At 64.8% G+C, this 57,671-nt stretch carries 49 protein-coding genes and 1 pseudogene (2 of these 50 running past the window's edge); 23 read left to right on the forward strand and 27 right to left on the reverse strand.

Going from position 1 to position 57,671, the window contains the following annotated elements; translation table 11 throughout:
• The 4 genes from fixL to XI05_RS15065 form a co-directional block, all read left to right on the forward strand.
• Positions 1-814, forward strand: the 3' portion of a protein-coding gene (fixL, locus tag XI05_RS15050) for a sensor protein FixL (protein WP_271502808.1). The gene continues 704 nt to the left of window position 1, outside the view; the window shows 814 of its 1,518 coding nt (coding positions 705-1,518); its start codon lies beyond the left edge, outside the window; it ends in the stop codon at positions 812-814.
• Between the two features lie 3 nt (positions 815-817).
• Positions 818-1,435: a response regulator FixJ gene (gene fixJ / locus XI05_RS15055; protein ID WP_172783913.1), complete on the forward strand. Its 618-nt coding sequence runs from the start codon at positions 818-820 to the stop codon at positions 1,433-1,435.
• Between the two features lie 43 nt (positions 1,436-1,478).
• A complete protein-coding gene (locus XI05_RS15060) occupies positions 1,479-1,913 on the forward strand; it encodes a response regulator transcription factor (protein WP_271502810.1) in 435 nt (144 codons plus the stop codon).
• Positions 1,914-1,997: 84 nt separating this feature from the next.
• Positions 1,998-2,696: a helix-turn-helix domain-containing protein gene (locus XI05_RS15065; protein ID WP_271502813.1), complete on the forward strand. Its 699-nt coding sequence runs from the start codon at positions 1,998-2,000 to the stop codon at positions 2,694-2,696.
• Between the two features lie 43 nt (positions 2,697-2,739).
• On the opposite strand, the gene XI05_RS15070 is transcribed toward XI05_RS15065, so the two are convergent.
• From XI05_RS15070 to XI05_RS15085, 4 genes are read right to left on the reverse strand one after another with little or no spacing between them, the layout of a single operon-like run.
• A complete protein-coding gene (locus XI05_RS15070; RefSeq protein ID WP_271502816.1) occupies positions 2,740-4,053 on the reverse strand; it encodes an MFS transporter in 1,314 nt (437 codons plus the stop codon).
• A gap of 23 nt (positions 4,054-4,076) precedes the next feature.
• Positions 4,077-4,610 (reverse strand): PRC-barrel domain-containing protein, encoded by a 534-nt coding sequence (locus XI05_RS15075; protein WP_271502818.1) that lies wholly within the window; start codon positions 4,608-4,610, stop codon positions 4,077-4,079.
• 18 nt (positions 4,611-4,628) lie between these two features.
• Entirely contained in the window at positions 4,629-6,833 is a 2,205-nt protein-coding gene (locus XI05_RS15080) for an amylo-alpha-1,6-glucosidase (RefSeq protein WP_271502820.1), read from the reverse strand.
• A 57-nt stretch (positions 6,834-6,890) separates the two neighbouring features.
• The gene (locus tag XI05_RS15085; protein WP_271502821.1) at positions 6,891-8,654 is read right to left on the reverse strand and encodes an ABC transporter ATP-binding protein; all 1,764 of its coding nucleotides are present in this window, start codon (positions 8,652-8,654) and stop codon (positions 6,891-6,893) included.
• 275 nt (positions 8,655-8,929) lie between these two features.
• On the opposite strand from XI05_RS15085, the gene XI05_RS15090 reads away from it, so the two are divergent.
• On the forward strand, positions 8,930-10,000 hold the full coding sequence (locus XI05_RS15090; protein WP_172783906.1) for a glycosyltransferase family 4 protein: 1,071 nt from the start codon (positions 8,930-8,932) through the stop codon (positions 9,998-10,000).
• Positions 10,001-10,187: 187 nt separating this feature from the next.
• Here the strand turns inward: XI05_RS15090 and XI05_RS39535 are convergent, their stop codons facing one another.
• The 4 genes and pseudogenes from XI05_RS39535 to XI05_RS15105 form a co-directional block, all read right to left on the reverse strand.
• Entirely contained in the window at positions 10,188-11,468 is a 1,281-nt protein-coding gene (locus XI05_RS39535; protein WP_333939914.1) for a TRAP transporter large permease, read from the reverse strand.
• A 219-nt stretch (positions 11,469-11,687) separates the two neighbouring features.
• Positions 11,688-12,164: pseudogene (locus tag XI05_RS39540) on the reverse strand (TRAP transporter small permease); the annotation flags it as partial.
• A 149-nt stretch (positions 12,165-12,313) separates the two neighbouring features.
• Positions 12,314-13,339, reverse strand: a complete 1,026-nt coding sequence (locus tag XI05_RS15100; protein WP_271502824.1) for a DctP family TRAP transporter solute-binding subunit — start codon at positions 13,337-13,339, stop codon at positions 12,314-12,316.
• Between the two features lie 196 nt (positions 13,340-13,535).
• Positions 13,536-14,306, reverse strand: a complete 771-nt coding sequence (locus tag XI05_RS15105) for a methyltransferase domain-containing protein (protein ID WP_271502826.1) — start codon at positions 14,304-14,306, stop codon at positions 13,536-13,538.
• A 183-nt stretch (positions 14,307-14,489) separates the two neighbouring features.
• On the opposite strand from XI05_RS15105, the gene XI05_RS15110 reads away from it, so the two are divergent.
• Together XI05_RS15110 and XI05_RS15115 are read left to right on the forward strand one after the other, a co-directional pair.
• On the forward strand, positions 14,490-15,233 hold the full coding sequence (locus XI05_RS15110) for an SDR family NAD(P)-dependent oxidoreductase (protein ID WP_271502829.1): 744 nt from the start codon (positions 14,490-14,492) through the stop codon (positions 15,231-15,233).
• 146 nt (positions 15,234-15,379) lie between these two features.
• A complete protein-coding gene (locus XI05_RS15115) occupies positions 15,380-17,122 on the forward strand; it encodes a SulP family inorganic anion transporter (RefSeq protein ID WP_271502967.1) in 1,743 nt (580 codons plus the stop codon).
• Positions 17,123-17,313: 191 nt separating this feature from the next.
• Here XI05_RS15115 and XI05_RS15120 read toward each other — a convergent pair whose 3' ends face one another.
• The 5 genes from XI05_RS15120 to XI05_RS15140 form a co-directional block, all read right to left on the reverse strand.
• Positions 17,314-17,931 (reverse strand): hypothetical protein, encoded by a 618-nt coding sequence (locus tag XI05_RS15120; protein ID WP_271502832.1) that lies wholly within the window; start codon positions 17,929-17,931, stop codon positions 17,314-17,316.
• 24 nt (positions 17,932-17,955) lie between these two features.
• Complete coding sequence (locus XI05_RS15125) at positions 17,956-18,585, reverse strand: hypothetical protein (protein ID WP_271502835.1); 630 nt, start codon at positions 18,583-18,585, stop codon at positions 17,956-17,958.
• Positions 18,582-19,607 carry a TAXI family TRAP transporter solute-binding subunit gene (locus XI05_RS15130; protein WP_442869274.1) on the reverse strand — a complete coding sequence of 342 codons (1,026 nt, stop codon included), beginning with the start codon at positions 19,605-19,607 and terminating at the stop codon, positions 18,582-18,584. The genes XI05_RS15125 and XI05_RS15130 overlap by 4 nt, the downstream gene beginning before the upstream one ends.
• Positions 19,608-19,676: 69 nt before the next feature.
• Positions 19,677-21,305: a hypothetical protein gene (locus XI05_RS15135; protein ID WP_271502841.1), complete on the reverse strand. Its 1,629-nt coding sequence runs from the start codon at positions 21,303-21,305 to the stop codon at positions 19,677-19,679.
• Between the two features lie 933 nt (positions 21,306-22,238).
• Positions 22,239-22,649, reverse strand: coding sequence for a hypothetical protein (locus tag XI05_RS15140; protein WP_271502843.1), 411 nt, complete (start codon positions 22,647-22,649; stop codon positions 22,239-22,241).
• 68 nt (positions 22,650-22,717) lie between these two features.
• Between XI05_RS15140 and XI05_RS15145 the strand changes: the two genes are divergently transcribed.
• Positions 22,718-23,761: a medium chain dehydrogenase/reductase family protein gene (locus XI05_RS15145; protein ID WP_271502847.1), complete on the forward strand. Its 1,044-nt coding sequence runs from the start codon at positions 22,718-22,720 to the stop codon at positions 23,759-23,761.
• Positions 23,762-23,895: 134 nt separating this feature from the next.
• Here XI05_RS15145 and XI05_RS15150 read toward each other — a convergent pair whose 3' ends face one another.
• Positions 23,896-24,897 (reverse strand): ABC transporter substrate-binding protein, encoded by a 1,002-nt coding sequence (locus XI05_RS15150; protein WP_271502850.1) that lies wholly within the window; start codon positions 24,895-24,897, stop codon positions 23,896-23,898.
• A gap of 49 nt (positions 24,898-24,946) precedes the next feature.
• Here XI05_RS15150 and XI05_RS15155 point away from each other — a divergent pair, with 49 nt between their 5' ends.
• Complete coding sequence (locus XI05_RS15155) at positions 24,947-25,165, forward strand: hypothetical protein (RefSeq protein ID WP_271502853.1); 219 nt, start codon at positions 24,947-24,949, stop codon at positions 25,163-25,165.
• An 84-nt stretch (positions 25,166-25,249) separates the two neighbouring features.
• On the opposite strand, the gene cax is transcribed toward XI05_RS15155, so the two are convergent.
• Positions 25,250-26,350, reverse strand: coding sequence for a calcium/proton exchanger (cax, locus tag XI05_RS15160; protein ID WP_271502856.1), 1,101 nt, complete (start codon positions 26,348-26,350; stop codon positions 25,250-25,252).
• Between the two features lie 432 nt (positions 26,351-26,782).
• On the opposite strand from cax, the gene XI05_RS15165 reads away from it, so the two are divergent.
• On the forward strand, positions 26,783-28,171 hold the full coding sequence (locus tag XI05_RS15165; RefSeq protein WP_271502859.1) for an MFS transporter: 1,389 nt from the start codon (positions 26,783-26,785) through the stop codon (positions 28,169-28,171).
• A gap of 5 nt (positions 28,172-28,176) precedes the next feature.
• Here the strand turns inward: XI05_RS15165 and XI05_RS15170 are convergent, their stop codons facing one another.
• Complete coding sequence (locus XI05_RS15170) at positions 28,177-29,781, reverse strand: B12-binding domain-containing radical SAM protein (protein ID WP_271502862.1); 1,605 nt, start codon at positions 29,779-29,781, stop codon at positions 28,177-28,179.
• Between the two features lie 340 nt (positions 29,782-30,121).
• On the opposite strand from XI05_RS15170, the gene XI05_RS15175 reads away from it, so the two are divergent.
• The 10 genes from XI05_RS15175 (at position 30,122) to XI05_RS15220 (ending at position 39,464) form a co-directional block, all read left to right on the forward strand.
• The gene (locus XI05_RS15175; protein ID WP_271502865.1) at positions 30,122-30,571 is read left to right on the forward strand and encodes a (2Fe-2S)-binding protein; all 450 of its coding nucleotides are present in this window, start codon (positions 30,122-30,124) and stop codon (positions 30,569-30,571) included.
• Between the two features lie 12 nt (positions 30,572-30,583).
• On the forward strand, positions 30,584-32,770 hold the full coding sequence (locus XI05_RS15180) for a xanthine dehydrogenase family protein molybdopterin-binding subunit (protein WP_271502869.1): 2,187 nt from the start codon (positions 30,584-30,586) through the stop codon (positions 32,768-32,770).
• Between the two features lie 47 nt (positions 32,771-32,817).
• Complete coding sequence (locus tag XI05_RS15185; protein WP_271502872.1) at positions 32,818-34,101, forward strand: NAD(P)/FAD-dependent oxidoreductase; 1,284 nt, start codon at positions 32,818-32,820, stop codon at positions 34,099-34,101.
• A gap of 219 nt (positions 34,102-34,320) precedes the next feature.
• Positions 34,321-34,737, forward strand: a complete 417-nt coding sequence (gene soxX / locus XI05_RS15190) for a sulfur oxidation c-type cytochrome SoxX (RefSeq protein ID WP_271502873.1) — start codon at positions 34,321-34,323, stop codon at positions 34,735-34,737.
• A 4-nt stretch (positions 34,738-34,741) separates the two neighbouring features.
• A complete protein-coding gene (locus XI05_RS15195; protein WP_271502876.1) occupies positions 34,742-35,209 on the forward strand; it encodes a SoxY-related AACIE arm protein in 468 nt (155 codons plus the stop codon).
• Positions 35,209-35,526, forward strand: coding sequence for a thiosulfate oxidation carrier complex protein SoxZ (gene soxZ, locus XI05_RS15200; RefSeq protein WP_271502879.1), 318 nt, complete (start codon positions 35,209-35,211; stop codon positions 35,524-35,526). Before XI05_RS15195 ends, soxZ begins: the two co-directional genes overlap by 1 nt.
• Positions 35,523-36,302, forward strand: coding sequence for a sulfur oxidation c-type cytochrome SoxA (soxA, locus tag XI05_RS15205; protein ID WP_271502882.1), 780 nt, complete (start codon positions 35,523-35,525; stop codon positions 36,300-36,302). The genes soxZ and soxA overlap by 4 nt, the downstream gene beginning before the upstream one ends.
• Positions 36,303-36,358: 56 nt before the next feature.
• Complete coding sequence (locus XI05_RS15210) at positions 36,359-37,708, forward strand: ABC transporter substrate-binding protein (RefSeq protein ID WP_271502885.1); 1,350 nt, start codon at positions 36,359-36,361, stop codon at positions 37,706-37,708.
• A complete protein-coding gene (locus tag XI05_RS15215) occupies positions 37,705-38,643 on the forward strand; it encodes a carbohydrate ABC transporter permease (protein WP_197963593.1) in 939 nt (312 codons plus the stop codon). Before XI05_RS15210 ends, XI05_RS15215 begins: the two co-directional genes overlap by 4 nt.
• Positions 38,640-39,464 carry a carbohydrate ABC transporter permease gene (locus tag XI05_RS15220; protein WP_172783882.1) on the forward strand — a complete coding sequence of 275 codons (825 nt, stop codon included), beginning with the start codon at positions 38,640-38,642 and terminating at the stop codon, positions 39,462-39,464. Before XI05_RS15215 ends, XI05_RS15220 begins: the two co-directional genes overlap by 4 nt.
• A 57-nt stretch (positions 39,465-39,521) precedes the next feature.
• Here XI05_RS15220 and XI05_RS15225 read toward each other — a convergent pair whose 3' ends face one another.
• The 3 genes from XI05_RS15225 to XI05_RS15235 all read right to left on the reverse strand — a co-directional run bounded on the left by XI05_RS15225 (position 39,522) and on the right by XI05_RS15235 (position 43,157).
• Positions 39,522-41,189 carry a regulator gene (locus tag XI05_RS15225; protein WP_271502887.1) on the reverse strand — a complete coding sequence of 556 codons (1,668 nt, stop codon included), beginning with the start codon at positions 41,187-41,189 and terminating at the stop codon, positions 39,522-39,524.
• Positions 41,190-41,199: 10 nt separating this feature from the next.
• Positions 41,200-41,898: a cysteine hydrolase family protein gene (locus XI05_RS15230; protein ID WP_271502890.1), complete on the reverse strand. Its 699-nt coding sequence runs from the start codon at positions 41,896-41,898 to the stop codon at positions 41,200-41,202.
• Positions 41,899-42,215: 317 nt separating this feature from the next.
• Entirely contained in the window at positions 42,216-43,157 is a 942-nt protein-coding gene (locus XI05_RS15235; protein WP_271502893.1) for a hypothetical protein, read from the reverse strand.
• Between the two features lie 165 nt (positions 43,158-43,322).
• Between XI05_RS15235 and XI05_RS15240 the strand changes: the two genes are divergently transcribed.
• Positions 43,323-46,796, forward strand: a complete 3,474-nt coding sequence (locus tag XI05_RS15240) for an indolepyruvate ferredoxin oxidoreductase family protein (protein WP_271502895.1) — start codon at positions 43,323-43,325, stop codon at positions 46,794-46,796.
• 139 nt (positions 46,797-46,935) lie between these two features.
• Here XI05_RS15240 and XI05_RS15245 read toward each other — a convergent pair whose 3' ends face one another.
• The 4 genes from XI05_RS15245 to XI05_RS15260 form a co-directional block, all read right to left on the reverse strand.
• On the reverse strand, positions 46,936-48,660 hold the full coding sequence (locus XI05_RS15245) for an FAD-dependent oxidoreductase (RefSeq protein ID WP_271502897.1): 1,725 nt from the start codon (positions 48,658-48,660) through the stop codon (positions 46,936-46,938).
• A gap of 59 nt (positions 48,661-48,719) precedes the next feature.
• The gene (locus tag XI05_RS15250) at positions 48,720-49,739 is read right to left on the reverse strand and encodes a S1C family serine protease (protein ID WP_271502900.1); all 1,020 of its coding nucleotides are present in this window, start codon (positions 49,737-49,739) and stop codon (positions 48,720-48,722) included.
• Positions 49,740-49,830: 91 nt separating this feature from the next.
• Positions 49,831-50,280 (reverse strand): hypothetical protein, encoded by a 450-nt coding sequence (locus tag XI05_RS15255; protein ID WP_271502903.1) that lies wholly within the window; start codon positions 50,278-50,280, stop codon positions 49,831-49,833.
• Positions 50,281-50,475: 195 nt separating this feature from the next.
• Complete coding sequence (locus tag XI05_RS15260) at positions 50,476-52,074, reverse strand: GMC family oxidoreductase (protein ID WP_271502906.1); 1,599 nt, start codon at positions 52,072-52,074, stop codon at positions 50,476-50,478.
• A gap of 202 nt (positions 52,075-52,276) precedes the next feature.
• On the opposite strand from XI05_RS15260, the gene XI05_RS15265 reads away from it, so the two are divergent.
• Positions 52,277-53,065, forward strand: coding sequence for a thermonuclease family protein (locus tag XI05_RS15265; RefSeq protein WP_271502909.1), 789 nt, complete (start codon positions 52,277-52,279; stop codon positions 53,063-53,065).
• Positions 53,066-53,283: 218 nt separating this feature from the next.
• Here the strand turns inward: XI05_RS15265 and cyoD are convergent, their stop codons facing one another.
• The 4 genes from cyoD to XI05_RS15285 are packed head-to-tail and all read right to left on the reverse strand — an operon-like array spanning position 53,284 to position 57,131.
• The gene (gene cyoD, locus XI05_RS15270) at positions 53,284-53,670 is read right to left on the reverse strand and encodes a cytochrome o ubiquinol oxidase subunit IV (protein WP_271502913.1); all 387 of its coding nucleotides are present in this window, start codon (positions 53,668-53,670) and stop codon (positions 53,284-53,286) included.
• Positions 53,667-54,308, reverse strand: coding sequence for a cytochrome (ubi)quinol oxidase subunit III (locus tag XI05_RS15275; RefSeq protein ID WP_271502916.1), 642 nt, complete (start codon positions 54,306-54,308; stop codon positions 53,667-53,669). The genes cyoD and XI05_RS15275 overlap by 4 nt, the downstream gene beginning before the upstream one ends.
• A complete protein-coding gene (gene cyoB, locus XI05_RS15280; RefSeq protein ID WP_271502969.1) occupies positions 54,308-56,308 on the reverse strand; it encodes a cytochrome o ubiquinol oxidase subunit I in 2,001 nt (666 codons plus the stop codon). Before cyoB ends, XI05_RS15275 begins: the two co-directional genes overlap by 1 nt.
• Complete coding sequence (locus tag XI05_RS15285) at positions 56,298-57,131, reverse strand: cytochrome ubiquinol oxidase subunit II (protein WP_271502919.1); 834 nt, start codon at positions 57,129-57,131, stop codon at positions 56,298-56,300. Before XI05_RS15285 ends, cyoB begins: the two co-directional genes overlap by 11 nt.
• 243 nt (positions 57,132-57,374) lie before the next feature.
• On the opposite strand from XI05_RS15285, the gene XI05_RS15290 reads away from it, so the two are divergent.
• A protein-coding gene (locus XI05_RS15290; RefSeq protein ID WP_271502922.1) for an SDR family NAD(P)-dependent oxidoreductase crosses the window boundary here: on the forward strand, positions 57,375-57,671 show its 5' portion. The gene runs 504 nt beyond the window's last position; 297 of the gene's 801 nt are visible here — the first part of the coding sequence; its start codon is at positions 57,375-57,377; its stop codon lies beyond the right edge, outside the window.

Consider the following 57,671-nt stretch of genomic DNA (forward strand, 5'->3'; position numbering starts at 1 on the left):
CCTGTCCGTCGGGAAGACGCAACGCGCGGGCGAGCCCTATTTCACGGGCTTCGTGCGCGACCTCACCGAGCACCAGCAGACCCAGGCGCGGCTCCAGGAGCTGCAATCCGAGCTCGTGCACGTGTCGCGGTTGACCGCGATGGGCGAGATGGCTTCCGCGCTCGCCCACGAGCTCAACCAGCCGCTGGCGGCGATCAGCAATTACATGAAGGGATCGCGGCGCCTCCTCGCCGGCAGCACCGATCCCAACATGCCGAAGGTCGAAAGCGCGCTGGACCGCGCCGCGGAGCAGGCCTTGCGCGCCGGCCAGATCATCCGCCGGTTGCGCGACTTCGTCTCCCGCGGAGAATCGGAGAAGCGGGTCGAGAGCCTGTCCAAGCTGATCGAGGAAGCCGGCGCGCTCGGGCTCGCCGGCGCGCGCGAGCAGAACGTGCAGCTCCGCTTCAGCCTCGATCCCGACGCCGACCTCGTTCTCGCCGACCGGGTGCAGATTCAGCAGGTGCTGGTCAACCTGTTCCGCAACGCGCTCGAGGCCATGGCGCAGTCGCAGCGGCGCGAGCTCGTCGTCGCCAACACCCGCGTCGCCGACGGCATGATCGAGGTGGAAGTCTCCGACACCGGCATCGGCTTCCGGGAAGACATCATTCCAAACCTGTTCCAGACCTTCTTCACCACCAAAGACACCGGCATGGGCGTGGGACTCTCCATCAGCCGCTCGATCATCGAGGCCCATGGCGGCCGCATGTGGGCCGAGAGCAACGCAGCGGGCGGAGCGACATTCCGCTTCACCCTGCCGGCAACCGACGAGAGCTGATTCATGACGACCAAGGGACATGTCTACGTCATCGACGACGACGCAGCGATGCGGGACTCGCTGAACTTCCTGCTGGATTCCGCCGGCTTCGCCGTCACCCTGTTCGACGACGCGCTCGCCTTTCTCGAAGCCCTGCCCGGCCTCGATTTCGGCTGCATCGTCTCCGACGTGCGCATGCCCGGCCTCGACGGCATCGAGCTCTTGAAGCGGATGAAGGCGCAGCAAAGCCCGTTCCCGATCGTGATCATGACCGGTCATGGCGACGTGCCGCTGGCGGTCGAGGCGATGAAGCTCGGGGCCGTCGACTTCCTGGAAAAGCCGTTCGATGACGACCGTCTCACCGCCATGATCGAGTCGGCGATCCGCCAGGCCGAGCCCGCCGCCAAGAACGAGGCCGTCGCGCAGGACATCGCTGCCCGCGTCGCGTCCTTGAGCCCGCGCGAGCGCCAGGTCATGGAGGGGCTGGTCGCGGGCCTCTCCAACAAGCTGATCGCCCGCGAATACGACATCAGCCCGCGGACGATCGAGGTCTACCGGGCCAACGTCATGACCAAGATGCAGGCGAGCAGCCTTTCGGAACTGGTTCGCCTGGCGATGCGCGCCGGCATGCTCAAGGATTGAGGCAGGTCAAGGCGGCTTCACGACGCCGTGCTAACCAGAGAGCATGGTTGAGGTCAGCCCATATCGTGCGCGGCCGTCGTCCTCCCCACAGCCCACCGTCTTTGTGGTCGACGATGATGCCGCAGTCCTGGGATCCCTGCGGTTTCTGCTGGAGACTGACGGCTTCGCCGTGCGAACCTTCAGGAGCGGCACGGCGCTGCTCAATCTCGGCGCCGCGCCAGGGCCGGACTGCTACGTCATCGACTACAAGATGCCCGACATCAATGGCATTGACCTGACCGGCCGCCTGCGCAAATCCGACCGCGACGCGCCCGTGATCCTGATCACCGGCTATCCCGACGAGAACATCTCGGCCCGGGCTGCGACGGCGGGCATCAAGGACGTGGTTTTGAAGCCGCTTCTCGACGAAAACCTCGTCAAATGCATCCGCCACGCGATCAAGGACCGCCCCACGCCTGACCTACGGGATTCTACGTAAGGCACCCCCCTTAAGATATCTCGCGAAATTTTCGAAGCACCCGATACCGCGTAGGAAAGCGTCATCACAACGGAGATGGCGCAGATGCTGACCCAGACGCTCAACACCCAGGCGATCAACACCCAAGTGGGTGGCAAGATTGCTCCTGCCCACTCCGTTACCGACCAGTTCGGCGCCATCGCCGGCCATGTCGGCCTGGTCGCCACCGAGTTCTCCTACGGCAAGGACGAGGAGATCTATGGCGAGGACGAGGCGGCCGAATATGTCTACCAGGTCGTCACCGGCGCGGTGCGCAGCTACAAGCTTCTCTCCGACGGCCGCCGCCAGATCGGCGCCTTCCATCTTCCCGGCGACGTGTTCGGCCTCGAATCCGGTCCCACGCACCGCCTCGCCGCAGAAGCCATCATCGACACCACCGTTCGCCTCGTGAAGCGCGCGAGCCTCGAAAAGGCCGCCGGCACCGACGTGCAGGTCGCCCGCAAGCTCTGGGCCATGACCGCCGGCGAGCTTCGCCATGCCGAGGACCACATGCTGCTGCTGGGCCGCAAGACCGCGATGGAGCGCGTTGCGACCTTCCTGCTCGAAATGGACCGCCGCCTCGCCGTTGCCGGCATGATGGCACTGCCGATGTGCCGCCGCGACATCGGCGACTATCTCGGCCTCACGCTGGAGACCGTGTCGCGCGCGCTGTCGCAGCTTCACGCTCAGGGCATTCTCGGTTTCTCCGGCGCCCGCCAGATCGTGCTGCGCAACCGCCAGCGCCTGCACAATCTCGACGCCTGATCCTTAATCTACCTCCCCAACCACTTGGGCCGGCTGAACTCGTTCAGCCCGCCATTTCTTTCGCGGCGACCAGCCCCGTGCGCCGCGTCTCCGGCATCACAAAGAGGATCAGCAGCAGTCCCGCTGCGGCGACGCCGGACAGCCCGATGAACGCGGTGGCATTGCCGAACTTGTCGCTGACGTAGCCGCCAAGCACCGTGCTCAGCGATGCGCCGATGCCCATCGCGGTGCCGACGATCCCCTGCGCCAGATTGAAATGCCCGCTGCCGAACGCGACGTCGGCGACGATCAGCGGGATCATCACCGCAAATACCGCCGCGGTGATGCCGTCGAACACCTGCACCAGCACCAACAGATACGGATCGCGCACGGTCGCAAACAACAGGCCGCGGATCGCCAGTGCGCCGAATCCGATCAGCAGCAGGGGCCGGCGGCCCCACGCTTGCGCCTTGCGCCCGACCGTCGGCGACAGCAGCGCCACGATCGCTTGCGGAACGACGATGCAAAAGGCGACGAGCACGGTCGCCCATTGGCTCGACCGCGCCGTCACCGCGCTCGCCATCAGCGGCATCATCGCGGCATTCGCCAGCTGCAGCAGCAGCACGCTGAGCGCGAACACGATCAGCGGGCGCTGCCGGATCAGGTGCCAGATATTGGGGTCGCCGCGATCGGCGGCTTCGGGCGGCATCTCGCCATGACAGCGCCTGATGTCGACCTCGTTCTCGCGGATGCGCGACAGCGCGATCAGGGTCGGGATCGCGAGCAGGAAGGTGACCAGGAAGACCGAGCGGCTCGACAGCAGATAGCCTGCGGTGCCCATCACCGCCGCCGCGACGCCGTTGCCGAGCGAGGCGAAGCGCGCGTTGCGGCCGAGCCGCTCGCCGATCGCGAGCGGGCCGACGAGGCCGAGGCTGATCGCGGCGATCGCGGGCCCGAGCACGCAGCTCGCCATCGCATGCAGTGTGGCCGCGGTGACCACGACGGGGAAGATCGGCATCGCCGCATAGGCCAGCGCGCAGGCGCCGATGGTCGCGATGGCGAGGCCGGCGACGAGGCGCTCCGATTTCGCGGCATCGATGATCGCGCCGCCCGGCATCTGGCCGATCAGGGCGACGATGCCACCGATCGACAGCACGAGCCCGATCTCGACCTGGGTCCATTTCTGCGTCGTCAGGTAGACCGCGATGAAGGGGCCGAATCCGGTCTGCACGTCGGCGAGGAAGAAGATGAACCAGTCGAGGCCGCGCAGGCTCTGGCGCGACGGCGCCGGAATGCCCGCAGCCGCCTGCACCACGACGTTGTCCTGCTCGACGACGCCGCCGCGATCTGCATGGTTCGGCTTCCTCGACAACAGCACGGGCGGTCAGCCCTCCCTGCACCTCACTGAATCGCTTGCAGCGGCTGAAGGCTGCCGGACGCGCCGAGCACGACGATCGGCGTGTCCTCCTTGTATTCCGGTGCGGCCGCGACCTGCGCCTTGGTCAATTCCAGGGTGATGCTGTCCTTCTTGTTGGCGATCTTGCCGAAGCGCAGCGCGTTCCAGTCCACGACGATCTTGCGGCTGCCGACGCCGAGGAAGCCGCCGAAATCGATCGCCGCAGCGCGGACATGACCGGTGCGGTCGACGATGACGTCGACGATGCGGCCCATGTCCTCGCCAGCGGCGCTGCGAACGTCGCGGCCGAGCACACCGTGGGCCTCGCTCGCGCCGATGATGGTCACCGATGGCGGCGGCGCGGCGTCCTTGGGCGTGACGGGCACGACGGAAGCCGGCGGTTGTACCGTTGCCGGTGCGTTTGCTTCGGTCGGAGGTGAAGATGTCGCCGCGGCCGGCTCTTCCGCCGCGCGCGATACGGCGATCGTCAAGCCCGCGACGATCGCCACGCTCAGAACCAACCATCCGGTGGCGCGCATGACCTCCTCCTTGCGCAGCTAGCGCGCCAGCACGATCGAGACCTGAATCTGACCGCGCGTGCGCAACACTTCCAGCGCCACGTCGTCGCCGTGACGACTGACGCGTAAGTCCACGCTGGAGTCGCCGAGGCGCAGATCGTGCAGGATCACCTCGTTGAGGAACGCCGGCAGATGCGGGTTGCGCAGACGAATCTCGCCGCGCGCGACGTCGAACTCGAGGCCCAGCGCCGCCTCCAGCAACGTGAACGGCGTCGCGCTGGCCCAGGCCTGCGGCGCGCAGGCGACCGGATAGAGCGTCGGCCCGCGCCGTTTCTCGCGCCGGAAGCCGCAGAACAATTCGGGCAACCGCCGCAGGTCCATGTAGGTCGCGGCGTCGAACAGACCCTTGAAGACATGCGCCACCGTATGCTTGAGGCCGTAGCGCGCCAGCCCCAGCGCGATCAACGCATTGTCGTGCGGCCAGATCGATCCGTCATGATAGGACATCGGATTGTAGCGTACCTCGCCTTGCGCGACGGTGCGGATGCCCCAGCCCGAGAAGAAATGCGGCCGCATCAGATCGGCGGCGACGAGACGCGCGCGGTCCTCGCGAACCATGCCGCTGAACAGGACTTGCCCGGCATTCGAGGTCCTGACCGTGCAGGGCCGCTTCTTGCCGTCCAGCGCGAGCGCATAGGTGCCGAGCTCCTCGCACCAGAACGCCTGCTCGAAGCGCTCGGCCAGCGCCCTGGCTTCGGCCTCGAGCTTGCGCGCGCGGTCCGGCTTGCCGAGCCGCAGCGCGCAACGCGCGGCGAGCTGCTTGGCGGCAAAGACGTAGCCCTGCACCTCCGCGAGCGCGATATTGCCCTCGGCAAGCTGGCCGTCGGCATGGAAGATCGCATCATAGGAATCCTTCCAGCCCTGGTTCGCCAGCCCCTTCTCGGTCGCGCGCTGGTATTCGACGAAGCCGTCCTGGTCGGGATCGCCCGGACCGTCGATCCAGGCCAGCCCCGCCTCGATCGCGGGCCACAGTTCGATCAACGTGGCCTCGTCGCCGGTGCGCTCGAAATAGCTGCCTGCGAGCAGCACGAACAGCGAGGTCGAATCGACGCTGCCGTAATAATGCGCGAACGGCACCTCTCCGAGCGCGGCCATCTCGCCGCCGCGCATCTCGTGCAGGATCTTGCCGGGCGCGGCGTCGGCGAGCGGATCGACCGCCGTGGCCTGGAAATGCGCGAGTCGGCGCAGGACGCCCTTGGCAATGCGCGGATCGACCCAGAGCATCTGCAGCGCGGTGATGAGGCCGTCGCGCCCGAACGTCGTCGAATACCAGGGAATGCCGGCATAGGGATAACGGCCCTGCGGCGTCTCGGTCATCAACATGTTGAGGTCGGCCATGGCCTGGCACAGCACCTCGTTGAAGATGTTGTTGGAGGTCTCGATGCTGGCGGCCCCGGCCGTCTGAAGCCGCATCTCGCGGCGGTGCGCCAGCAGACCCGGGAAGAACCGCACCGGCTTTTCCGCCACCGGCCGGTTGCAGGACACGGCGACGAACAGCGATTTGGCCTGGTGCGGCTCCAGGTCGAGCTCCCAGGTTGCGGCATCGACCGAGAGCCGCGTCGGACGCGGATCGAAATGCAGCCCGGTGGTCCGCTCGGTGTCGTCGAGACCGCGATATTCGAACAGCACGTCGGTCGGCCCGAGCAGCCGGCTCGTTCCGATCCCGCGGCGCGGTCGCCGCTCGCCGCGGACCTCGAACAGATCGGCGAAGTCGTTGCCGAACAGCAGCGTCAGGTTGAAGCTGGTGCGCCGGTCGCCGTGGTTCTGCACCCCGATGCGTTGGTAGGCGGTGCCGCGCCACAGGAAGATCGTGCGCACGACGTGCAAGAGGTCCTTTTGCAGAACGAGGTTGCCCTGCCGATAGATGTCCGGATTGGTGAGGTCGACGGTCAACGCCGAATTGTCGTCGCGCAGATTCGAGCCGAGCAGCAATGGCTGGAGATCGTCGAGCACCAGCTCGAGCCGCGCGAGGTAGCGCGTATCGTGATGGAACAGCCCGTCCGGCCCGCCGGCGGACGCGCCGATGTCGCCGTGGCTGTCGAGCACGATGAACGTGTCGTCGTGCTTGAGCGAACGCCGCGGCCGGGCCGAGGGCCCGGTCATCGGAATGTAGAAGGGCTGTTCCGCGACCTGTTCCGAGGTCCGCGTCACGGAGACGAACTTGGTTACGGCTTCGGCCGACATGAGCTGCTCCCCTGCGCTTGTTTCGAAACGCGACCGACTCGAGAACGCGACTGTTGGTTACGCGGCAGCTTGCGCGAGCCGGCTCATTTCCTGCGTGACCAGCTCACGATACGGCCCGTGACCCTGCATCAGGCGCTCGGGCGAGCCGTCCTCGATGATCTTACCATTCCTCAGCACCACCACACGGTCGAAATTGCGCAGCGTCGCGAGCCGATGGGCGATCGCGATCACGGTGCGGCCGCGCATCAGGCGCGACAGCGCCTCGCGGATCGCCTCCTCGGATTCGCTGTCGAGCGCGGCGGTCGCCTCGTCCAGCAGCAGGATCGGTGCATCCTTCAGGAAGGCGCGCGCGATGGCGATGCGCTGGCGCTGGCCGCCCGACATCTTGACGCCGCGGTCGCCCACCATGGTGTCGAGACCCTCGGGCAGGCTCTCGACGAAGTCGCAGCGCGCCGCGATCGCCGCGCGCAGCACCTCGTCGTCGGTCGCGTTCGGCCGGCCGTAGCGGATGTTCTCGCGGATCGACCGATGAAACAGGGAAATGTCCTGCGGCACGACGGAAATCGCCTCGCGCAGGCTCAGCTGCGTCACCTTCGCGATGTCCTGGCCGTCGATGGTGATGTTGCCCTCGTCGACGTCGTAGAAACGCTGCAGCAGCGTGAACAGCGTCGACTTGCCGCCACCGGACTGGCCGACCAGTCCGACGCGCTGGCCGGGCTGCAGGCGCAGGCTGAAGCGCTCGAAGATCTTGTCGCCGCCGGGATAGCCGAAGGTGACGTTGTTGTACGCGATGGCCGCGCCGCTCCTCACCAGGGGCTCGGCCTCGGGATGGTCGCGGAGCCCGTGCGGCACCAGCAGCGTGGCGATCGCCTCGGTCAGACGCGCGACGTGCTGGGTGACGTCGACCAGCGCCACCGCGAGATCGCGCGTGGCGCTCAGGATGGAGATGCCAAGGGTACAGACCAGCACGACGTCGCCGGTTGTCGCTTCGCCCTTCTGCCAGAGCGAGATGGCCCAGGCCATCAGCGCAATCGTCAAGAGCACGGTGATGGCGGCATGCAACAGCCGCAGCTTTTCCAGATAGCGCAGGCTGCGGCTTCGCGCGGTCAGTTCCTGGTTCACCGTCGCGTCGAACCGCTCATGCTCGTGGCTGATGCCGCAGAAGGCGCGCACCAGCGGCATGTTGCTGATGACGTCGATCATCTCGCCGTCGACCACCGCGGCCTTGTCGGCGAAATCGTCATGCAGCGGCTTGCCGGCGGCGGCGAGACGAAACATCGCGGCGACCATGCCGCCGGCGATCAGGATCAAGCCGAGCGCCATATAGGGACTGACGGTTCCAATCAGCAAGATTGCCGCAATTGTGGCAATGCACGGCGGCAACACATTCCAGACGAACATGTTCTCGACGGTGAACACCGCGTTCGACGTCGCCGTGATGCGGCTCGTCAGCATGCCGGGCATGCGGTCCGAGAAATAGCTCGGCGCGTGTCCGGTCAGATGACGAAAGATGTCGCGCCGTAAATCGCCCGTGACCCGGACAAAGGTGAAGCTCGCCGTCCAGCTCGCGATCCGCCACAGGAAGTTGTCGGCGGCGATCAGTGACATGAGCAGAATGAATGCCAGCCATACGCCGCCGCCATGCGAGGGCCCGGCGGACAAGGCATCGACCAAAGCCTTGACGCCATATTGGGTGCCTACGGAGCAGGCAACGGCCCCCACGACCGCGGCCAGGATCACCAAATGCGACGCGAGACGACGCCGGAGATAGCGCAAGACAAAGGCAAATGGCCTGCGCGCGTATCCAGAAAGCTGATCCATATGGCTATCGCCCCGTTATGCTGATTTTCGTTTCGTTACTGGTCGAGTGAACATCGACCGCTTCGCCCCGGTTCCCGGGCAACGCCATCACGACATGCGGATGCGGACGATCTGCGAAGATGTGGTGGCAGCATCGCGACGATCCCCCGACGTGTCGAATATGTAACGTTTGGGAGAAGGAACTTCGCAGGTGCGGGAACGTTCCCTCGTCTGGCATTGCCGGTGCCGTAAAAGGTGGGGGTTTCAACATTCATGATCGCAGAGGAGATGGTGAGATGCGCATCGCGCAGGTAGCTCCGTTGACGGAGGCTGTTCCACCCAAGCTGTATGGCGGCACCGAGCGGGTGGTGCATTGGTTGACGGAAGAGCTGGTGGCCCTGGGACATGACGTGACGCTTTTCGCCAGTGGCGACTCGCAGACATCTGCCAAGCTCGATGCATTATGGCCGCGGGCGCTACGGCTCGACGGTTCCGTGCGCGATCCCAATGCGCTGCACATGGTGCTGCTGGAGCGGGTGCGGCAGAAATGTGACGACGAGGAATTCGACTTCCTTCACTTCCACCTCGACTATTATCCCTGGTCGTTGTTCCACCGCCAGCCAACCCCGTTCGTGACCACGCTGCACGGGCGGCTCGATCTTCCCGAGCATCAGCCGGTCTTCAACACCTTCTCCAAGATGCCGGTCATCTCGATCTCCAACGCGCAGCGGCGGCCGGTGCCGCAGGCGAACTGGGTGACGACGATCCACCATGGCCTGCCGGAGAAGCTGCTGACGCCGAAGCCGGCGAAACAGGAATATCTCGCCGTGCTCGGCCGCATCGCACCCGAGAAGGGCGTCGACCGCGCCATCAAGATCGCGACCCATTGCGGCATTCCGCTCAAGATCGCGGCCAAGGTCGATCGTGCCGACCAGGATTATTACGACGAGCTGATCCGGCCGATGATCGAGAACAATCCGCTGGTGGAGTTCATCGGCGAGATCAGCGATCACGAGAAATCGGATTTCCTGAGCGGCGCGCTCGGCCTCTTGCTTCCAATCGACTGGCCGGAGCCGTTCGGCCTCGTCATGATCGAAGCCATGGCGTGCGGAACACCCGTCGTCGCCTTCAACCGCGGCTCGGTGCCGGAGATCATCGACGAGGGCCTCACCGGCTTCATCGTCGAGGATGTCATCAGCGCCGCGGGCGTGGTGAACCGGCTTTCGCAACTCGACCGCACCGCGATCCGCAAGCAGTTCGAGACGCGCTTCACCGCGCGCCGCATGGCCCTCGACTATCTCGCCGCCTATCGCAGCCTGACCGAGGCCAAGGCGCCGCGGATCAAGCTGGTGAGCAGCGCGGAGTAGGAGCTGCTCTCACCTCAAGGCACACTGTCATGCCCCGGCTCGACCGGGGCATCCAGTACGCCGCGGCGTCTCGGCTCCATCACGACCGTCTCTGGGATACTGGATCGCCCGGTCTTCGCCGGGCGATGACAGCGAGTGTGCGAAGAGAGATGACAGAAAGAACGGGGCACGAGTGCCCTATCGCTCGCTACATCCCCAATAGCCGCGGCAGCCACAGCGACAGGCCGGGCCAATAGGTCACCACCACGAGGAAGCCCAGCATCGTCAGCAGCCACGGCCACACTGCGACCGTCAGCTCGGTGATCCCCATCTTGGCGATGCCCGAGGCGACGTAGAGATTGAGGCCGACGGGCGGATGGCAGAGGCCGACCTCCATGTTGACCGTCATCAGGATGCCGAAGTGAATCGGATCGATGCCGAGCTTGACCGCGACCGGAAACAGGATCGGCGCCATGATCAGGATGATCGAGGACGGCTCCATCACGTTGCCCGCGAGCAGCAGCAGCAGGTTGACGAGCAGCAGGAAGCCGATCCACCCCAGGCCCTGGTCGATCATCCATTGTGCCAGCGCCTGCGGGACGTTCTCGTAGGTCATCAGGAACGAGAACAGCACGGCGTTGGTGATGATGTAGAGCAGCATCGCCGAGAGGTTCGCCGACGACAGCAGCACGCGCGGCACGTCGCGCAGCTTCAGATCCTTGTAGATGAACACCGCGACGATGAAGGCGTAGACCGCGCTGACGGCGGCGGCTTCAGTCGGCGTGAACAGGCCGCTGTAGATGCCGCCGATCACGATCACGATCAAGAGGATGCCCCAGATCGACTTGCGGAACGCGTCGAAGCGCTCGTACAACGTCGCCTTCGGCATCCGCGGATAATCGTTGCGCCAGGCGCGGTAGAACGTCGTCATGCCGAGCAGGGTGGCGAGCGCAAGCCCGGGCACAATGCCCGCGATGAACAGCTTGCCGACCGAGCTGTTGGTGGAGACGGCGTAGAGCACCATCGGGATCGACGGCGGAATCAGAATGCCGAGCGACCCCGACGTCGTGATCACGCCCGCGCCGAACCGTTTCGGAAAGCCTTGCGCGACCATCGCGGGCAGGATCACCGAGCCGATCGCCACCACCGTCGCCGGCGAGGAGCCGGAGATCGCGGCGAACAGCGCGCAGGCGACCACGCCCGATAGCGCGAGGCCGCCGTACCAATGGCCGACCAGCGAGGTTGCGAAGGCGATCATCCGCCGCGCCACGCCGCCATGGGTCAGGAAGTTGCCGGCGAGGATGAAGAACGGGATCGCCATGATCTCGAAATTCTCGATGCCCGTGAACAGCTTCAGCGCCACCGATTCGGTTCGCACGTCGGTCAGCGTGAACATGAAGCTGAGCACGGTGAGACCGAGCGCGATCGAGATCGGCATGCCCGTGAGCATCAGCGAGAGCAGCAGCGCGAACACGATGAGGACGCGCAGCCCTTGCGGCAGCGTGATGATGTGACCCGCATGCGCGAAGCACAGGGCGACGATCAGCACCGGCAGCAGCATCAGGATCCAGCCGAGCGGGCTGCGCTCGTCCCGCACGACCTGGGTGGGCGTGACCGGCGCCGGATGCACCGGATCCGCCTCGACACCCTCGACGCCCGCCATGTCGTGATGCGGCAACTCGCCGGTGCGGTGGAACGACCAGGCGACCTGCAGGAAGCGGAAGCACATCAGGCCGGAGCCGAGCGGGATGGTGAGATACACCATCCACATCGGCGCTTCCAAATCGTTGGACTGCTGGCCGGTCTGCCACATCTGGCTGACGAACGCGGCGCCGAAATAGGCGACGATGGCGGTGAACAGCGCGCCGCAAAGAAGGCCGAAGGTGATGACGCGCCGGCGCGAGCCGCCGGGCAGGATGTTGACCAGCACGTCGACCCCGACATGGATGCCGGTCCGGACGCCGTAGGCGGCCCCGAACTTTGCCATCCAGATGAACATGTAGATGCAGAGCTCCTGCGCCCAGGACAGATCGAGCGAGGCAAGCCAGGTGAACGCGGCGCGCGCGGGCACGGCGAGGAAGGCCAGGTTGCGGGCTTCCGCCCATTTGGCGATGTCGATCGACAGCCCGGCGCCGTAACGGTGCAGCACGGCGACGAAGATGAGCGACGTCGCAGCCGCGATCATCGTCGCGATCAGCCATTCCTCGAGATGGTCGAGAAAACGATTCAGCACACGCAGCAACTTGGTCCCCCTGGATTGGATCGTTCAAGCGCAACGGCCGGGAGCGCGATCACCCCCGACCGTTGGTAGTGTTCTTGTTAGGCCGCAGCCCGTCAGTTCATCTTGACGTCGAGTTCCTTGGCGAGGAGATCGAGCACCTCCTGCCCGACGCGCCCCTTGGCCCATTTATAAGTCGGCTGCATCGCCTCCTGCCAGGCCTTGCGGTCGGCCTCGGTGAGATAATGCAGATTGGTCTTGCCCGTCTTCTTGATCTCGGCCAGCGCGTCCTCGTTCTCCTGGCGCGCGATCGAGTTGGTGTAGTCGGTCGCCTCCGCCATCGCCTTGTCGAGCTGCGCGCGGATATCGGGCGGCAGGCCGGACCAGAATTTCGAGTTGACGATGACGGCATATTGCAGATGCGCGTGATAGGACACGGTGATGTCCTTCTGCACCTCGTAGAACTTCTGCGTCAGATAGTTCGACGCCGTGTTCTCGCAGCCGTCGACCACCCCGGTCTGCAGCGCCTGGTAGACTTCCGAGAACGCCATGATCTGCGGGATCGAGCCCATGATACGGAGATATTGGTCGGCGACCTTCGATCCGGAGATGCGGAATTTAAGCCCCTGGAAATCGGTCGGCTTCAGCAAGGGGCGGTTGCCGGAGAGCATGTGAAAGCCGTTGTCCCAGTAAGCGAGGCCGGTGACGCCCTTGGCCTCCAGCTTCTGGAACAGCCACTTGCCGACCGTGCCCTTCATCGCGTTGGAATAGGTCACGTCGTCCTTGAACAGCCAGGGCAGGTCGAGCGCCTCGAATTCCTTGATGCCGAGCGGCGCGAACTTCGCGGTCGAGGGCGCGAGCATGTGCACCGAGCCGAGCTGGAGCGCCTCGATCTCCTCCTTGTCCTTGTAGAGCGTGGAGTTCGGATAGACTTCGACCTTGACCTTGCCGTCGGTGTATTTTTCGGCGAGTTCCTTGAACTTCAGCGCGCCCTTCCCTTTCGGCGTGTCGTTGGCGACGACGTGGCTGAACTTGATGACGATCGGGCCCTGGGCTTGGGCGATGGCGGGAGCCAAGAGAGGAGCCGAGAGAGCAGCGAAGAGAACAGCCGCGGCGCCTACCGCGGCAAGCAGCTTGCGCATGAACGTACCTCCCAACAACCTCTAACCGGGTTCTTCTTGTTTTTCAGGCCAGTAGTGGCAGCAATCCGCCAGCCGAACAACTAGACCTAAGCCCAATTTGACGCAGCCAAGCTAACGTGGCGACCGCCAGATGCGCAAGCCGCTGCCCGCGCTAGTCCAACGGGACGATCGCTTATGCCGCATTGCGGCAGCGCCATCAGCCCTTGCGTTGCGCGACCATGAAGAGGCGGCGGAACGGGAACAGCGTCTGCCCCGCCGCATTCTTCGGATAGGCCTTTGCGACGCGCATGCCGTAGGCGGCTTCGAACGCGGCTTTCTCCTCGCCTTGGAGAACGTCGAGATAGCGCGTCAGCCAGGTGCCCTTGGTCCATTCCTTCACGGGGTTGTCGCCTTCGAGCACCTGCAGATATTCGGTCTCCCAGATGTCGATGTTGGCCGACATCGGCGCGAGCAGATCGTGATAGAAGGCCGGCCCTTCCACCGGGGGCGGGGTGACGAGATGCTCCACCTTGGACCGCCATGGGCCGTCGAGCGCGGTCTCGCCGATCAGCACATGCGACGGCGCGAGGAAATTGCGCGGCATCTGCACCGCGAGCATGCCTCCTGGCGTCACCTTCTCCATCAGCGACGGAAACAGTGCTGCGTGATTGGGCAGCCAATGCAGTGCGGCATTGGAATAGATCAAGTCGTACTGTCCGGCGGGACTCCAATGGCCGAGATCTTCATGTGACCATTCCACGTCAGGGGCGGCCTTGCGTCCCGCCGCGACCATCTCCGCCGAGCCCTCGACACCGGTCACGCGTGCCTCCGGCCAGCGCTCCCTGATCAATTTGGTGACGTTGCCGGCGCCGGCGCCGAGATCGGCGATCGCGCGCGGGGCAGAATCCGGTATCCGCATCAGCAGGTCGACGGCGGGCCGGAGCCGATGGCCGGAGAACTTCAGATATTGCTGCGGATCCCAGACCATCCTTCGACGCCTTTTGTTTTTCGTATGTCCTTCGCCAAGGCTTTTGTCCTTAAAAAAAGGCTCTTGTCCTTCGGCAGGCCTCTTGGTTACCACTGCTCGTCCCGCTCGGGCAATTCGCATGCCCGCGGGACAGGGCAGGAAACCAACAACAAAACACAAGCAAGACCAAGAGAGCGTGCGACCATGGATCTCGGGCTCACATCGAAAACCGCTGTCGTCACCGGCGCGAGCATCGGCATCGGCCGCGCCATCGCCAAGGGCCTCGCCGCCGAAGGCGTTCGCGTCGTCGGCGTGGCGCGCCGTACCGACCTCCTCGCCGAGCTGGTGAAAGAGGGCGGCGGCGGATTGATCATCCCGTTCGCGCAGGACGTGATGGCCAAGGACGCCGCCGAGACCATCGCGGCCTTTGCCGTGAAGGAGTTCGGCCATGTCGACATCCTCGTCAACAATGCCGGCGGCAGCCGTCCCCTGCCCGTCGATGCGCCCGACAGCAAATGGGACGAGGCGATCGCGCTCAACTTCACCAGCTACCGCCGCATCGCGCATGCACTGCTGCCGCAGATGATCGAGCGCAAATGGGGCCGCATCGTCAACATCACCGGCAAGTCGGAGCCGGAAGGCCTCAATGCCGCTTTCGCCGCCAAGGCCGCCGTGCACGCCTGGGCCAAGGGGCTGTCGCGCGAAATCGGCAAGCACGGCATCACCATCAACTGCATCCCGCCCGGCCGGATCATGAGCGAGCAGATCCGCCGCAACTACCCGCCGGATTACCGCGAGCGCTTTGCCGAGGAGGAGATCCCGGTCGGCTATTGGGGCGAGCCGGAAGATCTGGCCGCACTCGCGGTGTTCCTGGCCTCGCCGGTGGCGCGGTACATCACGGGCGCGGTGATCCCGGTCGATGGGGGACTGCGGCGCTATCAGTTCTAGGAGCGCACGCTCTTCATGCAGGTCCCAAGCATTGCTGCGCCGCGGAAGAGTTGAGGCATCGACAACGTTGATTTGCGTCAAGCGGACGGTCGAGCCGTTGCGAGATCCTCGCGCGCTATCGGCGAGCCGACACGGGAGTGCGCGCGGTGAACGGTTGGACGCGTTGGGTGCCCGGGATCAACACGCTTCGCCACTACGAAGCTGATTGGCTTCGGCATGATGTATTCGCAGGTCTCGTGCTGGCGACCATGCTGGTCCCGGTCGGAATTGCCTATGCCGTGGCGTCCGGACTGCCGGGCATCCACGGCCTCTACGCCACCATCGTCCCGCTTCTGGCCTACGCGTTGTTCGGTCCGAGCCGCATCATCGTGCTCGGACCGGACTCGGCGCTGGCAGCCGTCATCCTCGGTGTCATTGTCCCCTTGTCCGGCGGCGATCCGGTCCGCGCGGCCATGCTTGCCGCGATGATGGCGCTCGTTTCCGGAGCGGTGCTCGTTGTAGCGGGCATCGCACGGTTGGGGTTCGTGACCGAGCTGCTGTCCAAGCCGATCCGGTACGGCTACATGAACGGGATCGCGCTGACCGTTTTGATCAGCCAGCTGCCAAAGCTGCTCGGCTTCTCGATCGAAAGCGAAGGACCACTGAGAGACCTGTGGGCGATCGCCGTTGGGATCGGCGATGGCAAGATCAATTGGGCCGCATTCGCAGTCGGACTTGGCACGTTGATCGTCATCCTGCTGCTCAAGGACAACAAACGACTGCCGGGAATCCTGATCGCCGTCGTCGGAGCGACGCTTGTCGTCTCACTCCTCGACCTGGGAACCGGTTATGGTGTGAAAGTCCTGGGGCCACTCCCACAAGGGCTGCCAGCCTTCTCCATCCCCAGGATCAGCTATAGCGATCTGATCCCCGTGCTGGCCGGCGGCTGCGCCATCGCTCTGGTCTCGTTCGCCGATACCAGCGTGTTGTCGCGAACCTATGCTGCTCGCTTGGGCGACAAGGTCGATCCGAACCAGGAGATGGTGGGCCTCGGCGCCGCCAACCTGGCAACCGGCTTTTTCCAGGGCTTTCCGATCAGCAGCAGCTCCTCGCGCACGCCCGTTGCCGAAGCGGCCGGCGCCCGCACCCAACTCACATGCGTCGTCGGCGCGCTTGCGATCGCGTTCCTTCTGTTGGCTGCGCCAAACCTGTTGCAGCACCTGCCGAATGCCGCATTGGCCGCCGTGGTGATCGCAGCCGCGATCGGTCTGATCGAGATCGGTGATCTCAAACGGATCTACCGAATCCAGCGCTGGGAATTCTGGTTGACCGTGCTCTGCTTCGTCGGCGTGGCCGTGCTGGGCGCGATTCCGGGAATCGGCCTCGCCATCGCGGTGGCCATTGCCGAGTTTCTGTGGGACGGCTGGCGTCCACACTCCGCGATTCTGGGGCGGGCGCACGGCGTCAAGGGCTATCACGACATCACGAGATATCCCGATGCCCGCCTGATACCCGGACTGGTGCTGTTTCGCTGGGACGCGCCGCTGTTCTTCGCCAATGCCGAGTTCTTCAAGGAGCGTATTTTGGCCGCGGTCGAGAAATCGCCGACGCCCGTACGCTGGCTGGTCGTCGCCGCCGAACCGGTCACGAGCGTCGACGTCACCGCCTGCGATACCGTTGCCGAACTGGACAAGGCGCTCCACGCCAGGGGCATCGAACTATGCTTTGCCGAGCTCAAGGATCCCGTGAAGGACAAGCTGAAGCGATTCGGGTTGTATGCGCAGGTCGGCGAAGCCCAGTTCTTTCCGACCATCGGCTCGGCGGTCTCCAGCTATCTGGACATCAACAATGTCGAATGGGAGGACTGGGAAGATCAGGTCAAGGTCGGTTCGCAGCCCGTCGGATTGTAGAGCGAAAGCGAAACCGATCGTCGGAGCCGAGATGCCCTGCCAAAGCGGAATGGCTTTGCGTCGAAACGGTTGCCGCGGCTCTTCACCTCTCCCGCAAGCGGGAGAGGGAGTCCACCTCCGTCGACGCAGCGATCACGCCTCACGCCATCATGCACTAGCTGCGCATCCGATGGCCCCATTGCCGCCGAACCTCACGGCTTGACGTAGCTCCAGCCCTGTTCCTGCAGCTCCATGACGCGGACGACACCCGATTTGACCACCGTCGCCTGAGGAATCAGATTGATGTCCTTGCTCTCCGCCTTCCGCATATTGTCCTGGGTGTTGCCGCAGGCTTTGAAGGAGATTTCGGGATTGCTCATCGCGAGCACCTCGATGCGTGGCTTTACCGGCGAGGTATCATCGCGCAGCATATGAAGACCCGGACCAAAGGTGACGATCTCGATTGACACTGGTTCACCGAGATCGCGGTAATATTGCGCGACATTGCTCGCATTGTTGAGCGTGAGGTTCATCATCGCCGGGTCGTTGGAATTGACCTGCAATATCAGCTGATGCGGCTTTTTGGCGATCTCGGCCTTTGTCGCCTGAGCCATCGCCGCCCTGGTCGCAGGGGTTTGCTTGCCCGTGCGAGTCTGTCCCGGCTTGCTCGCCTGCGCCTGTCTACTCGGTTGCTTCGGATCGCTTACTTGATTCGTCGCGCTCGAGTGCGGATTCAACTGGTTGTCCTGCTGCGCCTGCGCGCCTGGTCCGACCAGAAGCATCATCGCCAGGCCGCCGATCGCTACCATCGCCAACTTCGGATTGATCATCTCGTGTCTCCCTTTCCCTGACCATCACCTTCCTGGTCTGGCGACGCTATGTGGCCATTTGCATGCAGCCGCCATTCTCTTGCGCACGTTCCCAAATCCGCTGAGCAGGAATTGTCCGTCTTGCACCTGACCAGTGCGGGCGAAGAGGCGCACAACGATGTGACCGTCGTCGGGTAGCGCGTTCAGCAACTTTACGACGTCGCCCCCGAAAGCGACGCCGGAGCCGAATGACGGCGACGCTGCCGCGAGTTGCGTTGGCGTGTCCGCATTCAGCCGAAAGGAGATGACGTATTCGTTGGCGCTCCGTGACAGCGCCGGTCCGGCGACCGTGACTTCGGTGCGGCCTTTGCGGCAGTGGATTGCGAGCTGCATGGCGGCTCCATCGGAGCCGCCGACAGAGGATGTTGTGGCGGTGACGATCGGCGAATAGTCGACCGGCGAGGTGGTCTCGCTGACCAGCCAGTTATCGTCCGACACCCGCCGGGCAGGCGGTGACAACTTGCGTGACGAATCTTGAAGACATTCCAGCCGGGCCGATCCGTCCATTCCCGAACAAGCCCGAAGTGCTTCCATGGAATCGCTCGTGCTTTGCGCGTAGGCAATTCCGCAGGCAACGTTGAAGACGACGGCGATCGGAGCAACGGCAGTGTTCATGGCTTCGCCTGGGCGCTGCGCGCCTGGCGATCCAGCCATTGCTGCGCTGCCTGGAAGCGGGTCAGCCCCGGGATGGTTGCGGCAAGATTGATCGACCGCCATTTCGGATCAAAGCCTGGTGCCTGCAGGCGGTCGATCCGCGAGAACAGGTAATCGACGAGACGCGCCACGCGTTGATAGCGATTCGAGCCCGGCCGCCAGTTGAACGCAACGAGTGCCGTCGGCACCGCGATGGTCGAGACCCGGTCGCCCTGCTTGATCAGATTGGGATACTCGATCGCGTCCAACGTCGCGGGCAGATAATAGTCCTCGAATCTCTTGTCGTAGTGGACCGGGAGAAACTTGAATCCGGTCTCCCAACGACCGCGTACGAAGGCGTCGACGGGCTTCGACGTGATGAACACGACGGCCGACATCTCACCCTTGCGCATCTGTTCCAGGGCAAGCTGATGCGGAATGAACGTCTTGTCGACGTCGATGCCGAGGCGGCTGAAGATCAGCGGTCCGGAATAGGCGGCTGCGGTGCCCTGGGTATTGAAGTTCACTTTCTTGCCGGCAAGGTCCTGCAGGCTCGTGATCTCCGGCCGTACGAAGATGTGCAGCTCGGACGGGAACAGATTGAGCAGGTAGGTGATGCGGCTTTGGATCTGCGGAACCTGAAGCTTGTACTCGTCGAGCGCATCGGAATTGATGATCGCGGTATCGACACCACGCAGATAGAGCAGCGCATTCAGATTGTCGGTGGCGCCCCGGGTGACGATCGGCAGCAGATGCAGCTCTGCTCCATCGTCGACGACACGGGCCATTTCTGCCGCGAGACGAATCGGCGCGCCCTCGAGCAGGCCGCCGGCGAGCCCGACGGTCCAGGCGTTCATCCGGTCCTTTTCTCTCTCCTGAGGGAGCGGCCCTCGTGCATCCGCCTTGGCGGATCTTGCGGTCTGTGCTTCCAGGCAAGCCGGTTGAAGCAGCACGGCAAGCGGCACCAGCGCGGCGAGCAGGAGCGACGAGAGCGACCTTGGCATCTTGTTCATGTCGTTCCTTTCGGAGTTCCCAAACAATCACTCGATCCAGCATGAATGCAAAGCCCGCGCTCAGTGATGCAATGCATCCAGTCGTTCCTTGGCTCCGCGGATGCCGCTCCTCTGTGCCTTCGCGTAGAGCTCTCGCGCCTTGGCCGCCTCGCCGCGCGTTCCATAGGCCCCCCAGGCGGCCAGAACCGCCGGATCATATGTCTCCGCGAGCATGAAGGTCGCCTGCGCGATGTTCTTCTCGGCAGCCAGCTCGAGGACAATCCGCGCTGCACCGATATTGCCCTGATCGAGCAACGCTCTGGCACGCGGGATCAATCGGGCCTCCACCTCGTCCTGACCCGGACTCGTCGGCGGCTCCGCTGCGGTCACGTTCTGCGCCGTCGATGGAATCGGACCGTCGTTTCTTTGCGCACCCGGGGCGCGCTCATCGGCGAGGCGCGATACCGAGGCGAGGCCTCTCTCCCTGGCTTCAGTCCTGCTCCGCTCCTGCTGCAGCGACTGCCGCAGTTCGGCGATCTCCCGGTTCGCCGCCTGTCTCTGCTGCGAGGCTGCATCGTTCGCCTCGCGCAGATGCCCGTTCAGGATTTCGATGTCGGCGCGCGTTTGCGCAAGTTTGCCCTCCAGCGCGGCAGCGTGAGCCTGGGCGTCTTCGAGGGCACGGCGTTGTTGCTCGGCGTTCGCCGTCGCCGACCGTGCCGCGTCTTCCTGTTGTGCCAGGGCTGCGTTCTTGTCGCGCTCCTGCTGCAGGGACTGCCGCAATTCCGCGATCTCGCGTCCCGCCGCTTCGCTTTGCTCCGCCGCCGCATTGTCGGCCGTGGCCGATCCGCGAGACAGGCCGGCAAGCTCGCTCGCGAGCGCCGCGGCGCGTGACTGCGCCTCGTAGCGTTCTTGCTCGGCGCTTGCCGCTAGCGCCTGCGCGGCGCTCACTCGCTTCGCCTGGACGGCGCTCTTTTCCCGCTCCTGCTGCAGAGACTGCCGCAGTTCAGCGATCTCCCACGCCGCCGCATCCCTTTGCCGCGTGGCCGCCTCGTCCGCGTCGCGCGCCTGCGCGATACGAGCCTCGATTTCGCGGCGGGTTCCGGCAAGTTCGTCCGCGAAGGCGGCGCCGCGGGCCTGCTCCTGTTGAAGAGACTGCCGCAGCTCCTCCGCGGCAATTTCCGCCGCGTGCGTGCGCTGGACCGCCACGTCAAGCTCCCTGCGCGCGCCGGCCAGCTCACCGGAGAGCGCGTCACTGCGCGGAGCGTCGGCGTCGAGCCGTTGTCGATGTCCCGCCGTGCTTGCCGAGACCGCCTGCATCAGGGGCTCGGACGTTTCGCTCTGAAGGAGCGCTAGCGATCCGGCCCCGATGTCCGGCCGCTGGTCGAGGCCGGCGGCGCTCCCGCCGTCAATGCGTGTCATTTCGAGAGTCGTTTGTGCCTTGAACGGGTCGAAAGCACCGAGCAGGGTCACCCCAATGAAGATGAGGGGGACCAGAACGACAGCCGCAACGAGCGAACTGCCCGATGTTGCCTCCTCCGGATCGACATCCTGGGTCTCACCACACCAATGGGTCGGTGAAGAGGAGATCAGCGAGCCGTCCTTTCCTACCCATCTGCCTGTCTCGAGCGACCCGTGACCGAGCTCCCCCGCCGCATCTTCTATCCGGGTGTTTTCTCGATCCCTGGGTGCATTATCGATTGATCGGCGCATGCATTACGCCTCTCTTGCGGCGCGGCGACACGTCCAAATTAAATATGATAATTAACTGAATTACATATAATTTCGATAATATTCAAGAGTCAAATTAAATATGCTCGTCGGATGCCGTTACACGGCTCATACATCGCATGGAATATAGGGCTGGCGCCCCGAATCTGCGTATCTGACCATGTTCTCGTCGCGTCTCGGCATCGAGGAGTGACCATGCGCATTGCATTGCCGTATTTGGGGATTGGCGTCTGTTTGTCCGTTGCAACCTGGTTGGCGCTGGGGCTCGTGCTCTAGCAGCGGTTTACCGCAAACGAGTTCGGAATCGACTTGGGACGGTCGCCCGAAATCACCGGTCCAACGGCGGTTTGGCCTTTGGCCTGTCCGACCGCGTTCGCCACCTCCCGCGCGTGTCGACCCACTTCGCACCTTGTGAATGAACCCGTGCGATGGTCATTAAGACTAAGGGTTTGAGCCATTCTGTTTTGTCGCCCAGGTCGGTCATTTCGTAACAGTCACAGTTTTGGGGCGCGTCATGAGTACTCGTGGTCAGTGCGACCGTATTGCGATTTTGCGTCAACGTGTTTCGTCTCTCAGCTCTCAACTGGCAGAGCTTCAGAACCTTCGCACCCGCTTGGAAAAAGCTCAGGAAAGACGAATCCGCAGACGTCCAAAGACCATTGGTACCTCGGCGACGCGGCGCCGATCTAGGCAGTAGGAGCGAGTCGACAGACTAAGCCCGCGGGCGGTGGCGATCAGACCACAACGCAAGAGCGTTGCGGGCGGTGGCTCTGGGCGTGGCCGGCGGCTTTCGCGGCGTTGGCCGGGACTTCAACAAGCGGTCCGCGACTTCGGCGCCGGGCCAGCAGTGACATCGGTTGCGCAGCAAGAGACCGCCCGAAGGCGGTCTCGCAGGCGCGAGCGAAAGGCGCTCCCTCAAAGATCAACCTGAACGGCAACGTTGGAGCGCACCCAATCCGATTGCCCTGCCTTCAGCCGCTTGGCTTGAAATTCAACGAAAGCCGGATCGGCGCCCAATGACGCCAAGGTGCGACCATAGGCTTCGACACTATCAAAGCGGGCCACGAAGGCGTAGTTCCCGATCTCGCCACCGATCACCGACCAATAGCTGACATCGGCCCCGTGTTTCCTCCAGAGTGTCGCGCCCTCTTTTGCCAGCTGTAGGACCGTCGCAAGATCGCTACCGGGTCTCGGATGCGAAACGAACTGCATAATGACTGCAGGCATATTCCCCTCCAATGATGAATGATGGCCAGACAACCCGGTTTGGTCATTTGGCCCGAGGAGAATTTCAAGCAGTGCACGCTCAAGCTTGATCTGGATCAATCCACTGTTCAAGCTCGACTGCAGTCTGCCTCCCTTGCGCTGAATTGCTGCATTGCGTGGAGATTGCCATGATGGAGCAGCGCAATCGAGTTGTTCAGGTCAGCCGCTTCGGTGATCCCGAGACACTGGAGGTTGTCGATGCTCCCCTGCCGAACGCTGGCCGGGGCGACGTGCGCGTTCGCGTGCTCGCGTCGAGCCTCAACTACACCGAGGTGCTGATCAGGCGCCACCTATACCCGCAAACGATGCGCTTCCGGCCGCCGTTCGTGATGGGCTACGACGTAGTGGGAGCAATCGATCAGCTCGGCGAAAGCGTGCGCGACTTTCAGATCGGCGACCGCGTGGCCGACATGACGGTGGTCGGATCAAACGCCGAGTATCGCACGCTTCGGGCCAACGGCCTGACCCGCGTGCCCTTGGGCGTGGACGCCGCTGAAGCGGCCGCTCTGATCTTGAGCTGGACGACCGCCTACCAGCTTCTACACCGCGCGGCCAAGGTGCAGCGAGGCCAACGTGTGCTCGTTCATGGGGCCGCCGGCGCGGTCGGCCAGGCTCTGCTCGTCCTTGGGAGACTGGCCGGTCTCGAGTTGTGGGGCACCGTACGCGGCGAGCACATGGCGCTCGTCCGAAACCTGGGGGCAGCGCCGATCGACTACCAGCATGAGGACTTCACGCGGATTCTGCCGGGCGGATTCGACGTCATTGTCGACGGCGTCGGCGAAGACGGTTATCGCCGCTCATACGCGGCGCTCAAGCCCGGCGGCCTGCTCTGTGCCATCGGCTTTTCGGCGAGTGTGCAGGCACAGCGTCGAATGCTCCCTATCGTGATGGAGATCGCGCGCCTGTACCTGTGGAGATTGTTGCCCGGCGGCAAGCGAGCCCGCTTCTACTCGGTCAATGCCATGCGGGCGCGACATCCCAGCTGGTTCAAGGAGGACCTGGAGCAACTGTTCGGGCTGCTGGCAAGTGGTGCCATTCGGCCGCGCATCGCCGAGCGGATCTCCTTCGAGCAGGTCGCCGATGCTCACCGTCGCCTCGAGGCTGGCGGTCTCGAAGGCAAGCTCGTGCTTTGCCCGGATCTCTCCTCGCGACGAAGCCAGCGCGCCGTCTGACACGGCGCGCCGGCACGGCACCCGCCTTCCGGCTTATGACGCGCCCTGGCATCAGATCACCGGTGTAAGGCCCGCGACATCGAAGCCGCGCCCGCATGCGAACCTGCTTCGGTGCAGGAAGGCTGGTGGGCTGCTCATTCGATCACCTCGTCGGCGACCAGGAGAAAGTCTCGACCAATCGACAAGCCAAGCGTCCTGGCCGTTGCAAGATTTATGACCAGCTCGAACTTGGTCGGCCGCTGTATCGGCAATTCGGCCGGCTTTGCGCCTTTGAGAATTCTGGCCAGGTAGCTGGCGGTGGCACGCGACAAGTCAGGCAGGTTGACGCCGTAGGAAACCAGGCCCCCCAGATCCACTGCCTCTCTGGCGGCGTAGATCGCCGGCAGGCGGTTCTTCTCGGCAAATGGCACAATCCGCGCGTACTGGCTGTACAGCATCGGGCTGGGAAACAGGACGAGGCCGTCGGCTTGCGCCTTGGCCAGCTCCGCGAACGCGCCTTCGAGATCGGCAGGACCGTCCGCCGGCACAAGCTGAAGCTTGGCTCCGAGAGATTGCGCGGCACTCTCGATTTCGTTCAGCATCCCCTTCATCGTGCGCTCACCGTATGCCCGGGGGTGCCACAGCACGACGACGCGCGAAAGACCGGGAACGATCACCTTGAGCAATTGAAGCCGTTTGGACAACAGCTCCGGGCCAAGAAATGTCGTCCCGGTAACATTGCCGCCCGGCCGCGCCAGGCTGGAAGCGAGCTCGTCCTCGACGGGATCGGCCATGCCGATGCCGACAATGGGAATGGTGGAAGTCGCTTTCCTGGCGGCGCGGACAGCCGGGGTGGCCAAAGCAACAATTGCGTCGACCCGTTGCGCCACGAATTCCTGCGCGAGCTCGCTGAGCTTGTCGGCATCGCCGTCGGCGAATCTGCGGTGAAATGCGACATCCTTTCCTTCGGCATAGCCGAGCTCGCGCAACGCCGGGACAAACGCATCGAGCGTCTTCAGACTTGCGTCTGATTTGTCGCCACGGCCGAGCGAAAGCATACCAATCTGGCGAAGCCTGCTCGATTGCTGAGCATGAGCTGCGAACGGCCACGTGGCAGCCACACCCCCGATGACAGTGATGAACTGGCGCCGTTTCATGGGGCCCTCAGCCAAAGCACGAAGCATCGTACAGACAAAGGGCGACGCCATGGAAGTGCAATCGGGCCGGGGAAAGCACGCTTCGGGTCCGGTGCCCAACACGATTGCCGAGCCGAAGAAGCTGCGCTTCGGCGCCTACTATGGAAGCTATGGCGGTGACTACAATGGCTGCTATGGCGGCTATCCCGGCTACGGCTACCCAGCCGCGTCATATTATGGTTACGGCGGCGAATATTGCCCGCCGACCGGCAGCTACTGGGCCTATTAACCGCATTCGCTTCTTCGGAGAATGGCTCGCCAAGTGCCGCCATTCTCCGGCCAACCAATTCAACCGGTGACGGGAAAGCCCTCCTCATCCCTGGCCCGCCGGCGGGACGACGTACAGCGTCAGCGCGAACACCGCATAGATGAAGATCATCAGGGCGCCGACGAACCAGGCTGAGCGCCCGCTGGCCGTGATGAAGGCCGACGTCACTGTCGCGATCATCACCATGGTGACGGCGCCAGGCCAGAACTGCAGGTCCATCGGCTTCGGCCCCACGACGTAGCTGAGCAGCACCAGCGCGGGTGCGACGAACAGCGCGATCTGAGAAGCGCTGCCGAGCGCAATGCTGACGGCCATGTCGAGCCGGTTCTTGCGCGCCGCGGCGAAGGCCACCGCAAATTCGGCGGCGGCGCCGACCAGCGAGACGACGATGAAGCCGACGAAGGCCGGGCTCATTCCGAAGGTTTCCGCCGCCTTCTGCACCGATTCCACGAAGATCTCGCTGACCAGCGCGACCAGCACGGTGACGACCAGCAGCGTGCCGACGGCTATTCCGATCGGCCAGTGCGCCTCCTTGTCGTCGCCGTGATCGGCGCTGGCGAACAATTCCTTGTGCGTTCGAAGCGAGAACAACAGGCCGAGCCCGTAAACGAGGATGAGCAGGACCGAAATGCCGAGGCTGAGCTTGTTGAGGATGCCCCCGCCCTGCGGCAGGTGGTCGAGATCGGCGACCGCCGAAGGCGCAAGCAGGGCAACGGTCGCCATCAGCAACAGGCCGGACGAAAGCCGCGCCCCGGCGCGGTTATATTCCTGCACATGATAGCGCAGGCCGCCGAGCAGCAGGCAGGCCCCCAGCATGAACACCGCGTTGGTGACGATCGCTCCCGCGATCGAGGCCTTCACCAGCATGTACTGGCCTGCGCGCAGCGCCGCGATGGCGATGATCAGCTCGGTCAGATTGCCGAGCGTTGCATTGAGCAATCCGCCCACGGCATCGCCGGTCTTCGCGGCCACCGCCTCTGTGGCGTGGCTGAGCAGCGCTGCCAGCGGCACGATGGCCAGCACCGACAGCACGAACAGCAGCGTGTGGGAATGCGGCACCACCGCCTCGGCCACCAGCACCATAGGCACGAAGGCCAGCATCCAGAGCAAAGGGGTATTCCGGATTTCCCTGAGCAGGGTCTGCATGTGGGCCGCCCTTCCATCGATGCGCCGATGGAAAGGTCGGGCGGCCGCGCAGGCGGAGTCTTGATCTGTCTCAACGTCGGCGTGGTGGAGACGGCGCGCGCAGGATGCGAATGCGGCCTGCTCCCGGCCCGATCGCTGGCACGTTGGCATCTTGCCAGTGTTTTGCCCGACGGGTCAACTTGATCGGGGCTGCGACCGCCGTTTGCGACACGGCGGGAAAATGCCTTGTCGATCAAAGGGCCTCCTACTGTGCATGGGGTTGTTTTTCGACTTTTTTGTTGGGGCCTCGCCCTGCGCACGCAGCGCGAGCCGCATCGCCTGACCTTCGCGCATACACAGCATGCAAGCTTGCGCCTGTGGAAGCCGGCGCCTCCGTAGTACATGCCGAACATCCCACCATGGCTACGCCGCCGGAGCAGCGCGCCAACGAAAATGACGATCACGTTACCCGCCGCCGCGCGCGAGCCCGATCACCCCATCGCCGACGGCCTGCCCGCCGCGCAGCGGCGCTGGGCGGTCGCCGCGATCTTCACTGCGCTGGCGATGGCCTCGCTCGACACCGCGATCGCCAACATCGCCCTGCCCGCCATCGCCGCCGAGCTGCACGTCACGCCGGAGCAGTCGGTGTGGGTGGTCAACGTCTACCAGATCGCGCTGGTGGCGACGCTGCTGCCGCTGGGGGCGCTCGGCGAGATCGTCGGGCACCAGCGCATCTATCTCGGCGGCCTGATCCTGTTCACCATCGCCTCGCTGTTCTGCGCGGCGGCATGGTCGCTCGACAGCCTCCTGGTGGCGCGCACCCTGCAAGGCCTGGGAGCGAGCGGCATCATGAGCGTCAACACAGCGCTGGTGCGCTTCGTCTATCCCGGCCGCATGCTCGGCCGGGGTTTCGGTCACAACGCGCTCGTGGTCGCGACCGCCTTCACCTTCGGGCCCTCGATCGCCTCCGCCATCCTGGCGCTCGGACCGTGGCCGTGGCTGTTCGCCGTCAACATCCCGTTCGGCCTCGTCGCCATTGGCATCGGCTTTGCGATGCTGCCGAAGACCCCGCGCGCCGATCACGGCTTCGACTTGCTCGGCGCGATCCTGGCCACCGCCTGCCTCGGCCTGTTCATCACCGGCGTCGGCAGCGCCGCGCACAATCTGTCGCCAATCGTTGTCGGCATCGAGTTGGTCACCGCCCTCGTGCTTGGCGTGATCCTGACCCGCCGCCATGCCGATCATCCCGCGCCGATGCTGCCGATTGACCTGTTCGCCAGGCCGATGTTCGCCCTGTCGGCGGCAACGGCCGTGTGCTCCTTCGCAGTCCAGGGCCTCGCCTTCGTCTCGCTGCCGTTCTATTTCGAGGACGTGCTCGGCCGCTCGCAGGTCGAGACCGGCTTCTTCATGACGCCGTGGCCGCTGGTGGTCGGCATCATGGCGCCGATCGCAGGCCGTCTCTCCGACCGCCATGCCGTCGGCCTGCTCGGCGGCATCGGTCTCGTGCTGCTCGGTCTCGGCATGGCGCTGCTGGCGACACTGCCGGCCAATCCCGCGATCCCTGACATCATTTGGCGAATGGTGATCTGCGGCATGGGGTTCGGCTTCTTCCAGGCGCCGAACATGAAGGCGGTGATGGCAAGCGCGCCGCCGCACCGCAGCGGCAGCGCCTCCGGCATAGTCGCGACCGCGCGCCTGACGGGGCAGACGACCGGCGCGGCGCTCGCCGCCGCCTGCTTCGCGCTCGCAGGTCATGACGGCGCGACACTGGCGCTGGCGCTCGGCGCGGGCTTTGCCGCGCTCGGCAGCGTGATGAGCTTCCTGCGGCTCGCGGTGAAGTAAGCCGGTCAGGCCGCCGTCACGCCGACGGCCACCGGAGCGACGGTCTCGTTGTCCAGCGCGGCCAGGCGCTCGTCGATGGCCGCGATGACCTTGCGCGAGTACGGCCCGAGATGTGCATAGGCCGCGATCATCTGCACGGCGATGCGCGCCGACGACGTGTCGCGCTTGGCGCAGTTCATGAAGGTCTGCCAGAGCGGCGCCCGCGCCTCGGGAAGGGCGGACACCACCTTGTGCACGGTCTCCATGGCGCCGAGCTTGGAGCGGATATCGCCTTCGGCAAGCTCGGAACGCTGCCTGGACCGGTCGAGCAGCGTCATCAGGCGATCGACGCGTGCTGCGTAGGCGGCCGGGCTGTAGACATGCTCCAGCACCCGCTTGTAGTCCGTCAGGATGTCGCGCAACGGGCGGACCGGATCGAAGTTGATGCCGGCCGTGCACTGATCGGCGCCGATGGTCGGCGCCACGTCGTGGCCCGAATGCAGCCGGCCTTCGCGCTCCAGCCGGCGCGTGAGCTGCGTGTTCGGCAAGGCATAGAGCAGGCCGACCATGGCCACGGGGATAGCCGCCTCCTCGATGAACTCGATCATTGACTCCGCCATCGAGACCTTCTCGTTGTCGAAGCCGACGATGAAGCCCGCGGTGACGAGCATGCCGGCGGCGTAGATCTTGTGGATGCTCTCGGCGATGTTGCGCCGCGTGTTCTGCTTCTTGCGCATCGCGACCAGCGTCTCGGGGTCCGGACTTTCGATGCCGACGAAGATGCCGAAGAAATTGGCCGCACCCATCAGCTCCAGGAGCTCCGGATCGTCGGCGAGGTTGACCGAGGCTTCCGTGGAGAATTCGAACGGATAGCCGTGCGTGCGTTGCCATTCGGCGAGCTTCGGCAGGAATTGCCGCAGCGACTTCTTGTTGCCGATGAAATTGTCGTCGACGAAATCCAGATGGCCGCGATAGCCCATCTTGTAGATCGTCTCGAGCTCGACGAACATCTGCTCGATCGTCTTGGTCCGCGGCACGCGCCCGTAGAGCTCGATGATGTCGCAGAACTCGCAGGTGAAGGGACAGCCGCGCGAATATTGCACCCCGAGATAGAGATAGTCCTCGAACTTGAGCAGGTCGAAACGCGGCACCGGCGTCTTGGTGACGTCGGCCTGGAACTTCGGTGCGGTGAAGACGCCGGACCGCGCGCCGCTCTCCCAGGCCGCGATGAAATCGTCGATGACGCTCTCGGCCTCGCCGAGCACTCGGAAATCGGCCCGCTCGTAGATGTGGGGGCTCGAGGTCGGATCTGGTCCGCCGACCACGACCGGCTTGCCCGCGGCGCGGCAGAGCTCGATCAGGCGCAATGTGTCGGCCTGCTGGGGTAACATACCGCCAGTGAACACGACGTCGGCCCAGGCGAGATCCTCCTCGCCGAAGGGCGCCGTGTTGCAATCGATCAGCCGGACCGTCCAGCTCTCGGGCAGCATCGCGGCAACGGTGATCAGGCCCAGGGGGGCGGCCGGGCGCTTGACACCCAGCACTTTGCAGGATTCGCCGAAGGTCCAGAAGGACTCTGCCGAGAACAGCGGGTAGAGCATCAGTACGTTGCAGGGACTCGGCACGTTCATGGAACTCCTTTTGCGTCGGCGCAGTGTACCAAAGCGCCCGCGACTTGCACCCCGGCAAAAGAGACAAACTGTCGCCGCTGCGCAAGCCGCGCAGGGCCCTGGAACCGGCCTTCATAGCCGGACGTCGCCTCAAGCCACGGATTGACGCCCTCGGAATAAGGCGTCAACCCGAATCGATTGCGAAGGGATGAGGCAAAACGGCGTCCCGGTCCATACGCCAGAGCGGCACGGCCATGCGTCCCGGCCACCCCTCGGACTGTTGATTTGAACCGTTCCAGTTTGCCCGACACATTGCGCCCCTGAGTTCAATCGGTGGATTGGGCCAATCAGGGGACTTGCGATGGCAGACCTAACAATCAACGGAAAAACCTTCACGCTCGACGTCGAGCCGGATACGCCGCTGCTCTGGGCGATCCGCGAGAATGCCGGCCTGACCGGCACTAAATATGGTTGCGGCATTGCACAATGCGGCGCCTGCACGGTTCACCTCGATGGCGTCGCGATGCGCTCCTGCGGGATCTCGGTCAGCGAGGCCGAGGGCAAGAAGATCACCACGATCGAGGGGCTCGCCTCGGGCAATGCGCTGCACAAGGTGCAGGAGGCCTGGATCGCCCAGGACGTGCCGCAATGCGGCTATTGCCAGAGCGGCATGATCATGGCGGTGGCCGCGCTCTTGAACGAGAAGCCGAAGCCGACCGACGCCGACATCGACGAGGCCATCACCAATATCTGCCGCTGCGGCACCTTCCAGCAGGTCCGCGAGGCGATCCACACGATCGCGAGCGCGTAAGGAAATCCCCACATGAACAAGCATATCTCCCCGCGGCTCAACCGCCGCGCCTTCGTCATTGGCACGGCCGCGGTCGGTGCCGGCCTCGCCATCGGCCTCGACCTCCCCTTCGGCGGCCCCGCCGTGGTCCGCGCGGCCGACGGCTCGCCCGAGATCGGCGCCTGGGTCGTGGTCAGGCCGGACGACACCGTGGTGGTTCGCATCGCCCGCTCGGAGATGGGCCAGGGCTCGCTGACCGGCCTCGCCCAGCTGGTGGCCGAGGAGCTCGAATGCGACTGGACCAAGGTCACCACCGAATATCCGACGCCGGGCCAGAGCGTCGCCCGCAAGCGCGTGTGGGGTGATTTCTCCACCGGCGGCAGCCGCGGCATCCGCTCCTCGCAAGACTATGTCCGCAAGGGCGGCGCCACCGCGCGCGTGATGCTGATCCAGGCCGCAGCCGACGCCTGGAAAGTGCCGGCCTCCGAATGCAAGGCCGAGAACAGTGTCATCACCCATACGCCGTCGGGCCGGACCACGACCTACGGCAAGGTCGCCGAGGCTGCGGCGAAACTGACGCCGCCGGCGGACGTCAAGCTGAAGGATCCGAAAGACTGGAAGCTGATCGGCAAGGGCGTCAATCGGCTCGACACCGCCGACAAGACCACCGGCGCGATGGTCTACGGCATCGACGTCAAGCTGCCGGGCATGCTGAACGCCGCGATCAAGGATTGCCCCGTGTTCGGCGGCAAGCTGAAGAGCTTCGACGAAGCCAAGATCGCCGGCATGAAAGGCGTCAAGAAGGTCGTCAAGGTCGGCGACACCGCGGTCGCCGTCGTCGCCGACACCTGGTGGCACGCCAAGACCGCGCTCGAGGCGCTGCCGATCGTCTGGGACGAAGGCGACAACGCAAAGGTTTCCAGCGAGTCGATCGCGAAATGGCTGGCCGAGGGCCTGGACAATTCGCAGCCGGCCTATGTCGGCAACAAGAACGGCGACGCCAAGGCTGCGATTGCCGGTGCCGCCAAGAAGGTCGAGGCTGTCTACGCCTATCCCTACCAGAACCACGCCACCATGGAGCCGATGAACGCCACCGCGCTCTACACCGCGGACAAATGCGAGGTCTGGTGCGGCACGCAGAACGGCGAGGCGGCTTTCGCGGCGGTGCTGGAAGCGTCCGGGCTTCCGGCGGAGAAGTGCGACGTGCACAAGGTGATGCCGGGCGGCGGCTTCGGCCGTCGCGGCCAGACCGACTATGTCCGCCAGGCGGTCATGATCGCCAAGCAGATGCCGGGCACGCCGATCAAGCTGCTGTGGTCGCGCGAAGAGGACATGGCGCACGGCAGGTATCACCCCATCACCCAGTGCAAGATGACCGGCGCGTTCGATGCCAACAACAATTTGATCGCCCTGCACTACCGCCTGTCCGGGCAATCGATCCTGTTCTCGCTCCGCCCCGAAGCGTTGCAGAACGGGATGGATCCCGCGGCATTCCAGGGCGTCGCCCAATCCGGCGAAGCTGCGATCGGCTATTCGGTGCCGAACCTTCTGGTCGAGCATGCGATGCGCAACCCGCACGTCCCGCCTGGCTTCTGGCGCGGCGTCAACGTCAATCACAACGCGATCTACATGGAATGCTTCATGGACGAGCTCGCCCAGGCCGCAGGCCAGGACCCGCTCGAATTCCGCCGCAAGCTGATGGGCAACCACCCCAAGCACCTCGCGGTGCTCAACGCGGTTGCCGAGAAGATCGGCTGGACCACGCCGGCGCCGCAAGGCGTCTATCGCGGCATCGCGCAGGTGATGGGCTACGGCAGCTATGTCGCCGGCGCCGCCGAGATCTCGGTGACCGACGGCAGCAAGATCAAGGTGCATCGCATCGTCGCCTCCACCGACCCCGGCTACGTCGTCAATCCGGCGCAGGTGGAGCGACAGGTCGCCGGCTCCTTCGTCTATGGCCTCTCCGCGCTGTTCTACGGCGGCTGCACGGTGAAGGACGGCAAGATCGAGCAGACCAACTTCGACACCTACAATTCGATGCGCATCAACGAGATGCCGAAGGTGGAGACGGTGATGGTGCCGAGCGGCGGATTCTGGGGCGGCGTCGGCGAGCCGACCATCGGCGTCGCGGCCCCGGCGGTGCTGAATGCGTACTTTGCCGCGACCGGCAAGCGCATCCGCCAGGTGCCGCTGCGCGACCAGAACATCACCTTCGCGTGAAGCAACATGCCGCGGCGGCGAGAGATTGCCGCCGCGGCCCTTTTCGAATGCCCCTGATGACCACGCGCCCGGTGACACGGCGGAATGCCGTGTTCGGCATCACCATGGCGGCCGCAACACTGTCGCGGCCATCGATTTCGCGCGCGCAATCCAAGGGACGTGTCGTCGTGGTCGGCGGCGGTTTCGGCGGCGCGGCTTGCGCCCGCGCGCTGAAGCATGCGCAGGGAGATTTGCAGGTCATCCTGATCGAACCCAACGCGGTCTACACCGCCTGTCCCTTCAGCAACGAGGTGATTGCGGGCCTGCGCGACATCGACGCGCAGCAGTTCGGCTACGACAAGCTCGCCGCCGAGGGCGTCACTGTGATCGGCCAGGCCGTAACCGCGATCGAGCCGGACCGGCGCAGCGTGATGACGACCGACGGCGTCGCGCTGCCTTACGATCGCCTCGTGCTCTCGCCCGGCATCGACTTCCATCTCGAAGCCCTGCCCGGCTACGACGACGCCGCGTCGGAGACGATGCCGCACGCCTGGAAAGCCGGCGCGCAAACGCTTTTGCTGCGCCGGCAATTGGAAGCGATGGCGGACGGCGGCACGGTCGCCATTGCAATCCCGGCCAATCCTTCCCGGTGCCCGCCAGCGCCTTACGAGCGCGCGAGCCTGATCGCGCATTACCTGACGTCGCGAAAGCCGCGCTCGAAAGTCCTGATCCTCGACGCCAAGGACACGTTCTCGCAGCAGCGGCTGTTCGAGAAGGCGTGGAAGGAGCTCTATGGCGACATGATCGAGCGTGTCGCCCTGTCGCAAGGCGGCCGCGTCACCTCGGTCGATCCGACGACGCGAACCATCGTCACCGAGTTCGGCAACTACACCCCTGATGTCGCCAACGTCATCCCGCCGCAGCGCGCGGGGCGCATCGCCGGCGTCGCAGGCGTTGCGGACGCGACCGGCTGGTGCCCGATCGATCCCGTCACGTTCGAGTCAAAACTCGTTCCGAACGTCCACGTCGTTGGCGATGCCTGCCTCGGCGGCGGCATTCCCAAATCGGCGTCCGCTGCGAGCGCGCAAGGCAAGGTTTGCGCTAGCGCGATCGTGAATCTCCTCGCCGGCCGCGCGCCGGACACGCCCCGCCTGACCGGCGTCTGTTACAACATCGTCGCGCCCGGCTACGGCTTCTCGCTCGCCGGCCACTACCAGCCGCGCGGCGACATCTTTGCCGAGGTCGAGGGCGGCACCACCAGCCCTGTCGATGCACCGCGCGAATTGCGCGCCCGCGAGGCCACGGAAGCGGAGCGCTGGTTTGAAACGATCACGGCGGACACCTTTGGCTAGGCAGTGATGGAACGAGCAAGCCGCCATGAATCCGGTGCGCCCCCTCCCCCGCCTGCGGGGGAGGGTTGGGGACAGGGTGCCTCCGCTTGCGAGAACCCCCAAGAGGAGAGAACCCTCACCCGCCGCTTCGCGGCGGCCTCTCCCGCAAGCGGGAGAGGCAAGCGGAGTGCGCGGCGATGTCAGTTATTGCATCCGATAGCTGCGATTGCGGCACTCATCGTGGCAAGCCTCGCCCTCGCCTTGCCGACCCAAGCCGAAGAGCTCGTGCCCTACACAATCGTCGGCGACGGCATTCCGCAATCGCTCACAGGCTCACCCGGCGATGCTGCGCGCGGGCGCGCGCTGGTGCTCGCACGCACGACGACCTGCATCCTCTGCCATTCCGGCCCATTCCCGGAGACGCGGTTCCAGGGCGACCTCGCGCCTGATCTCGGCGGTGCCGGGAACCGGTGGTCCGTGAGCCAGTTGCGGCTTCGACTGGTCGATGCCTCGCGCTTCAATCCGGAGACCATCATGCCGTCCTATTATCGTAACGACGGCCTCGTTCGGGTCGGACGCAATTTTGCCGGGAAGCCAATCTTGTCGGCTGCGGAGATCGAAGACATCGTGGCTCTTCTTGCAACGCTTCGGGACTAGTTTCATGCCAACCACGCGACGACGATTCTTGAACCTCGCCGGAGGCGCGACAATCGCCGGGACGATTCCAATCGTAACGCTGCGCCCGCTTCAAGCGACGCCGGCGATGCTCAACACCGCGATCCGCAACGTCGTCGGCGAAGCACAGCTTCGCAGCGGCCGGGTCAAGCTCGACATTCCGCCGCTGGTCGAGAACGGCAACACGGTGCCGATGACGGTCGGCGTGACGAGCCCGATGACGGCGGACGACTACGTCAAGAGCATCCACGTCTTCAACGAAAAGAACCCGCAGCCGAACATCGGCAACTTCTATTTTGGCCCATCTTCCGGCCGAGCCCAGGTCTCGACCCGGATCCGGCTCGCCGACACCCAGAAGGTCGTCGCGATCGCGCGCCTGTCAGACGACACGTTCTGGCAGGTTGCTGCCGAAATCGTCGTGACGCTGGCGGCATGCACCGAGGAGCTGAACTGATGTCCGCTCTCATCAACGTTCCCTCGAAAGCCAAACGCGGAGAGATCATCGAGATTCGCACGCTGACTTCGCACATCATGGAAACGGGCTTCCGCCACACCGCGGACGGCAGGCTCGTGCCGCGCGACATCATCACGAGCTTCGTCTGCCGCTACAACGGCGCCGAGATCTTTCGTGCCGATCTGTTTCCGGCGATCGCGGCGAACCCATATTTGTCGTTCTTCACGATCGCAAAGGAGAGCGGCAAGTTCGAGTTCGAATGGATCGGCGACAATGGCTATTCGTCCATTGCATCGGCGTCGATCACGGTCGAATGAGCTCCTGGCGCGCGATAGCGGCGGCGATGTTGCTCGTCACGGGCCCCGGCCTGCTCGCCGGAGAGATCCCGCCCGATGCGCGCCGCTCCGGCTATTCGTTCATGGGTCCGGATACGCGCGCGATGCAGGATGACGACACCGCCAATCCCGGCATGCTGTTCGTGCTCGACGGCGAGCAACTGTGGAAGAAGACGATCGGCACCGCCGACAAGGCCTGCGCGGACTGTCATGGCGATGCGCGCAGCAGCATGAAGGGCGTCGCGGCGCGCTACCCCGCCTTCGACAAGGCGCTGGGGCGCCCAATCACGCTCGATCAGCGGATCAATCTCTGCCGCGCCAATCACCAGCAGGCGACGCCGCTGCCCTACGAAAGCCGCGACCTGCTCGCATTGTCCGCCTTCGTCGGCCACCAGTCACGCGGCATTCCGATCACCGCAGGCGACGATCCGCAGCTCAAGCCATTCGTCGACCAGGGCCGCGACCTCTTCATGCAGCGCGAAGGCCAGCTCAACCTCGCCTGCACCAATTGCCATGACGACAATTTCGACAAGCGCCTCGCCGGCGCCCCGATCACGCAAGCGCAGCCGACCGGCTATCCGCTCTACCGCCTGGAGTGGCAGACGCTGGGGTCGATCGAGCGCCGGTTGCGCAGCTGCATGAGCGGGGTCCGCGCCCAGGCCTATGATTACGGCTCACCCGAGCTGGTCGCGCTCGAACTTTACCTGATGTCGCGGGCGCGCGGCCTGCCGATGGAAACGCCGGCCGTACGTCCCTGATGGCAGATTAGGACTAGGCAGGCGTGGTACGGCCGCTAGTATCCCTCCCAAAGAAAATGAATCAGAGGGAGGGACCTAAATTGGCCAACCACAACATCTCGCGCCGCACGCTCCTCAAGGGCACCGCCGCGGCCGGTGCGCTCAGCCTGACCGGACTGCCCGCTCGCGCCGAGGTCAACTGGAAGAAATACGCCGGGACCAAGCTGGAGGTGATCCTCGCCAAGGGTCCGCGCGGCGACAACCTGCAAAAGAACATCAAGGAGTTCACCGAGCTCACCGGCATCCAGGTCGAGTCCGAGCAGATCCCCGAGCAACAACAGCGCCAGAAGGTCGTGATCGAGCTCACCTCGGGACGGCCGAGCTTCGACGTGGTGCATCTCAGCTATCACGTGCAGAAGCGGCAGTTCGAGAAAGGCGGCTGGCTCGCCGACATGACGCCGTTCATGAAGGACCCGACGCTGACCGCGCCGGATCTCGTCGAAAGCGATTTCTCGGCCGCAGGCCTGCAATACGCCAAGAACGACAAGGGCCAGATGCTGTCGCTGCCCTGGTCGGTCGATTATTTCATCCTCTACTACAACAAGGAGCTGTTCGAGAAGAAGGGCGTCGCGATCCCGAAGACGTTCGACGAGATGGTCGCGGCCGCCGAAAAGCTCACCGACGCCAAGGACGGCACCTACGGCTTCGTCGGGCGCGGCCTGCGCAACGCCAACATGACGTTGTGGACCAATTTCTTCCTCAACTATGGCGGCGAGTTCCTGGACGCCAAGGGCAATATCCAGACCGATGGCCCCGAAGCGATCGCGGCGACGAAGCTCTATCAGACGCTGCTGACCAAGGTCGCCCCGCCCGGCGTCGCCGGCTTCAACTGGATGGAGTCGATGGCTTCCTTCACCCAAGGCCGCTCCGCAATGTGGATCGACGGCGTCGGCTGGGCGCCGCCCCTGGAGGATCCCGCCGCCTCGCGCGTGGTCGGCAAGGTCGGCTACACGGTCGTGCCGGCCGGACCGAAGGGGCAATATTCGGCCACCTATGGCGACGGCATCGGCATTGCTGCGGCCAGCAAGAACAAGGAAGCCGCCTATCTGCTTTGCCAATGGGTGGTCTCGAAAAAGCAGGGCGCGCGGCTGCTGCAGGCCGGCGGCGGCGTGCCGTTCCGCAACTCGATCCTGAACGATCCCGAGATCCAGAGCGGCGTGAAGATGCCCAAGGAGTGGCTGCAATCGGTGATCGATTCCGCCAAGATCAGCAAGCTCGGCCTGCCCGTCGTGATTCCGGTCGCCGAATTCCGCGATCTCGTCGGCGCGGCGCTCACCTCGACACTGTCAGGCGCCGATCCCGCGACCGAGTTGAAGAAGGCGCACGAACAATATCGGCCGATCCTGGAGCGTAGCGAAAAGGCGTGAGTGCGTTGACACAATCGACTCCGGCCGCGGCTTCGACCGAGGCCGCGCCGGAGAAGGAGCTGCGGCCGCCATCCTACTGGCCGTTCGTGGTGCCGGCGCTGGTCGTCGTGCTCGCCATCATCATCTTCCCGTGGGTCTTCACGATCTGGATGAGCCTGAACGAATGGAAGGTCGGCTCGCCCACCACCTTCGTCGGGTTCTCCAACTATCTGCGGCTTACCAGTGATCCCCGCTTTCTCGAGGCGGTCGGCCACACGCTGGTCTACACCGTGCTGTCGGTGGTGCTGCCGCTGATCCTCGGCACACTCTCTGCCGTGGTGTTTCACCAGAACTTCGCCGGCCGCGGATTTCTGCGCGGCGTCTTCATCATGCCGATGATGGCAACGCCGGTGGCGATCGCACTGGTCTGGACCATGATGTTCCACCCGCAGCTCGGCGTGCTCAACTACCTGCTGTCGCTGGTCGGAATCCCCGCGCAGCTCTGGGTCTTTCATCCCGCGACCGTGATTCCCTCGTTGGTGCTGGTCGAGACCTGGCAGTGGACGCCGCTGGTGATGCTGATCGTGCTCGGCGGCCTCGCCGCGATCCCGACCGAGCCCTATGAGAGCGCGCAGATCGACGGCGCCAGCTTCTGGCAGGTGTTCCGCTTCATCACGCTGCCGCTGATCATGCCGTTCCTGTTCATCGCCGGCATGATCCGCATGATTGACGCGGTCAAGAGCTTCGACATCATCTTCGCGATCACGCAAGGCGGGCCGGGCTCGGCATCGGAGACGATTAACATCTATCTCTACAGCGTCGCCTTCACCTATTACGACCTCGGCTACGGCTCGGCCATCGCGGTCGTGTTCTTCCTGCTGATCGTCCTGCTCGCGGCGGTGATGCTCTACGCCCGCCAGCGCATGCTGTGGACCGAGATCGCGAGCGGCGCATGACACCCCGTCAGATCATCGGCAAGATCGGCCTGTGGCTGTCCGTGCTCGTCATCGTCTCGCCGGCAATCCTGTTCTTCCTCTGGATGCTCTCGCTGTCACTCAAGTTCGAGGTCGACAATGCGGCCTACCCACCGGTGTTCTTTCCGGATCGCATCGCCTGGAAGAACTATGCTGACGTGCTCGCCTCCAACCGCTTCCTGACCTATTTCATCAACAGCCTGATCGTCACCGGCAGCTCGACCGCGCTGGCGCTGCTGGTCGGCGTCCCCGCCGGCTACGGCATCGCACGGATGGCTGCGCATAAATCCGCGATCGTGATCCTGATCGCCCGCATCACGCCAGGCCTGTCCTATTTGATCCCGCTGTTCCTGCTGTTCCAGTGGCTCGGCCTGCTCGGCACGCTGGTGCCGCAGATCATCATCCATCTCGTCGTCACCGTGCCGATCGTGATCTGGATCATGATCGGCTATTTCGAGACGACGCCGATGGAGCTGGAGGAAGCCGCCCTGATCGATGGTGCCGGCCGCTGGCAGGTCTTCCGCCACGTCGCGCTGCCGATCGCGAAGCCCGGTATCGCCGTCGCCTTCATTCTCGCCGTGATCTTCTCCTGGAACAATTTTGTGTTCGGCATCGTGCTGGCGGGACGCGAGACCCGCACGCTGCCGGTTGCGGTCTACAACATGATCTCGTTCGACCAGCTGAGCTGGGGACCGCTGGCCGCCGCCGCGCTGATCGTCACCTTCCCGGTGCTGCTGCTGACGGTGCTGGCGCAGCGGCAGATCGTGGCCGGGCTGACTGCGGGAGCGGTGAAGGGCGGGTGACATAAGAAGCGGCCGGACGCCTCCTCGTCGCCCGGCCGCTCTTGTTGCGATTTCGCCCTATTCCGCCGGTGCGGCGTGCATCTCCGGATGCGTGGCGTAGTGCTCGCTGGCGCCGAGCTTAAAGGCCGCGAACAGGCCGGCGGCCATCACGGCGTACGCCAGCGCGACCGCGGGGGTCACGCCAAAGCCGCCGCCGATGCCGACGGCCTCGCCATGCATGAAGCCGAAGTAAGTCAGCACCGCACCGACGAGCGCGAACGCCGATGCCTTTTCGAAGTCGCGCTCGATGATGAAGACGCCGATCGCACCTAAGATGAGGCCGCCGAGGATGGAGCCGCCGCCCATCACCTCGAGGCCGTGATAGAACACGCCCTGCTGCGGCAGCGCAGCGATCGCGGCAGCCTTGACCGCGTCCGCCTTGTCGGCGGCGAGCCCGCCAACCGATGTCGCGGCCATCATGGTCGAGCCCAGCATGGTATCGATCTGGAGCTTGGCCCAGGCGGCCAGATGCGGCGTCAGCGCCAGCACGATCGCGGGCGAGTGCTTGACCGGCGTGGTCTGGAACGCCTGCGCGCCGATCAGCATGCCGATATAGAGCAGGATCGGCGAGATCGCGACGACGGGCACGAGCGCGAGCAGCACCGAGATGATGCCGAACCAGGACAGCACCACCACCATGATGCCGGTCGCCGCCGAATAGCCGATGCGGCCGCCCATCGCCTTCCAGCCGGGATGGCCGATATAGACGGCGTTGATGAAGGGATTGCCCATCAGGCAGCCGATCAGGCTGACGACGCCGTCGGCAGTGAGCACGCGCGTGGTCGGGTACTCGTCGCCGGCCGCTTCCGCGCTCTCGACATTGTCCATGGCCTCGACGAGGTCGTAGATGCCGAACGGAATGGCGGTGACCAGGATGATGCCGAGGAACTCGAAGCCGGAGAAGACGTAGCCCACCGCCGGGATCGGCACCGAGAAGCCGAAATTGGCAAAGGCCGCGCCGACACCCGCGATGCTCAGGCCGCCGAGGCCGAGCCCGAACAGGTTCGAGCCCCAGGCGATGATCATGCCGGCCGCGATGGCGACGAGGCCCGCAGGAATGCCGCGCCAATATTTCACGCCGCCGAACCAGCTCACCAGGATGATGGCGAAGCAGACGAGACCGATCTGCGGCGTCATGTACATTTCGAGCGCCGGCCGCATCGAGATGAAGGTGACGGAGACGCCCGCGAGCGTGCCGAGCAGCGCCGCGCGCGGCGTGATCTTGCGGATGAACGGCGCGATGAAGCCGCCGATCATGAGAATAAAACTCTGGAAGAACACCCAGACGAGGCCGGCCGACCAGCCCTTGAGCGGATCGCCGGTCTTGATCGTGATCGGCAGCATGATCACGAAGGTGACGATGAACATGTGCGGCACGCTGACGCCCGACGGCAGCGCACAGACGTCGTTGCGGCCGGTCTTCTGGGCGAGGCGGTAGGCGAGATACGCGTAATAGAAGGTGGAGAGGCACATCATCAGCCCCAGCGCGGGCAGGATGCGGCCGAACACGAGGCTATCGGGCATCTTCAGCACGAAGCGCAACAGGCCCGTGAGCACCAGCATGTTGACGAGGATGTTGGTGCCGAAGCCGAAAAACGCGTTCCAGTCGCCCGATGTCCATAGCGCCGGCTTGAACTCGGACTTGTTCAGATCAGAACTGCCGGCCGCCCCCGTCAATGTGCTCATGATAATACCCCTATGTGGTCGAAACCTTCATTGCCTCCAGAACTGCGGCTGAATCCGCGACCCAGCCGAAGATGCCGCCCTGGGCCTTGATCATCTTCAGGCCCATCTCGTGAAACTCGGGAAAGTAGGACGCGCAGCCGTCAGCGATGACGACGCAGCGATAGCCGCGGTCATTGGCCTCGCGCACCGTGGTGTTGACACACACTTCGGTGGTGACGCCGCACACGAGCAAATTCTCGATGCCGTATTTCTCCAGGACCTCGCGGAGCTCGGTCGCGTAGAACGCTCCCTTGCCGGGCTTGTCGATCACGATTTCGCTGTCGAGCGGATAGAGCTCGGGAATGATGTCGTGGCCGGCCTCGCCGCGAATGAGGATGCGCCCCATCGGACCGGGATCGCCGATGCGAAGGCTCGGCGCGCCGCGCTCGACCTTCGCCGGCGGCGCGTCGGAGAGATCGGGCAGATGCCCTTCGCGCGTGTGAATGACGAGCATGCCGGTATCGCGCGCCGCCGTCAGCACCGCGCCGATCGGCTTCACCGCGCGCGCGAGCTGGCTGACGTCGTTGCCCAGCGTCTCGCCGAAGCCGCCGGGCTCCATGAAATCGCGCTGCATGTCGATGATGAGAAGCGCGGTGGCGGGCCAGTCGAGTGTGATCGGCTCGGGCTCGGCGCTGACGACGCCCTTTGTCGGCTTGGCTGAGTTCAACATGACGGCCCCGCGAGAACTCTCTTGGCCGGGAGTTCTGCAAGCGCCGTGCCATTGTGTACAATTGCGGTCCGGAGCACCGCGCGAGGAAATTTTCTGCGCTATCAAAATGTTATCGGAAGAGCCCGCGCCTGCTCATTCACTGTGCGACGGCTTTGCGACGTGCATTTGCTTAAAGGATAAGCGGGCCACGACTCTCGTTCCGCCGTCATTCCGGGGCGACGCGTCAGCGTCGAGCCCGGAATCCATCGGGCCGCGGTACGCGAGGTAAAATGGATTCCGGGTTCGCGCTACGCGCGCCCCGGAATGATGAGCAGAGGCTACCGCCCTGCCCCATACAGCCGCCGATACTCCTCCTCATACGGCGCATAAGAGTCCTTCAGCGTTGCCGCGTTGAGCAGCATGGTTGCGACCATCGTGCCCGCCTTGTCGAACACGCGCGTCTTGACCCAGGCGCTTTCGGTGCGGCGGCTGGCGGACAGTGCGACCACTTCGCGCTCGACCTCGTACTCCTCGCCCACGAAGAGCGGACCCTTCAGCAGGCGGATCTCCTGGTCGGCGAACAGGCCGACGGCCGGGCCCTTGGCCGGCAGCGGATCGTCCTTGGAGCGGTACTGGAATAGCACGCTCAGCATCTCCATCGGGATGATGGGCTTGCCCCACGGGTTGTCCGCGCCCGAATAGTACGGCGAGCTCTCGGTGATGACGGCGAGCTTCTGCCTCAGCGAGAACGGATAGAGGTCGCCCATGGTCTGGTCGAACGCCATGCGCACCGACTGCCGCTTGCCGGTCACACCGACTTGCACGTCGCGAAGGATCACCGGGTCGCCGAGCGGCTTAAGCTCGCGCAGACGCAGACCAAGAGCCGTTGGGCTGTCGACGATGGAAGCCGTGCCGCGCAGCACCTCGGTGCCGTCCCGCTTGACCATTTGAATTTGACACTCCGGTTGCTCACCCGAAGAAGCCATCAGGATCGCCTGCACCTCTTCACCCTCGTAGCAGACGCTGCGATAGTGGGCAGAAAGGCAACCTCTTTCGAACCAGACCTGCCCCCATTGCCGCTCGCAAAGCGGAGCGAACTGGCTGAAATGCGTCGGGCCCTCGATGGTCCCGCCCTTGAAGCCCAGCTTCTGCGCGGTGGCGTCGTCATGAATCGAGGCATGCGCGTCATAGGTTTGCGCCTGCAGCATCTGTCGCGGCCGGCGCCACGGCCCGACCAAGGCGCCTCCGGTCTGAGTGATCTCGGTATCGAACGCCGTCATGTTTTCCTCCGCTTGCAAGCCATGACTAGCAGGAGCGCCACGGATGCGGCCAGCGATATTGACTTCGCGGGCCCATCCTTTTGACTGTCACAATTCGCGTCGCGCAGCCGCACTCCCTCCCGCAGCGCAAACCCCATGCCGAGCCAAGAGACGAGGACTCCCGAAATGACGCTGTTGCAGGTCGAGCTGGACGACAAATACCGGCTCGAATCGAAGCGGATCTTCCTGTCCGGCACGCAGGCCCTGGTTCGCCTGCCCATGTTGCAGCGCGAACGCGACCGGCTTCAGGGCCTCAACACCGGCGGCTTCATCTCGGGCTATCGCGGTTCCCCGCTCGGCATGTACGACCACGCGCTGTGGCGCGCGAAATCACATCTCCAGCAGCACGACATCGCCTTCGTGCCCGGCCTCAACGAGGACCTCGCCGCCACCGCCGTCTGGGGCAGCCAGCAGGTCGGCCTGTTTCCCGGCGCCAAGGTCGATGGCGTGTTCGGCATCTGGTACGGCAAGGGCCCGGGGGTGGACCGCTCGGTGGATGCGCTCAAGCATGCCAATGCCGCCGGCACCTCGCGCAATGGCGGCGTGCTCGCGCTCGCCGGCGACGACCATGGCTGCCAGTCCTCGACGCTGGCGCATCAGAGCGAGCAGGTGTTCGCGGCGGCGCTGATCCCCGTCATCAATCCGGCGACACTGCAGGACTATCTCGACCTCGGCCTCTACGGCTTTGCGCTGTCGCGCTTCTCCGGCTGCTGGGTCGGCTTCAAGGCGATCAGCGAGACCGTCGAGAGCTCGGCCTCGATCGACAGCGACCCGGAGCGCATCAAGATCGTGATCCCCGACGATTTCGAGATGCCGCCCGGCGGCCTCAACATCCGCTGGCCCGATCCGCCGCTGGAGGCGGAGAAGCGCCTATTCGGGCCGAAGATGGCCGCCGTGCAGGCTTTTGCCCGCGCCAACCAGCTCGACCGCATCGTGCTGGATTCCAAGGCCGCGCGGCTTGGCATCGTCGCGACCGGTAAGGCCTATCTCGATCTGCGCCAGGCGCTCGCCGATCTGGGCATCACCGACAAGGACGCGCAGGACCTGGGCTTGCGCATCTACAAGGTCGCGCTGACCTGGCCGCTGGAGGAAAGCGGCGCGAAGCGCTTCGCCGAGGGCCTGCAGGACGTGCTGGTGGTCGAGGAGAAGCGCGGCTTCATCGAAGACCAGCTGATGCGCATCCTCTACAACGTCGATGCGTCCCGCCGTCCGACCGTCACCGGCAAGCGCGACGAGCGCGGCGCGCCGCTGCTGCCGAGCGAGGGCGAGCTGACGCCGACCATCGTCGCTGGCGCGCTGGTGGCGCGCTTGCGCAAGCTCGGCCATCACAGCCCGGTGCTGGAGCAGCGCTTGGCCCGGCTCGAGGCCTTCGACAATCCGGTCGCGACGAGCACGCCGATCAAGCTTGCGCGCACGCCGTTCTTCTGCTCGGGCTGCCCGCACAACACCTCGACGCGCGTGCCCGAGGGCAGCCGCGCCATGGCCGGCATCGGCTGCCACGGCATGGCCCTGAGCATGCCGACCCGCCGCACGGATTTGATCTCGCATATGGGCGCCGAGGGCGTGAACTGGATCGGCCAATCGCCCTTCACTACCGAGAATCACATCTTCCAGAATCTCGGCGACGGCACCTATACGCATTCCGGCCTGCTGGCGCTGCGCGCCGCCTCCGCCGCCGGCATCAACATTACGTATAAGATCCTCTACAACGACGCCGTCGCCATGACCGGCGGCCAGCCGGCCGAAGGCGCCTTCAACGTCGCGCAGATCGCGCATCAGGTCTGGGCCGAGGGCGTCAAGCGGCTCGCGATCGTCTCCGACGATCCGAGCAAATATCCGCAAGGCAACTTCCCGCAAGGCGCGACCATCCATCACCGTCGCGAGCTCGACGCCGTGCAGCGCGAGCTGCGCGACATCAAGGGCCTTACGGTCATCATCTACGACCAGACCTGCGCCGCCGAGAAGCGCCGCCGCCGCAAGCGCGGGCTTTATCCCGATCCCGCCAAGCGCGCCTTCATCAACGAGCTGGTCTGCGAGGGTTGCGGCGACTGCTCGCAGGCTTCCAACTGCGTCTCAGTGCAGCCGCTGGAAACCGAATTCGGCCGCAAGCGCCAGATCGACCAGTCGAACTGTAACAAGGATTTTTCCTGCGTCGAGGGCTTTTGCCCGAGCTTTGTCACCGTGCATGGCGGCAGCCTGAAGTGCATGAAGACCTCGGCGGTGGATTCAGGGCAGCTGTTCGCCGACCTGCCCCTGCCGCCCGCGCGTGAGCTGGACGGACCCTACAACATCCTCGTCACCGGGATCGGCGGCACCGGCGTCATCACCATCGGCGCGCTGCTCGGCATGGCCGCCCATGTCGACGGCCGCGGCTGCTCGGCGCTCGACTTCACCGGCCTGTCGCAGAAGAACGGCGCGGTGATGAGCCATGTGCGCATCGCACGGAGGCCGGAAGACATCTCCGCGGTCCGCATCACCACGGGCGGTGCCGACGTCATCCTCGGCTGCGACATGATCGTCTCGGCCGGCCCTACTGCGCTGAGCCGCGCCGAGCGCGGCGTGACCAAGGCCTATATCAACGCCGATCTGCAGCCGACCGCGAGCTTCGTGCAAAACCCCGATCTCGACTTCGAGATGGGCGCGATGCAGACCGTGCTGCGCGACGCTATCGGCAACAACAACCTCGACATTATCGACGCCACAGGCATTGCCGCGGCGCTGATGGGCGATTCCATCGCGACCAATCCCTTCATGCTCGGCTTCGCGTTCCAGAAAGGCGCGATCCCGCTGTCGCTGGAGGCCCTGCTCCGCGCCATCGAGATCAACGGCGCCGCGATCGAGATGAACAAACTCGCCTTCACCTGGGGCCGGCTCGCCGCCCATGACATGTCGCGCGTGCGTAGCGTGCTCGAGTTCAAGGCTAGAGCGTCCGCGCCGACCAAATCGCTCGACGACATCATCGCGACGCGCGCGGAGTTCCTGACCTCCTATCAGGACCAAGCCTACGCCGACCGCTACCTTGCAGCCCTCGCCAAGGTGCGCAAGGCGGAGAGCGCGGTTTCGCCCGCGTCAACCGAGCTCACCGAAGCGGTTGCCAAGAACCTGTTCAAGCTGATGTCCTACAAGGACGAATACGAGGTCGCGCGGCTCTACACCGACGGCAGCTTCGCCAAGAAAGTGTCGGAGAAGTTCGACGGCGATTTCACGTTGAAGTATCATTTGGCACCGCCGATCTTCGCCAAGCGCGACAAGGTGACCGGACATCTGCAGAAGCAGGAGTTCGGCGGCTGGATGATCCACGCCTTCCGCGTGCTGGCAAAACTCAAATTCCTGCGCGGCGGCGCGTTCGACCCGTTCGGCCGCACTGAGGAGAGACGGACGGAGCGGAAGCTGATCGAGGACTATTTTGCCATGATCGATCGGCGGATCGCCGGACTGAGGGCGGAGCAGATCCCGCTGCTGGCGCGGCTCGCGCGCGTGCCGGAGACCATCCGCGGCTTCGGGCATGTCAAGGAGGCCAATATCAAGCTGGCGGCGGCCGAGACGGCGCGGCTCGAGGCGGAGCTGGAGAACAGCCGCTTTGCAGCGGCGGCGGAGTAGCGGTTAGGCACGAACCTCTCTCACCGTCATTGCGAGGAGCCCTTGCGACGAAGCAATCCAGAGTCTTTCCACGGAGACAGCCTGGATTGCTTCGCTGCGCTCGCAATGACGGAGGTGGCAGATACGGCGGAGACAACAATCAGACAGATGCCTTCGCGGCGCTTGGCAGATTTGTCGTCCTCTCCGCCAGATGCCGCCCCGCGATGTACCCGAACGTCAGCGGCGGGCCCAGCATGATGCCCGGCGCCGGACAATGGCCGTTCATGATCGAGGCCATGTCGTTGCCGCAGGCGTAGAGGCCGGCGATCGGGGTGCCGTCCTCGCGCAGCACGCGCGCCTGCGCGTCGACCTTCATGCCGATCGCGGTGCCGAGATCCGCCGGATAGATGCGCAGCGCGAAGAACGGCGGGCGGACGATCGGCGCGACGCAGGGGTTGGGCTTGTGGGCGGCATCGCCGAGATGGCGCTGGGAGATGGTGCTGCCACGGCCGAATTCGGGATCGCGGCCCTCCTTTGCACCGGCGTTATAGGCCGCAATCGTGGCCGACAGCGAGGAGGGCTTGATGCCGATCTTGGTCGCCAGCTGGGCCACGTCAGGGGCCTCGATCAGCTCACCGCTTGCGACATAGCGCCGGACGTTGCGCGTAAATGGCTTGATGCGGCCGAGGCCGTAGTTCCGAAGGAATGCGCGATCGCAGATGAGGTAAAACGGCCGCTCCGGCACGCCATTGCCATCGCGCAGCATGGCAAGCACGAACGCATGGGAGGATTGCGCCTCGTTGATGAAGCGCCGGCCCGCGGCGTTGACGGCGATCACACCGGGCTTGGCAAGCTCGGTCTCCATATGGGGGAACACGCCGCGGCTGCCGTCGGCGCGGCGGAATAGCGAGGCCGGGACCCAATAGGCTGCGCTCGTCGCATCCATGTTGAGCGCAGCACCGGCCGTGGTCGCAAGCCGAATCCCGTCGCCGGTACTCGATGGGCTGGCCGCAGAGACCAAACCTGCACCTGATGGGAACAAGCGTTTGCGTAAGCTCGCATCGTGCGAGAAGCCCCCGGTCGCCAGCACCACGCCGCGGCGCGCTGCGATCAGGCGATTCCGGGCGCCATGGCGGATTACCACGCCGGCGACGCGATTGCCCTGCATCGACAAGTCCTCGACATCCGCGCTGAAGAGAATCTCGACCTGGCGCGACAGCAGCGAGGCATACAGCCGCGCGGCGAGCGCATTGCCGAGATGCAAGCTCGTGCCGCGCGGATGACGCAGCCGTTGCAGAGCGTATCGAGCGACCAGCCCCGCCGCGCGGAAGGTCGGGCGCAGCGATTTGCCGATCCGACGCAGATGCTGAAGATCGAGCCGATCGACCATCATCTCGCCGAACAGCGTGAGTTCCGGCAGCGGCGCCCGCAATCGCGCGAAGGCCTTGCCCAGGAGCGTGCCTTCGAACGCGACCGGCTCCAGAACGCGGCCGCCCGCCGTCGCGCCCAGCCGTTCCGGATAATGATCCGGGCAAGCTTTCACCGCTTCGAGCCGCACCTCGGTGTTGGCTTCGAGCCAGGCGATCGCCTCCGGCCCGCGCGCGAGGAAGGCGGCGCGCAGGCCGGCATTGGCCGGCTCCGGCACCGTGCTCGACAGATATTGTACCGCGTCGGCGACGCTGTCGGAGAGCCCTGCCTGCTTCATCTTGGCATTGGCGGGGATCCAGACTAGGCCGTCGGACCATGCCATGGTGCCGCCAACGAAAGCGGTCTTCTCGATCACCAGCACGCGCAGGCCTTCGGCAGCGGCCACGGCCGCCGCCGTCATGCCGCCAGCGCCGGCACCGACGACAATGACGTCGTAGGTCTCATGCGCCGGCATCATGCGGCAGGTGTCGGAAAGCGAGGCATGACACCGTCATACCTCGTCCCGGCGGTCGAGGGCTAGCGTTGCGGCTTGCGCTCTACGGGATCGATATCGATCGTCCGCAGGCGGCCGAGGCGCAGCACGTCCATGGCGAGCCGGCGACCGATCCGGTCGCGATCGAGCACGCGGATGAGGTCGTCGACCCCGTTGATCTCGACGCCGTCGAGCCTGATCACGACGTCGCCGGGCAACAAGCCTGCCTTGGCTGCCGGGCCGTCCGGCTCGATTTGCATCAGAAGCGCGCCCATCTTGTTCTCGACGCCGGCCAGCACCGCGTGCCGCCGCGGGACCGGTGCGGTCTGCCCGGCGACACCGATATAGGCGCGACGGACATAGCCGTGGCGGATGATCTCCGACAGCACGAATTGCGCGGTGTTGCTGGCAACCGCGAAGCAGATGCCCTGCGCGCCGTTGATGATCGCCGTGTTGATGCCGATCACCTCGGCATGCGAGGAGACCAGCGGCCCACCGGAATTGCCGGGATTGAGCGCGGCATCGGTCTGGATCACGTCCTCGATGGTGCGCCCGCTCACCGAGCGGATCGAGCGCCCGAGCGCCGAGACGACGCCGGCCGTCACGGTGGATTCGAAGCCGAGCGGATTGCCGATCGCGATCACGAGCTGGCCGCGCCGCAACGTCTTGGAGTTGCCGAGAGCGGCATAGGGCAGATGGCGCACGCCATCGGCGCGCAGCAGCGCAAGGTCGGTGTCGGGATCGACGCCGAGCACCTGGGCGTCGCCGACATGGCCCTCGACGTCGCGCAGCCGGATCTCCTTCGACGTGCCGACGACATGGCTGTTGGTGAGCACGAGCCCGTCTGGCGAGATCACGATGCCGGAGCCGAGGCCGCCGCGCTCGCGTCTATCAGGCACTTTCGGCCCGGTCTCGACCCGCACGACCGCAGGGCCGACCCGGTCGGTGACGTCGATCACGGCATTGGAATAGGCGTCCAGCAGCGCTCGGTCATCGACCGGGGCGGTCGCCGTCTTTCGCGATGACGGCACGTCATCGGCGATATCCGAGGTGAAATCCAACATGGCAAGAGTCCTTGAGGCTCACACAAATGGTGGCCTGTTCCCGCCGGCGCAAGTGGCCCGGCCGGAGCGCAGGGCCGGACTGCCCAGATGGCTAGGGCGCCCGCCGCAGCGCGCCGCCCCTCGCCTTGACCGGATCGAGCAGCGACCAGTCTCCGTCCGGAAGCACATGGCCCTTGGGGAATGGCGCGCGCAGCTCGAGCCCCAGCGAGCCCAGCACGCGGTCATCGCGGTAGTAGCATTGCAGCACGACACGGACGAGGGTTGCGGCGGCAACGCCGCCGGAGGTGCGGAACTGCTGAGCAACGCCGTCGCGCGCGTCGGGCGCGAGGTCGGCGAGCGGCATTCCCGCAAGCCGCGCCAGGTGATCCAGCGCCGCCACGACCTGTCTGGTGTCGCGGCCGAGCGTTGCCAGGATGTCGGCCTGGATCGCTGGATCATCGGCGCCCGGCACCTTGTACTCGTCGCTGGCAGGAATGATCATCGCGGCGATGGTGCGGAGGTCTTCGCGCTGTCGCGGCGTGAGGGCGAGTTGATCAGACATGACGTGCTCTTTCAAAGCTCGTGCGGCGATGACAGTGCGCTCCCTCCCCCGCTTGCGGGGGAGGGTTGGGGAGAGGGTGTCTCCGCGGAGGGATTCCCCGAGAGGAGGGTGCCCTCACCCGGCGCTCCGCGCCGACCTCTCCCGCAAGCGGGAGAGGTGCACCGAGGTCGCCGCTTGCTTGGATCCGCATCATGGTCAATCAAACAAATTGGCGAGGCGCTGCTTCATCTGGTCGGCGATGTAGAGCGCGAGGGCCTGGATGGTGGAGGTCGGGTTCACGCCCCCCGAGGTGACGAAGATGCTGCCGTCGACGATGAAGAGGTTCTTCACGTCGTGCGTGCGGCCCCATTCGTTGACGACGGAGCGCGCGGGGTCGGTGCCCATGCGCGCGGTGCCGAGCAGGTGCCAGCCGCCCCAGGGGATCGGCGAGTTGACGCAGATGTCGGTCGCGCCGGCCGTCTCGAGAAACTCGCGGCCGCGCGCCAGTGCATGCTCCATCATCTTCCGGCTGTTCTCGCTGATCTTGTAGTCGATCTTCGGCGCTGGGATACCGTGGCTATCCTTCAGCACCGGATCGAGCGTGACGCGATTGTGCTCCTCCGGCAAATCCTCGCAGATCGCGGAGAAACCAAGCCGGTGGCCGTTGAGCTTGCGGAAGACGCGGTGATGATCCTCGCCCCACGGCAGAATGCCTTTCTGCTCGCTGACGACGGCCTCGAACACCGGCCCGGCCCCGCGCACGAACTGGACGCCGTAACCGCGCACGAAGCCGCGCGACAGGTCCGTGTCGTACCATTGCTTGCTCCACAGGCAGGTCGGAGGCGCGCGGTTGGAGTCGGTCGGCTCCTTCACATAGCCGTAGATCTGCGCATAGGGGTGAAACATCAGGTTCTTGCCGACGAGACCGGACGAATTGGCAAGCCCGTTCGGAAAGCGGCTGGACGCCGAGTTCAGCAGCAGCCGCGGCGTGCCGACGCCGTTGCAGGCGATGATGACGACATGCGCAGGCTGAAACTGCTCGACGCCGTCCTTGTCATAATAGACCACGCCCGAGGCCATGCCGTTCTCGTCGGTGGTGATCTCGCGCACCCGGCAATGGGTGCGTAGCTCGACGCCGGCGCGGATCGCATGCGGCCAATAGGTGATGTCGGTCGAGGATTTTGCGCCTTGCGCGCAAGCCGGCGTGCAATGGCCGAGATTGATGCAGCGCGCCCGCCCTTCATAGTCCATCGTCGCGACCGTGGTGTCCGACGGCCACCAATGCCAGCCGAGCTTGTTCATGGCCTTGGCGATGATGGCCCCGGACAAGCCCATCGGCTGCTGCGGCATGGGCGGATGCGTCAGCGGCGAAAGCGGATCGCCTGATAGCCCCGACGTGCCCATCATGCGGTCGTTCTCCTCGAAGAACGGGGTCAGCACGTCGTAGTCGATCGGCCAGTCGTCGGCGACGCCGTCCAGCGTCTTCACCTTGAAATCGGAGGGATGCAGCCGCGGCCAGTGCGCGGTGTACATCACGGTCGAGCCGCCGACCGCGTTGTAGTTCACCACCTTGATCGGAGAGTTGTCGTCGTTGATCGGATAGTCCTCGGGCCGGCCACGGACATTCGGACTCGACGACCATTCGCCGTAGAACTTGGCCTCCCAGTCGCGGCCCGTGCTGGGATATTCCGCCGGGTTCATCCAGCCGCCCTGCTCCAGGCAGAGGATGTGCATCTTGGTCTCGGCCAGCGACCACGCCACCGCCGCGCCCGAAGCGCCGGCGCCGATGATCAGGACGTCCACGGGGTCTTTCATCGCAACCTTGTCCTCCCCCCTCGCCGCTTACCGGGCGATTCGGCCTTTCGCGCGTCGCGAGGGCCGGCGAACGATAGGGTCAGAGCGACGGCGGAGTAAAGCTGCGGGGCGGGAATGTCGCACTTCGCACGGCGCAGACCATTGGTCTCGCCACATCCGGATGCTAGGAACAGGGCGCACGAGCCATCGATAGCGAGACCGTATGTCCTTCCAGAAATTCTTTGCCGCCCCCCGCGCTTTTGCGCTCGTTTCGTTTCTCGCCTTGTCCGGATTTCTGGCCTCGTCCGGACCGGTTTCCGCGCTGACCGGCGCCGCGACGGTCCGTGACGGCAACTCCATCCAGGTCGGCGACGTCACCTACCGGCTCGACGGCGTCGACGCGCCGGAGCTGGACCAGGTCTGCATCGACGATCACGCCGATACCTGGACCTGCGGCATCGAGGCCCGCGATCAGCTGGCCAAGCTGATCAACAAGCGGACGGTGCGCTGCGACGATGTCGGACCCGAGAAGAGTTTTGGCAAGCGCCACCGCGCCATCTGCACGGCCGAGGGCGACAAGGCCAGCTTGAACGAGCAGCTGATCAAGCTCGGCTTTGCCCTCGCACGCGAGCCGATCAAGGCCAACGTCAAGCCGGCGGCCAACGAGGCCAAGACGGCGGCGACCGGGATCTGGAAGGGCTGCTTTGTTGCGCCGCAAGATTTCCGCAGCGGCAAGAAGGACGGCGCACTGCTGGGCGCCGCCTGCCGGCCCGACCGCGACAAGGAGATCCGCGCCGTGCTGTTTCCGGAGGAGCTGACCATGCCACCCAGCTGCAGCATCAAGGGCAAGCTCGCGGTGCGCGCCCGCGTCACCGGCAATATCGGCATCTATCATCTGCGTGGCTGCCCGAGCTACCCGGCGACCACCAAGCCGGACCGCTGGTTCTGCTCCGAGGACGACGCCCAGGCCGCCGGCTTTCGGAAGGCCTACAATTGCCGTCGGCCGAAGTGAACATTTCCTTCACGCACGCGTGAGTGGTAGTCCGAGACCGTATTGATCCGGAATTGAGCTTCGTCGGGAGTTGCTGCACCTATAAGAGTGCGCACGCGCTTTGCGCGAGCGCTTCCTTGGCAGACGATCCTCATCGGATTGTCTTTGCTCGGGCGTTTCCTCCCTAGACTTGGGCCGCTTGTCACCACAAGCGGCTCTTCTTTTTTGTGCGGGGTCTGTCACTGCGTCCGCATGATCTGGTCCATCGGCGGCATATTGGCGTTGAGATGCGCCATGATCCAGACCGTCCCGCCCACCACCAGGAACACCACCAGCAGCCCGAAGGCGAGCGCCAGCACGTTGTTGGTGTTGTCGGGGCCGGTGGTGATGTGCAGGAAGAATACGAGGTGCACGCCCATCTGCGCGATCGCAAGCACGATCAGCGCGACGGGAATCGAAGGCTGCCAGACCAGGTCGGTGCCGGCGATGAAGAACGACGTCGCCGTGAGCAACAGCGCCAGAACAAGACCGACGACATAACCCAGGATCCGCTCACCGACACTGTGCTGCTCTTCCTCGCCCGGCGCGAGATCGTGCCCGGCCGGAATATGCGTCTGATCGCTCATGGGGCACCCCCAAGCAGGTAGACGACGGAGAACACCCCGACCCAGATGATGTCGAGTGCGTGCCAGAACAGCGCAAAGCACATCATCCGCCGCAGCACGTCGGCACGAAAGCCTTTCGCAAACACCTGCGCCATCATGGTGAGCAGCCACAGCACGCCGGCGGAGACGTGCAGGCCGTGGCATCCGACCAGCGAGAAGAACGCGGTCAGGAAGGCGCTGCGCGACGGGCCGTAGCCACGGCCGACAAGGTCGGCGAATTCGCGGAACTCGATCACCAGGAAGATGAGGCCGAGCACGCACGTCACGCTCATGCCGAGATAGAACCAGAACCGGTTGCGCACGTCGGCGGCGATGCTGGCCATGCCGCAGGTGAAGCTCGACAGCAGCAGGCAGACCGTCTCGATCGCGACGTTCCTCTGCTCGAAGATCTCCGCGCCCTTGGGGCCGCCGGCGGTCTGGCCTGATAGCACCGCATAGGCCGCGAAGAAGCAGGAGAACATCACGATGTCGGAGAGCAGGAAGATCCAGAAGCCATAGGCGGTCACGATCCGCTTCGGCGCGGGCCCGGGATGCTCGATGACGACGCCGATGTGATGGGGATCGGCATGGGTGTGGCCGACGGTCGCGGTCATCGCCATCAGACCGCTCCCGCCATGCTGACGAGGCTGCGCCGTTCCTCGATATTGACGCGGTCGATCGCGGCGACCTCCGCGGCCGGAATGACGTACTCGTCATGGTCGCGCCAGGCGAACACGACGAAGGTCGCGAACGCGCCGATCCCCCCGAGGATCACCATCCACCAGATGTGCCAGATCAGGGCGAAGCCCATGATGGTGGCGAAGAACGCGCAGACGAAGCCGGTAGGAGAATTGCGCGGCATCTCGATGTCCTGATATTCGGGCTCTTCATGCTCGAACGATTGCTGCCGGGCATGCGCCTTCATCTCCCAGTAGGCATCCTCGCCACGCACATCTGGATTGAACGCGAAGTTGAACACCGGCGGCGGCGACGAGGTCGCCCATTCCAGGGAGCGACCGTCCCAGGGATCGCCGGTGCGGTCGCGCAGCGCCTCGCGATTACGGATGCTGACCACGAGCTGCACCATCTGGCAGATCACACCCATCGTCAGCACGGCCATGCCGAGTGCAGCGATGATCATCCAGGGCCGCCAGGCCGCGACGTCATAGTGCTGCATGCGCCGGGTCATGCCGAGCATGCCGACGATATAGAGCGGCATGAAGGTGACGTAGAAGCCCGTGAAGGTGAACCAGAACGCCGCCTTGCCCCAGCGCTCGTCGAGGCGGAAACCGAACGCCTTCGGAAACCAGTATTCGAAGCCGGCGAAGGCGCCGAACAGCACGCCGCCGATGATGACGTTGTGGAAATGGGCGACCAGGAACATGCTGTTGTGGAGCATGAAGTCCGCCGGCGGCACCGCGACCAGGACGCCCGTCAATCCGCCGATGATGAACGTGACCATGAAGCCGACCGACCACAACATCGGTGTCGCAAAGCGGATGCGGCCGCCATACATCGTGAACAGCCAGTTATAGATCTTCACGCCGGTCGGCACCGCGATGATCATGCTGGCGATGCCGAAGATGGCGTTGACGTTCGGCCCTGCCCCCATCGTGAAGAAATGGTGCAGCCAGACCATGAAGGAGATGACGCAGATCGCCATGGTCGCAAGCACCATGGAGCGGTAGCCGAACAGCGCCTTGCCGGAGAAGGTCGAGACCACCTCGGAGAAGATGCCGAAGGCCGGCAGCACCAAAATATAGACCTCGGGATGGCCCCAGGCCCAGATCAGGTTCATGAACATCATGACGTTGCCGCCGGCCTCGTTGGTGAAGAAGTGGAAGCCGAGATAGCGGTCGAGCAGCAGCATCGCGAGCGTCGCGGTGAGGATCGGGAACGCCGCGACGATGAGGAGGTTCGAGGCCAGCGTGGTCCAGCAGAACATCGGCATGCGCAGGTAGTTCATGCCCCTGGTACGCAGCTTCAGCACGGTGGTGACGAGATTGATGCCGGCCACCAGCGTGCCGACGCCGGAGATCTGTAGCGACCAGGCGTAATAGTCGACGCCGACGCCGGGCGAGTAGGCCAATTCCGACAGCGGCGGAAAGGCGAGCCAGCCGGTGCGCGCGAACTCTCCGACCACTAGCGAGACATTGACCAGCAGCGCGCCGGTCGCTGTCAGCCAGAAGCCGACCGAATTGAGCGTCGGGAAGGCGACGTCGCGCACGCCGAGCTGGAGCGGCACGACGAGGTTCATCAGCCCGATCACGAACGGCATCGCCACGAAGAAGATCATGATGGTGCCATGCGCCGAGAAGATCTGATTGTAGTGCTCCGGCGGCAGATAGCCCTGCGACTGATAGGCCACCGCCTGCTGGATCCGCATCATGATGGCGTCGCTGCCGCCGCGCAGCAGCATCACCGAGGCCAGCAGGATGTACATGACGCCGATGCGCTTGTGATCGACGCTGGTGATCCATTCGTGCCAGAGATAGGGCAGATGTCCCTTGACGGCGACCCAGGCCAGCACGCCGAGGATGGCGACCAGCACCACCGCGCCGGCGACGAGCGGAATCGGCTGGTCGAACGGGATGGCCGACCAATCGAGCTTACCGAGCATCATGGCCTCCACTGTGCGACCGGCCTGCTTCGGACGCGAGCTCCGGCCCCGGCCCGGGCGGAATGTGCTGGGTCGCGATCAGATCGAACAGGCGCGGATCTTCGAGACGATAGGTCGGCCGCCCCTTCTCGACGCCCTGCTGCATCAGCTTCTTGTAGCTGTCCTCGTTCAGCACCGCATCCGTCTTCGCCGTATTTGCCACCCAGTCCGGAAAGGCGAGCGGCGAGATCACGTGGACGTCGAACATCATGTCCGGGAAACCGTCGCCGGAGAAATGTGCCGACAGGCCCTGAAGCTTGCCTTCGTTGTCGGCGCGCAGGTTCAGCTTCGTCACCATGCCGTTCATGGTGTAGATCATGCTGCCGAGCTGTGGGATGAAGAACGTGTTCATCACGCTCGACGATGTCAGCTGGAAGTTCAGCTCGGCGCCGGTCGGCACCGTCAGCGTGTTGACGGTGGCGATGCGCTGGTCCGGATAGATGAAGAGCCATTTCCAGTCGAGCGAGACGGCCTGGATCCGCACCGGGCTGCCGGTGCCCGGCACGGGCGCTGCGGGATCGAGCTGGTGTGAGCCGATCCAGGCGACACCGCCGAGCAGGATCACCGTGAGCGCCGGGATCGCCCACACCACCATCTCGACGCGGCCGGAATAGACGAACTCCGGCTGATAGCGCGCCCTTGGATTCGAGGCGCGAAACCAGAACGCAAAAGCCAGAATCGCGAAAATGGTCGGCACCACGATCACGAGCATGATGAAGACGGAATCGACCAGGATGGTGCTGTTGGCGGCAGCCACGGGCCCTTGTGGGTCGAGCAGATTCATCGGCAAGCCACTGGTGGTTGGGAAGCCCCGGGACTGAGCCTAGCGCGGGAAAGGCTCCGCAACAAACGCTGCGAGGTCGGAACGGTTCCGGGACTGCAACGGCCAGCCATGCGCGAGGGGCCGGCCGCCACATGCAATTCCGTGTGATGTCAATGACATGAAGGCGGAAAGCGCGCTCTTCTCTCCCATCAGGGCGATTGCTAGTCTGCACGAAAATAATGACGAGGACGGGAGTGAACCGAGATGCGCTTAAAGGACAAGGTCGCGATCGTCGTCGGGGCCGGGCAAAGCCCCGGCGAAGGCATGGGCAACGGCCGCGCGACGGCGCTCACCTTCGCGCGCGAGGGCGCCAAGGTTTTGTGCGTCGACCACAATCTGGAATCGGCGCAGGAAACAGTGGCGGTGATCGCCGCGAAAGGCGGCGCGGCGGCGGCCTTCAAGGCGGACGTAACTAAAGCTGAGGACATCAAGACGATGGTTGCGGATGCGCAATCGCGCTGGGGACGTATCGACGTGCTGCACAACAATGTCGGCGTCAGC

The sequence above is a fragment of the Bradyrhizobium sp. CCBAU 11357 genome, from assembly GCF_028128865.1.
In the GTDB taxonomy this organism is placed as follows: domain Bacteria; phylum Pseudomonadota; class Alphaproteobacteria; order Rhizobiales; family Xanthobacteraceae; genus Bradyrhizobium.

What these genes read in the sequence shown, in the direction of transcription:
- fixJ (WP_172783913.1), top strand. Translation starts at nt 818, where the DNA reads ATGACGACCAAGGGACATGTCTACGTCATCGACGACGACGCAGCGATG.
- XI05_RS15060 (WP_271502810.1), top strand. Translation starts at nt 1,479, where the DNA reads ATGGTTGAGGTCAGCCCATATCGTGCGCGGCCGTCGTCCTCCCCACAG.
- XI05_RS15065 (WP_271502813.1), top strand. Translation starts at nt 1,998, where the DNA reads ATGCTGACCCAGACGCTCAACACCCAGGCGATCAACACCCAAGTGGGT.
- XI05_RS15075 (WP_271502818.1), bottom strand. Translation starts at nt 4,610, where the DNA reads ATGCGCGCCACCGGATGGTTGGTTCTGAGCGTGGCGATCGTCGCGGGC.
- XI05_RS15080 (WP_271502820.1), bottom strand. Translation starts at nt 6,833, where the DNA reads ATGTCGGCCGAAGCCGTAACCAAGTTCGTCTCCGTGACGCGGACCTCG.
- XI05_RS15085 (WP_271502821.1), bottom strand. Translation starts at nt 8,654, where the DNA reads ATGGATCAGCTTTCTGGATACGCGCGCAGGCCATTTGCCTTTGTCTTG.
- XI05_RS15090 (WP_172783906.1), top strand. Translation starts at nt 8,930, where the DNA reads ATGCGCATCGCGCAGGTAGCTCCGTTGACGGAGGCTGTTCCACCCAAG.
- XI05_RS15100 (WP_271502824.1), bottom strand. Translation starts at nt 13,339, where the DNA reads ATGCGCAAGCTGCTTGCCGCGGTAGGCGCCGCGGCTGTTCTCTTCGCT.
- XI05_RS15105 (WP_271502826.1), bottom strand. Translation starts at nt 14,306, where the DNA reads ATGGTCTGGGATCCGCAGCAATATCTGAAGTTCTCCGGCCATCGGCTC.
- XI05_RS15110 (WP_271502829.1), top strand. Translation starts at nt 14,490, where the DNA reads ATGGATCTCGGGCTCACATCGAAAACCGCTGTCGTCACCGGCGCGAGC.
- XI05_RS15120 (WP_271502832.1), bottom strand. Translation starts at nt 17,931, where the DNA reads ATGATCAATCCGAAGTTGGCGATGGTAGCGATCGGCGGCCTGGCGATG.
- XI05_RS15125 (WP_271502835.1), bottom strand. Translation starts at nt 18,585, where the DNA reads ATGAACACTGCCGTTGCTCCGATCGCCGTCGTCTTCAACGTTGCCTGC.
- XI05_RS15130 (WP_442869274.1), bottom strand. Translation starts at nt 19,607, where the DNA reads ATGCCAAGGTCGCTCTCGTCGCTCCTGCTCGCCGCGCTGGTGCCGCTT.
- XI05_RS15135 (WP_271502841.1), bottom strand. Translation starts at nt 21,305, where the DNA reads ATGCGCCGATCAATCGATAATGCACCCAGGGATCGAGAAAACACCCGG.
- XI05_RS15145 (WP_271502847.1), top strand. Translation starts at nt 22,718, where the DNA reads ATGATGGAGCAGCGCAATCGAGTTGTTCAGGTCAGCCGCTTCGGTGAT.
- XI05_RS15150 (WP_271502850.1), bottom strand. Translation starts at nt 24,897, where the DNA reads ATGAAACGGCGCCAGTTCATCACTGTCATCGGGGGTGTGGCTGCCACG.
- XI05_RS15155 (WP_271502853.1), top strand. Translation starts at nt 24,947, where the DNA reads ATGGAAGTGCAATCGGGCCGGGGAAAGCACGCTTCGGGTCCGGTGCCC.
- cax (WP_271502856.1), bottom strand. Translation starts at nt 26,350, where the DNA reads ATGCAGACCCTGCTCAGGGAAATCCGGAATACCCCTTTGCTCTGGATG.
- XI05_RS15165 (WP_271502859.1), top strand. Translation starts at nt 26,783, where the DNA reads ATGACGATCACGTTACCCGCCGCCGCGCGCGAGCCCGATCACCCCATC.
- XI05_RS15170 (WP_271502862.1), bottom strand. Translation starts at nt 29,781, where the DNA reads ATGAACGTGCCGAGTCCCTGCAACGTACTGATGCTCTACCCGCTGTTC.
- XI05_RS15175 (WP_271502865.1), top strand. Translation starts at nt 30,122, where the DNA reads ATGGCAGACCTAACAATCAACGGAAAAACCTTCACGCTCGACGTCGAG.
- XI05_RS15180 (WP_271502869.1), top strand. Translation starts at nt 30,584, where the DNA reads ATGAACAAGCATATCTCCCCGCGGCTCAACCGCCGCGCCTTCGTCATT.
- XI05_RS15185 (WP_271502872.1), top strand. Translation starts at nt 32,818, where the DNA reads ATGCCCCTGATGACCACGCGCCCGGTGACACGGCGGAATGCCGTGTTC.
- XI05_RS15195 (WP_271502876.1), top strand. Translation starts at nt 34,742, where the DNA reads ATGCCAACCACGCGACGACGATTCTTGAACCTCGCCGGAGGCGCGACA.
- soxZ (WP_271502879.1), top strand. Translation starts at nt 35,209, where the DNA reads ATGTCCGCTCTCATCAACGTTCCCTCGAAAGCCAAACGCGGAGAGATC.
- soxA (WP_271502882.1), top strand. Translation starts at nt 35,523, where the DNA reads ATGAGCTCCTGGCGCGCGATAGCGGCGGCGATGTTGCTCGTCACGGGC.
- XI05_RS15210 (WP_271502885.1), top strand. Translation starts at nt 36,359, where the DNA reads ATGAATCAGAGGGAGGGACCTAAATTGGCCAACCACAACATCTCGCGC.
- XI05_RS15220 (WP_172783882.1), top strand. Translation starts at nt 38,640, where the DNA reads ATGACACCCCGTCAGATCATCGGCAAGATCGGCCTGTGGCTGTCCGTG.
- XI05_RS15225 (WP_271502887.1), bottom strand. Translation starts at nt 41,189, where the DNA reads ATGAGCACATTGACGGGGGCGGCCGGCAGTTCTGATCTGAACAAGTCC.
- XI05_RS15230 (WP_271502890.1), bottom strand. Translation starts at nt 41,898, where the DNA reads ATGTTGAACTCAGCCAAGCCGACAAAGGGCGTCGTCAGCGCCGAGCCC.
- XI05_RS15235 (WP_271502893.1), bottom strand. Translation starts at nt 43,157, where the DNA reads ATGACGGCGTTCGATACCGAGATCACTCAGACCGGAGGCGCCTTGGTC.
- XI05_RS15240 (WP_271502895.1), top strand. Translation starts at nt 43,323, where the DNA reads ATGACGCTGTTGCAGGTCGAGCTGGACGACAAATACCGGCTCGAATCG.
- XI05_RS15245 (WP_271502897.1), bottom strand. Translation starts at nt 48,660, where the DNA reads ATGATGCCGGCGCATGAGACCTACGACGTCATTGTCGTCGGTGCCGGC.
- XI05_RS15250 (WP_271502900.1), bottom strand. Translation starts at nt 49,739, where the DNA reads ATGTTGGATTTCACCTCGGATATCGCCGATGACGTGCCGTCATCGCGA.
- XI05_RS15255 (WP_271502903.1), bottom strand. Translation starts at nt 50,280, where the DNA reads ATGTCTGATCAACTCGCCCTCACGCCGCGACAGCGCGAAGACCTCCGC.
- XI05_RS15260 (WP_271502906.1), bottom strand. Translation starts at nt 52,074, where the DNA reads ATGAAAGACCCCGTGGACGTCCTGATCATCGGCGCCGGCGCTTCGGGC.
- XI05_RS15265 (WP_271502909.1), top strand. Translation starts at nt 52,277, where the DNA reads ATGTCCTTCCAGAAATTCTTTGCCGCCCCCCGCGCTTTTGCGCTCGTT.
- cyoD (WP_271502913.1), bottom strand. Translation starts at nt 53,670, where the DNA reads ATGAGCGATCAGACGCATATTCCGGCCGGGCACGATCTCGCGCCGGGC.
- XI05_RS15275 (WP_271502916.1), bottom strand. Translation starts at nt 54,308, where the DNA reads ATGGCGATGACCGCGACCGTCGGCCACACCCATGCCGATCCCCATCAC.
- cyoB (WP_271502969.1), bottom strand. Translation starts at nt 56,308, where the DNA reads ATGCTCGGTAAGCTCGATTGGTCGGCCATCCCGTTCGACCAGCCGATT.
- XI05_RS15285 (WP_271502919.1), bottom strand. Translation starts at nt 57,131, where the DNA reads ATGAATCTGCTCGACCCACAAGGGCCCGTGGCTGCCGCCAACAGCACC.